Annotated in this window: 54 protein-coding genes, 1 tRNA gene and 2 pseudogenes (2 of these 57 running past the window's edge); 20 read left to right on the top strand and 37 right to left on the bottom strand. The window is 70.3% G+C overall.

Translation table 11 applies throughout. The features are described 5' to 3' along the window. Both meaB and ACGFR9_RS07740 read right to left on the bottom strand, forming a co-directional pair. Positions 1-213: the beginning of a methylmalonyl Co-A mutase-associated GTPase MeaB gene (gene meaB / locus ACGFR9_RS07745; RefSeq protein WP_393203913.1), read on the bottom strand. It extends 756 nt beyond the left edge of the window; the window shows 213 of its 969 coding nt (coding positions 1-213); the start codon lies at positions 211-213; the stop codon falls past the left edge of the window. A gap of 41 nt (positions 214-254) precedes the next feature. Then, entirely contained in the window at positions 255-1,496 is a 1,242-nt protein-coding gene (locus tag ACGFR9_RS07740; protein WP_393203911.1) for an acetyl-CoA C-acetyltransferase, read from the bottom strand. 147 nt (positions 1,497-1,643) lie between these two features. On the opposite strand from ACGFR9_RS07740, the gene mce reads away from it, so the two are divergent. The 7 genes from mce (at position 1,644) to ACGFR9_RS07705 (ending at position 11,360) form a co-directional block, all read left to right on the top strand. Beyond that, the gene (gene mce, locus ACGFR9_RS07735) at positions 1,644-2,084 is read left to right on the top strand and encodes a methylmalonyl-CoA epimerase (protein WP_393203909.1); all 441 of its coding nucleotides are present in this window, start codon (positions 1,644-1,646) and stop codon (positions 2,082-2,084) included. A 227-nt stretch (positions 2,085-2,311) separates the two neighbouring features. Then, positions 2,312-6,157 carry a polarized growth protein Scy gene (scy, locus tag ACGFR9_RS07730; protein WP_393203907.1) on the top strand — a complete coding sequence of 1,282 codons (3,846 nt, stop codon included), beginning with the start codon at positions 2,312-2,314 and terminating at the stop codon, positions 6,155-6,157. A 187-nt stretch (positions 6,158-6,344) separates the two neighbouring features. After that, positions 6,345-7,283: a cellulose-binding protein gene (locus ACGFR9_RS07725; RefSeq protein WP_393203905.1), complete on the top strand. Its 939-nt coding sequence runs from the start codon at positions 6,345-6,347 to the stop codon at positions 7,281-7,283. A gap of 72 nt (positions 7,284-7,355) precedes the next feature. Further along, a complete protein-coding gene (locus ACGFR9_RS07720) occupies positions 7,356-8,309 on the top strand; it encodes an ATP-binding cassette domain-containing protein (protein ID WP_393203903.1) in 954 nt (317 codons plus the stop codon). 2 nt (positions 8,310-8,311) lie between these two features. After that, entirely contained in the window at positions 8,312-9,085 is a 774-nt protein-coding gene (locus ACGFR9_RS07715) for an ABC transporter permease (protein ID WP_393203901.1), read from the top strand. 161 nt (positions 9,086-9,246) lie between these two features. Beyond that, positions 9,247-10,491: an ATP-binding cassette domain-containing protein gene (locus ACGFR9_RS07710; RefSeq protein WP_393203899.1), complete on the top strand. Its 1,245-nt coding sequence runs from the start codon at positions 9,247-9,249 to the stop codon at positions 10,489-10,491. Continuing rightward, entirely contained in the window at positions 10,488-11,360 is an 873-nt protein-coding gene (locus ACGFR9_RS07705; RefSeq protein WP_393203897.1) for an ABC transporter permease subunit, read from the top strand. Before ACGFR9_RS07710 ends, ACGFR9_RS07705 begins: the two co-directional genes overlap by 4 nt. Positions 11,361-11,365: 5 nt before the next feature. Here ACGFR9_RS07705 and ACGFR9_RS07700 read toward each other — a convergent pair whose 3' ends face one another. Next, complete coding sequence (locus tag ACGFR9_RS07700) at positions 11,366-11,698, bottom strand: ATP/GTP-binding protein (RefSeq protein WP_393203896.1); 333 nt, start codon at positions 11,696-11,698, stop codon at positions 11,366-11,368. A gap of 244 nt (positions 11,699-11,942) precedes the next feature. On the opposite strand from ACGFR9_RS07700, the gene ACGFR9_RS07695 reads away from it, so the two are divergent. Next, positions 11,943-12,971 (top strand): LLM class flavin-dependent oxidoreductase, encoded by a 1,029-nt coding sequence (locus ACGFR9_RS07695; RefSeq protein WP_393203894.1) that lies wholly within the window; start codon positions 11,943-11,945, stop codon positions 12,969-12,971. 88 nt (positions 12,972-13,059) lie between these two features. Here ACGFR9_RS07695 and ACGFR9_RS07690 read toward each other — a convergent pair whose 3' ends face one another. Further along, a complete protein-coding gene (locus ACGFR9_RS07690; protein WP_393203892.1) occupies positions 13,060-13,452 on the bottom strand; it encodes an SCO5389 family protein in 393 nt (130 codons plus the stop codon). Between the two features lie 300 nt (positions 13,453-13,752). On the opposite strand from ACGFR9_RS07690, the gene nucS reads away from it, so the two are divergent. Beyond that, positions 13,753-14,424 (top strand): endonuclease NucS, encoded by a 672-nt coding sequence (gene nucS, locus ACGFR9_RS07685; protein WP_030223856.1) that lies wholly within the window; start codon positions 13,753-13,755, stop codon positions 14,422-14,424. A gap of 66 nt (positions 14,425-14,490) precedes the next feature. Here nucS and ACGFR9_RS07680 read toward each other — a convergent pair whose 3' ends face one another. From ACGFR9_RS07680 to ACGFR9_RS07670, 3 genes are all read right to left on the bottom strand, one after another. Next, positions 14,491-17,031, bottom strand: a complete 2,541-nt coding sequence (locus tag ACGFR9_RS07680; RefSeq protein WP_393203890.1) for an ATP-binding protein — start codon at positions 17,029-17,031, stop codon at positions 14,491-14,493. Positions 17,032-17,293: 262 nt separating this feature from the next. Then, positions 17,294-17,617, bottom strand: a complete 324-nt coding sequence (locus tag ACGFR9_RS07675) for an STAS domain-containing protein (RefSeq protein WP_030223853.1) — start codon at positions 17,615-17,617, stop codon at positions 17,294-17,296. Between the two features lie 158 nt (positions 17,618-17,775). Beyond that, on the bottom strand, positions 17,776-18,624 hold the full coding sequence (locus tag ACGFR9_RS07670) for a 3-hydroxyacyl-CoA dehydrogenase family protein (RefSeq protein WP_393203888.1): 849 nt from the start codon (positions 18,622-18,624) through the stop codon (positions 17,776-17,778). 249 nt (positions 18,625-18,873) lie between these two features. Here ACGFR9_RS07670 and ACGFR9_RS07665 point away from each other — a divergent pair, with 249 nt between their 5' ends. After that, positions 18,874-19,533: a 1,4-alpha-glucan branching protein gene (locus ACGFR9_RS07665; protein WP_393203886.1), complete on the top strand. Its 660-nt coding sequence runs from the start codon at positions 18,874-18,876 to the stop codon at positions 19,531-19,533. Positions 19,534-19,832: 299 nt separating this feature from the next. Here ACGFR9_RS07665 and ACGFR9_RS07660 read toward each other — a convergent pair. Both ACGFR9_RS07660 and ACGFR9_RS07655 read right to left on the bottom strand, forming a co-directional pair. Then, positions 19,833-20,132: pseudogene (locus tag ACGFR9_RS07660) on the bottom strand (TetR/AcrR family transcriptional regulator); the annotation flags it as partial. A 32-nt stretch (positions 20,133-20,164) separates the two neighbouring features. Further along, positions 20,165-21,364 carry an RNA-guided endonuclease InsQ/TnpB family protein gene (locus tag ACGFR9_RS07655; RefSeq protein WP_393203884.1) on the bottom strand — a complete coding sequence of 400 codons (1,200 nt, stop codon included), beginning with the start codon at positions 21,362-21,364 and terminating at the stop codon, positions 20,165-20,167. Between the two features lie 179 nt (positions 21,365-21,543). On the opposite strand from ACGFR9_RS07655, the pseudogene ACGFR9_RS07650 reads away from it, so the two are divergent. Both ACGFR9_RS07650 and ACGFR9_RS07645 read left to right on the top strand, forming a co-directional pair. Next, positions 21,544-21,741, top strand: a pseudogene (locus ACGFR9_RS07650) (ABC transporter permease); the annotation flags it as partial. Between the two features lie 13 nt (positions 21,742-21,754). Further along, positions 21,755-22,327 carry a cob(I)yrinic acid a,c-diamide adenosyltransferase gene (locus ACGFR9_RS07645; RefSeq protein ID WP_030223841.1) on the top strand — a complete coding sequence of 191 codons (573 nt, stop codon included), beginning with the start codon at positions 21,755-21,757 and terminating at the stop codon, positions 22,325-22,327. A gap of 61 nt (positions 22,328-22,388) precedes the next feature. Here ACGFR9_RS07645 and ACGFR9_RS07640 read toward each other — a convergent pair whose 3' ends face one another. Further along, a complete protein-coding gene (locus ACGFR9_RS07640) occupies positions 22,389-22,511 on the bottom strand; it encodes a hypothetical protein (protein WP_393203882.1) in 123 nt (40 codons plus the stop codon). Then, positions 22,508-23,092: a hypothetical protein gene (locus tag ACGFR9_RS07635; protein WP_393203880.1), complete on the bottom strand. Its 585-nt coding sequence runs from the start codon at positions 23,090-23,092 to the stop codon at positions 22,508-22,510. The genes ACGFR9_RS07640 and ACGFR9_RS07635 overlap by 4 nt, the downstream gene beginning before the upstream one ends. 152 nt (positions 23,093-23,244) lie before the next feature. Between ACGFR9_RS07635 and ACGFR9_RS07630 the strand changes: the two genes are divergently transcribed. The 3 genes from ACGFR9_RS07630 to ACGFR9_RS07620 all read left to right on the top strand — a co-directional run bounded on the left by ACGFR9_RS07630 (position 23,245) and on the right by ACGFR9_RS07620 (position 27,026). Next, positions 23,245-24,438 carry a sensor histidine kinase gene (locus ACGFR9_RS07630; RefSeq protein ID WP_393203878.1) on the top strand — a complete coding sequence of 398 codons (1,194 nt, stop codon included), beginning with the start codon at positions 23,245-23,247 and terminating at the stop codon, positions 24,436-24,438. Beyond that, complete coding sequence (locus ACGFR9_RS07625) at positions 24,435-25,076, top strand: response regulator (RefSeq protein WP_393203876.1); 642 nt, start codon at positions 24,435-24,437, stop codon at positions 25,074-25,076. The genes ACGFR9_RS07630 and ACGFR9_RS07625 overlap by 4 nt, the downstream gene beginning before the upstream one ends. 126 nt (positions 25,077-25,202) lie before the next feature. Continuing rightward, positions 25,203-27,026 (top strand): glycosyl hydrolase family 18 protein, encoded by a 1,824-nt coding sequence (locus ACGFR9_RS07620; RefSeq protein WP_393203874.1) that lies wholly within the window; start codon positions 25,203-25,205, stop codon positions 27,024-27,026. A gap of 61 nt (positions 27,027-27,087) precedes the next feature. On the opposite strand, the gene ACGFR9_RS07615 is transcribed toward ACGFR9_RS07620, so the two are convergent. From ACGFR9_RS07615 to ACGFR9_RS07500, 24 genes are all read right to left on the bottom strand, one after another. Continuing rightward, positions 27,088-27,534 (bottom strand): DUF2550 domain-containing protein, encoded by a 447-nt coding sequence (locus ACGFR9_RS07615; RefSeq protein ID WP_393203872.1) that lies wholly within the window; start codon positions 27,532-27,534, stop codon positions 27,088-27,090. Positions 27,535-27,662: 128 nt separating this feature from the next. After that, on the bottom strand, positions 27,663-28,040 hold the full coding sequence (locus ACGFR9_RS07610; protein ID WP_030223830.1) for a F0F1 ATP synthase subunit epsilon: 378 nt from the start codon (positions 28,038-28,040) through the stop codon (positions 27,663-27,665). Between the two features lie 131 nt (positions 28,041-28,171). Continuing rightward, positions 28,172-29,608 (bottom strand): F0F1 ATP synthase subunit beta, encoded by a 1,437-nt coding sequence (atpD, locus tag ACGFR9_RS07605; protein WP_030223827.1) that lies wholly within the window; start codon positions 29,606-29,608, stop codon positions 28,172-28,174. Next, complete coding sequence (locus ACGFR9_RS07600; protein WP_393203870.1) at positions 29,608-30,549, bottom strand: F0F1 ATP synthase subunit gamma; 942 nt, start codon at positions 30,547-30,549, stop codon at positions 29,608-29,610. The genes atpD and ACGFR9_RS07600 overlap by 1 nt, the downstream gene beginning before the upstream one ends. A 21-nt stretch (positions 30,550-30,570) precedes the next feature. After that, positions 30,571-32,160: a F0F1 ATP synthase subunit alpha gene (atpA, locus tag ACGFR9_RS07595; protein ID WP_393203868.1), complete on the bottom strand. Its 1,590-nt coding sequence runs from the start codon at positions 32,158-32,160 to the stop codon at positions 30,571-30,573. A gap of 135 nt (positions 32,161-32,295) precedes the next feature. Beyond that, positions 32,296-33,111 carry a F0F1 ATP synthase subunit delta gene (locus ACGFR9_RS07590; protein ID WP_393203867.1) on the bottom strand — a complete coding sequence of 272 codons (816 nt, stop codon included), beginning with the start codon at positions 33,109-33,111 and terminating at the stop codon, positions 32,296-32,298. Continuing rightward, the gene (locus ACGFR9_RS07585; protein WP_030223820.1) at positions 33,108-33,659 is read right to left on the bottom strand and encodes a F0F1 ATP synthase subunit B; all 552 of its coding nucleotides are present in this window, start codon (positions 33,657-33,659) and stop codon (positions 33,108-33,110) included. Before ACGFR9_RS07585 ends, ACGFR9_RS07590 begins: the two co-directional genes overlap by 4 nt. Positions 33,660-33,701: 42 nt before the next feature. Beyond that, positions 33,702-33,923 (bottom strand): ATP synthase F0 subunit C, encoded by a 222-nt coding sequence (gene atpE / locus ACGFR9_RS07580; RefSeq protein WP_004925497.1) that lies wholly within the window; start codon positions 33,921-33,923, stop codon positions 33,702-33,704. Between the two features lie 75 nt (positions 33,924-33,998). Continuing rightward, positions 33,999-34,838, bottom strand: coding sequence for a F0F1 ATP synthase subunit A (gene atpB, locus ACGFR9_RS07575; protein WP_393203864.1), 840 nt, complete (start codon positions 34,836-34,838; stop codon positions 33,999-34,001). A 210-nt stretch (positions 34,839-35,048) separates the two neighbouring features. Further along, positions 35,049-35,486: a hypothetical protein gene (locus ACGFR9_RS07570; RefSeq protein ID WP_030223811.1), complete on the bottom strand. Its 438-nt coding sequence runs from the start codon at positions 35,484-35,486 to the stop codon at positions 35,049-35,051. 313 nt (positions 35,487-35,799) lie between these two features. Continuing rightward, the gene (locus tag ACGFR9_RS07565) at positions 35,800-37,134 is read right to left on the bottom strand and encodes an MraY family glycosyltransferase (RefSeq protein WP_393203862.1); all 1,335 of its coding nucleotides are present in this window, start codon (positions 37,132-37,134) and stop codon (positions 35,800-35,802) included. Between the two features lie 348 nt (positions 37,135-37,482). Further along, entirely contained in the window at positions 37,483-38,160 is a 678-nt protein-coding gene (locus ACGFR9_RS07560) for a protein-tyrosine-phosphatase (protein WP_393203860.1), read from the bottom strand. Further along, a complete protein-coding gene (locus tag ACGFR9_RS07555) occupies positions 38,157-38,804 on the bottom strand; it encodes an L-threonylcarbamoyladenylate synthase (protein ID WP_030223805.1) in 648 nt (215 codons plus the stop codon). The genes ACGFR9_RS07560 and ACGFR9_RS07555 overlap by 4 nt, the downstream gene beginning before the upstream one ends. Before the next feature lie 53 nt (positions 38,805-38,857). Continuing rightward, positions 38,858-39,703, bottom strand: coding sequence for a peptide chain release factor N(5)-glutamine methyltransferase (gene prmC / locus ACGFR9_RS07550; RefSeq protein WP_393203858.1), 846 nt, complete (start codon positions 39,701-39,703; stop codon positions 38,858-38,860). 30 nt (positions 39,704-39,733) lie between these two features. Then, positions 39,734-40,810 (bottom strand): peptide chain release factor 1, encoded by a 1,077-nt coding sequence (gene prfA, locus ACGFR9_RS07545; RefSeq protein WP_030223803.1) that lies wholly within the window; start codon positions 40,808-40,810, stop codon positions 39,734-39,736. A 106-nt stretch (positions 40,811-40,916) separates the two neighbouring features. Continuing rightward, on the bottom strand, positions 40,917-41,138 hold the full coding sequence (rpmE, locus tag ACGFR9_RS07540) for a 50S ribosomal protein L31 (protein ID WP_030042685.1): 222 nt from the start codon (positions 41,136-41,138) through the stop codon (positions 40,917-40,919). Between the two features lie 195 nt (positions 41,139-41,333). Further along, a complete protein-coding gene (locus ACGFR9_RS07535) occupies positions 41,334-42,413 on the bottom strand; it encodes an LCP family protein (RefSeq protein WP_393203855.1) in 1,080 nt (359 codons plus the stop codon). A gap of 161 nt (positions 42,414-42,574) precedes the next feature. Continuing rightward, entirely contained in the window at positions 42,575-44,728 is a 2,154-nt protein-coding gene (rho, locus tag ACGFR9_RS07530; protein ID WP_393203853.1) for a transcription termination factor Rho, read from the bottom strand. Positions 44,729-45,148: 420 nt separating this feature from the next. After that, on the bottom strand, positions 45,149-46,066 hold the full coding sequence (thrB, locus tag ACGFR9_RS07525; RefSeq protein ID WP_393203852.1) for a homoserine kinase: 918 nt from the start codon (positions 46,064-46,066) through the stop codon (positions 45,149-45,151). Positions 46,067-46,482: 416 nt separating this feature from the next. Beyond that, a complete protein-coding gene (thrC, locus tag ACGFR9_RS07520; RefSeq protein WP_393203850.1) occupies positions 46,483-47,541 on the bottom strand; it encodes a threonine synthase in 1,059 nt (352 codons plus the stop codon). A 6-nt stretch (positions 47,542-47,547) separates the two neighbouring features. Continuing rightward, entirely contained in the window at positions 47,548-48,840 is a 1,293-nt protein-coding gene (locus tag ACGFR9_RS07515; RefSeq protein ID WP_030223791.1) for a homoserine dehydrogenase, read from the bottom strand. A gap of 226 nt (positions 48,841-49,066) precedes the next feature. After that, positions 49,067-50,458 carry a diaminopimelate decarboxylase gene (gene lysA / locus ACGFR9_RS07510; protein ID WP_393203848.1) on the bottom strand — a complete coding sequence of 464 codons (1,392 nt, stop codon included), beginning with the start codon at positions 50,456-50,458 and terminating at the stop codon, positions 49,067-49,069. Positions 50,459-50,480: 22 nt separating this feature from the next. Beyond that, entirely contained in the window at positions 50,481-51,455 is a 975-nt protein-coding gene (nrtL, locus tag ACGFR9_RS07505; protein WP_393203846.1) for an ArgS-related anticodon-binding protein NrtL, read from the bottom strand. Positions 51,456-51,532: 77 nt separating this feature from the next. Next, the gene (locus ACGFR9_RS07500; protein WP_393203844.1) at positions 51,533-52,003 is read right to left on the bottom strand and encodes a response regulator; all 471 of its coding nucleotides are present in this window, start codon (positions 52,001-52,003) and stop codon (positions 51,533-51,535) included. 119 nt (positions 52,004-52,122) lie between these two features. Here ACGFR9_RS07500 and ACGFR9_RS07495 point away from each other — a divergent pair. Next, a tRNA-Arg gene (locus ACGFR9_RS07495) sits at positions 52,123-52,197 on the top strand. 238 nt (positions 52,198-52,435) lie between these two features. After that, positions 52,436-53,185 carry a hypothetical protein gene (locus ACGFR9_RS07490; protein WP_393203842.1) on the top strand — a complete coding sequence of 250 codons (750 nt, stop codon included), beginning with the start codon at positions 52,436-52,438 and terminating at the stop codon, positions 53,183-53,185. 103 nt (positions 53,186-53,288) lie between these two features. On the opposite strand, the gene ACGFR9_RS07485 is transcribed toward ACGFR9_RS07490, so the two are convergent. Beyond that, positions 53,289-53,759, bottom strand: coding sequence for an ATP-binding protein (locus ACGFR9_RS07485; protein WP_393203840.1), 471 nt, complete (start codon positions 53,757-53,759; stop codon positions 53,289-53,291). 256 nt (positions 53,760-54,015) lie between these two features. On the opposite strand from ACGFR9_RS07485, the gene ACGFR9_RS07480 reads away from it, so the two are divergent. Both ACGFR9_RS07480 and ACGFR9_RS07475 read left to right on the top strand, forming a co-directional pair. Then, complete coding sequence (locus ACGFR9_RS07480; RefSeq protein WP_393203838.1) at positions 54,016-54,867, top strand: helix-turn-helix domain-containing protein; 852 nt, start codon at positions 54,016-54,018, stop codon at positions 54,865-54,867. Positions 54,868-54,878: 11 nt separating this feature from the next. Beyond that, entirely contained in the window at positions 54,879-55,070 is a 192-nt protein-coding gene (locus tag ACGFR9_RS07475; RefSeq protein ID WP_393203836.1) for a hypothetical protein, read from the top strand. A gap of 107 nt (positions 55,071-55,177) precedes the next feature. On the opposite strand, the gene ACGFR9_RS07470 is transcribed toward ACGFR9_RS07475, so the two are convergent. Continuing rightward, positions 55,178-55,345 (bottom strand): hypothetical protein, encoded by a 168-nt coding sequence (locus ACGFR9_RS07470; RefSeq protein WP_393203834.1) that lies wholly within the window; start codon positions 55,343-55,345, stop codon positions 55,178-55,180. A 229-nt stretch (positions 55,346-55,574) separates the two neighbouring features. Between ACGFR9_RS07470 and ACGFR9_RS07465 the strand changes: the two genes are divergently transcribed. Next, positions 55,575-55,610: the beginning of a hypothetical protein gene (locus ACGFR9_RS07465; RefSeq protein WP_030223733.1), read on the top strand. 186 nt of this gene lie beyond the right edge of the window; only the first 36 of its 222 coding nucleotides appear in the window; the start codon lies at positions 55,575-55,577; the stop codon falls past the right edge of the window.

The raw sequence follows: 55,610 nt of genomic DNA, 5'->3' as shown, positions 1-55,610 counted from the left end.
GAACGCGGTCACCAGGGCGGAGGTGGAGGTGGACTTGCCTACCCCCGGGGATCCGGTCAGGCCCACCACGTACGCGTTGCCGGTCAGTGGCGCCAGGGCCGCCATGACCTCCCTGAGCTGCGGGGACGCCCCCTCCACCAGGGAGATCAGCCGGGCCACGGCCCGTGGCCTGCCTTCCCTGGCCTGGGCGACCAGCGAGGAGACGTCCTGCATCACAGCTCCGTTCACGAGAGGAAAAACTGCAAAGAAGGCGGTCAGGCCTTCGGTACCCGCACGATCAGCGCGTCGCCCTGGCCGCCGCCGCCGCACAGTGCCGCCGCGCCCACGCCGCCGCCGCGCCGCTTCAGTTCCAGCGCCAGATGCAGGACGAGCCGGGCGCCGGACATCCCGATGGGGTGACCGAGGGCGATCGCGCCCCCGTTGACGTTCACCTTTTCGGCGGAAACGCCCAAGTCCTTCATTGACTGTACGGCGACGGCCGCGAAGGCCTCGTTGATCTCGATGAGGTCGAGGTCGGAGACTTCCAGGCCCTCCTTCTTCAGCGCGTGCCGGATCGCGTTGGACGGCTGGGACTGGAGGGAGTTGTCGGGGCCGGCCACATTGCCGTGGGCGCCGATCTCGGCGATCCAGTCCAGGCCCAGCTCCAGTGCCTTGGCCTTGCTCATCACGACCACGGCGGCCGCGCCGTCCGAGATCTGCGAGGAGGTGCCCGCGGTGATCGTGCCGTCCTTGGTGAAGGCCGGGCGCAGCCTGCCGAGCGACTCGGCCGTGGTGTCGCCGCGGATGCCCTCGTCCCTGCTGAACAGGATCGGGTCGCCCTTGCGCTGCGGGATCTCGACCGGGGTGATCTCGGCCTCGTAGACGCCGTTCTTCTGTGCGGCGGCGGCCCGCTGGTGGGAGAGGGCGGCGATCTCGTCCTGCTCGGGGCGGGCGATGCCGAGGCGCGTGTTGTGCTTCTCGGTGGACTCGCCCATCGCGATGTTCTCGAAGGAGTCGGTCAGACCGTCGTACGCCATCGCGTCGAGCATCTGGACCGCGCCGTACTTGAAGCCCTCGCGGGACTTCGGCAGCAGGTGCGGGGCGTTGGTCATGGACTCCTGGCCGCCGGCGACGATCACGTCGAACTCGCCGGCGCGGATCAGCTGGTCGGCGAGCGCGATGGCGTCGAGGCCGGACAGACAGACCTTGTTGACGGTGAGCGCCGGGACGTTCATCGGGATGCCGGCCTTGACGGCGGCCTGGCGGGCCGGGATCTGGCCGGCGCCGGCCTGGAGCACCTGGCCCATGATCACGTACTGGACCTGGTCGCCGCCGATCCCCGCACGGTCGAGGGCGGCCTTGATGGCGAAGCCGCCGAGGTCGGCTCCGGAGAAGGACTTCAGTGAGCCGAGCAGCCGCCCCATGGGGGTGCGGGCGCCCGCGACGATGACGGAGGTCGTGCCGTTCGATGCGGAAGGTGCGGAAGGTGCGGAGGATGCTGAAGATGCGGAAGTCATGAGCTGCGATCCCCTTCCGGCTGCACAGCCGAGGAGTGAACGAGGGTTTACTTCGAATGTACTGACGTGCGGCGGACCACGTCATCGTCCTTTCGGTGTGATCGCGCGCACGTTGCGTAACCACCGCGGGAGCGCTGCACTGAATCCATGCTGACGCGAATCGACCACATCGGGATCGCCTGCTTCGACCTCGACGCGACCGTCGAGTTCTACCGGGCCACGTACGGCTTCGAGGTGTTCCACTCCGAGGTCAACGAGGAGCAGGGCGTCCGCGAGGCCATGCTCAAGATCAACGGCACCTCGGACGGAGGCGCCTCCTACCTCCAGCTCCTCGAGCCGACCCGGGAGGACTCGACCGTCGCCAAGTGGCTGGCGAAGAACGGCGAGGGCGTCCACCACATCGCCTTCGGTACGGCGGATGTGGACGCGGAGGCGGCCGGCATCAGGGACAGGGGCGTACGCGTTCTGTACGAAGAGCCCCGGCGCGGCTCCATGGGGTCACGAATCACCTTCCTGCACCCCAAGGACTGCCATGGCGTACTGACAGAACTGGTCACTTCGGCGCCTGTTGAGTCATCCGAGCACTGACCCACGTACATAAGGGCCGGTAGGGTTGGGTCCGGTCGCCGCTCGATGCGTGGTGACCGTCCCGCCGTCTTTGGCGGCGGGATCGCCGGGGTCCGGGTTTCGGGGGGCGAGCGCGGGGCGGCAGCCCATGCTCAGCCGTTGATCTGACACCATTCCCCGGGGGCCCCGTTCGGCGGGTGGACGGAGCTCGGTGAGACTTGCGACCAGGGGACGGATGGGACCGCGCAGTGCGGGGCTACGAGAGCCAGGAGCGAGAGCCGGCGGCTGACGTCGACCACCTCTCTCGGTTCGAAGCCGAGATGAAGCGGCTGAAGACCGAGCGGGAAAAGGCGATCCAGCACGCCGAGGACCTCGGCTACCAGGTCGAGGTGCTGCGCGCCAAGCTGCACGAGGCGCGCCGCACCATCATGTCCCGGCCCGCCTACGACGGCGGTGACCTCGGCTACCAGGCCGAGCAGTTGCTGCGCAACGCACAGGTGCAGGCCGACCAGCTCCGCGCGGACGCCGAGCGGGAGCTGAGCCAGGCGCGGGCGCAGACCCAGCGGATCCTCCAGGAGCACGCGGAGCAGGCGGCCCGGCTCCAGGCGGAGCTGCACCAGGAGGCGGTGAACCGGCGCCAGCAGCTCGACCAGGAGCTGGCGGAGCGCAGGCAGACCGTCGAGTCGCATGTCAACGAGAACGTGGCGTGGGCGGAGCAGTTGCGCGCCCGCACCGAGCAGCAGGCCCGCCGTCTGCTCGACGAGTCCCGCGCGGAGACCGAGCAGGCGATGGCCGCCGCCCGCGCGGAGGCCGAGCGGCTGACGGCCGAGGCGCGGCAGCGGCTGCAGAGCGAGGCCGAGTCGGCCCGCTCGGAGGCCGAGCAGATCCTGCGCCGGGCCCGCGCGGACGCGGAGCGGCTGCTGAACGCGGCGTCGACGCAGGCGCAGGAGGCCACCGACCACGCGGAGCGGCTGCGGTCGTCGACGGTCAGCGAGTCGGATTCCGCGCGCCGTCAGGCGCAGGAGCTCGGCCGGGCCGCCGAGGAGCGGATGTCCGCTGCCGAGACGGCGCTGCGCGAGGCCCGCGCGGAGGCGGAGAAGGTGCTCGCCGAGGCTAAGGAGTCCGCCGCGAAGGCGCTCTCCTCCGCGGAGTCGGCCAACGAGACCCGTACGCGCACCGCCAAGGAGCAGGTGGCGCGGCTGGTCAGCGAGGCGACCAAGGAGGCGGAGACCACCAAGGCGGACGCCGAGCAGCTGGTCGCGGACGCCCGCGCGGAGGCGGAGAAGATCGTCGCCGAGGCCTCCGAGAAGGCCCGCACGATCACCGCGGAGGAGTCCGCGACGCAGCTGTCCAAGGCGGCCAAGACCGCCGAGGACGTGCTCAACAAGGCGTCGGAGGAGGCCAAGCAGACCACCAGGGCGGCGGCCGAGGAGGCCGAGCGGATCCGCCGGGAGGCCGAGGCCGAGGCGGACCGGCTGCGTGCCGAGGCGCACGACATCTCCGAGCAGCTCAAGGGTGCGGCGAAGGACGACACCAAGGAGTACCGCGCCAAGACGGTCGAACTGCAGGAGGAGGCGCGCCGGCTGCGCGGCGAGGCCGAGCAGCTGCGCGCCGACGCGGTCGCCGAGGGCGAGAGGATCCGCGCGGAGGCCCGCAAGGAGGCCGTGGCGCAGATCGAGGAGGCGGCCAGGTCCGCCGAGGAGCTGCTCGCCAAGGCGAAGGCGGACGCGGACGAACTGCGGTCCACCGCGCAGACCGACAGCGAGAAGGTCCGCACGGAGGCCATCGAGCGCGCCACGACGCTGCGCCGGCAGGCCGAGGAGACGCTGGAGCGCACCCGTCAGGAGGCCGAGCGGCACCGCGCGGAGGCCGTCGAGCAGTCCGACGCGCTCAAGGAGGACGCCGAGCGGGCCGCGCGCGAGCTGCGCGAGGAGACCGAGCGGGCCGTCGAGGCCCGGCGCGAGGAGGCCGCGGGTGAGCTGACGCGGCTGCACACGGAGGCCGAGGAGCGGCTCGCCGCCGCCGAGCGGGCGCTGGGCGAGGCGCGTGAGGAGGCCGTCCGGATCCGCCGGGAGGCGTCCGAGGAGAACGAGCGGCTGCGCGCGGAGGCCGCCGAGCGGATCCGTACGCTGCGGCAGCAGGCGGAGACGGAGGCCGAGCGGCTGCGTGACGAGGCCGCCGCGGACGCTTCGGCGTCCCGCGCGGAGGGCGAGTCCGTCGCCGTACGGCTGCGGTCGGAGGCCGCGGCGGAGGCGGAGCGGCTGAAGTCGGAGGCGCAGGACAGCGCCGACCGGATGCGGGCGGAGGCGCAGGCCGCCGCCGAGCGGATCGGTGCGGAGGCGTCGGAGACGCTGGCCGCCGCGCAGGAGGAGGCCGCCCGGCGGCGCCGCGAGGCCGAGGAACTCCTCGGCGCGGCCCGCAGCGAGGCCGGCCAGGAGCGCGAGCGGGCCCGCGAGCAGAGCGAGGAGCTGCTGGCGTCGGCGCGCACCCGCGTGGAGGAGGCGCAGGCCGAGGCCGTACGGCTGGTCGAGGAGGCGGACCGGCGCGCCACGGAGATGGTGTCGGCGGCCGAGCTCCACGCCCAGCAGGTACGGGACTCCGTCGCGGGGCTGCACGAGCAGGCGCAGGAGGAGATCACCGGGCTGCGGTCCGCCGCCGAGCATGTGGCGGAGCGGACGCGGCGCGAGGCCGAGGAGGAGGCGGACCGGGTCCGCGCCGACGCCTACGCGGAGCGGGAGCGGGCGAGCGAGGACGCGGGCCGGCTGCGGCGCGAGGCGCAGGAGGAGACGGAGGCCGCGAGGGCGCTGGCCGAGCGGACGGTGTCCGAGGCGATCACGGAGGCCGACCGGATCCGCTCGGATGTGTCCGACCACGCCCAGCGGGTGCGTACGGAGGCGTCGGACGCGATCGCCGAGGCGGAGCAGCAGGCGTCGCGTACCCGGGCGGAGGCCCGTGAGGACGCCAACCGGATCCGTTCGGACGCGGCGACGCAGGCGGACACCCTCATCACGGAGGCGCGCAGCGAGGCGGAGCGGCTCACCGACGAGACCGTCACCGAGGCGGACCGGGTTCGCGCGGACTCGGTGTCCAAGGCGGAGAAGCTGATCGCGGACGCGACCGGGGACGCGGAGCGGCTGCGGGCCGAGGCCGCGGAGACGGTGGGGTCGGCGCAGCAGCACGCGGAGCGGATCCGCCGGGAGTCCGAGCGGCTCAAGGCCGACGCGGAGTCGGCGGCCGACCATCTGGTGTCCACCGCGCGCGCGGAGGCCGAGCGGACCCTGGACGAGGCCCGCAAGGAGGCCAACAAGCGGCGTTCCGAGGCGGCCGAGCAGGTCGACACGCTCATCACGGAGACCACCGCCGAGGCGGACAAGCTGCTCACCGAGGCGCAGCAGCAGGCTCAGAAGACGACGGCGGACGCCGAGGCGCAGGCGGACACGATGGTCGGGGCGGCCCGCAGCGAGGCCGACCGGCTGGTGGGCGAGGCGACGGTCGAGGGCAACTCGCGGGTGGAGAAGGCCCGTACGGACGCGGACGAGCTGCTGGTCGGCGCGCGCCGGGACGCGACCCAGATCCGGGAGCGGGCGGAGGAGCTGCGCGACCGGATCACCGGTGAGATCGAGGAGCTGCACGCGCGGGCCCGCCGTGAGGCGGCGGAGACGATGAAGTCGACGGGCGACCGCTGCGACGCGCTGATCAAGGCCGCCGAGGAGCAGCTCGCCAAGGCGGAGGCGAAGGCCAAGGAGATCGTGTCCGAGGCCAACTCCGAGGCGGGCAAGGTGCGGATCGCCGCGGTGAAGAAGGCCGAGGCGCTGCTGAAGGAGGCCGAGCAGAAGAAGGCCAGCCTGGTGAAGGAGGCCGAGGAGCTGCGGGCCGAGGCGGTGCAGGAGGCGCGGCGCACGGTCGACGAGGGCAAGCGCGAGCTGGAGGTGCTGGTGCGGCGCCGCGAGGACATCAACGCTGAGATCTCGCGTGTGCAGGATGTCCTGGAGGCGCTGGAGTCCTTCGAGGCGCCCGGCGGTGCCAAGGACAACGGGGTCAAGGCGGGTGCGACGGTCGGCGCTCCCCGTACGGGTGGCAAGTCGGGGGAATAGTTGGCAAAGCGGACCAAATCCCCTGTACGGTGAGGGCTTTGATCATGGCTTTGGCAAGCTTTCCCGCGGCGAGCCACTCAAAAGGGGTGTCATTCTCCGTATCAAACGTGCATCCGCTCGATGACACAGCGCTTTCGCCCCTAGGATTCCACCTATCACCTCACCGGTCTCATTCGACAGGAACCCCATGAGCGACACTTCCCCCTACGGCTTCGAGCTTGTGCGGCGTGGATACGACCGCGCTCAGGTGGACGAACGTATCTCCAAGCTCGTCTCCGACCGTGACAGCGCTCTCACCCGCATCACCGCTCTGGAAAAGCGCATCGAAGAGCTCCACCTCGAGACTCAGAACGCCCAGGCGCAGGTCAACGACGCGGAGCCGTCGTACGCCGGCCTGGGTGCGCGTGTGGAGAAGATCCTCCGCCTCGCCGAGGAGGAGGCGAAGGACCTGCGCGAGGAGGCCCGGCGCGCGGCGGAGCAGCACCGCGAGCTCGCCGAGTCGGCCGCCCAGCAGGTGCGTAACGACGCCGAGTCGTACGCCGCCGAGCGCAAGTCGAAGGCGGAGGACGAGGGCGTCCGGATCGTCGAGAAGGCCCAGGGCGAGGCGTCGCAGCTGCGTTCCGACGCGCAGAGGGACGCCCAGTCCAAGCGCGAGGAGGCGGACGCCCTCTTCGAGGAGACCCGTGCCAAGGCCGCTCAGGCCGCCGCGGACTTCGAGACGAACCTCGCCAAGCGCCGCGAGCAGTCCGAGCGCGACCTGGCGTCGCGTCAGCAGAAGGCCGAGAAGCGTCTCGCGGAGATCGAGCACCGCGCGGAGCAGCTGCGGCTGGAGGCGGAGAAGCTGCGCACCGACGCCGAGCGCCGGGCCCGCCAGACGGTGGAGACCGCCCAGCGTCAGGCGGAGGACATCGTGGCCGACGCCAACGCCAAGGCCGACCGGATCCGTTCGGAATCCGAGCGTGAGCTCGCGGCGCTGACCAACCGCCGCGACTCGATCAACGCCCAGCTGACGAACGTGCGCGAGATGCTGGCGACGCTCACCGGTGCCGCGGTGGCCGCGACCGGCGCTCCCGCCACCGACGACGAGCCGATCTCCCGCGGGGTTCCGGCCCAGCAGTCGCGGTAACGGCTGAAGCAGGAGCTGAGCCCTCTGCCACCTGCGGTGGCAGAGGGCTTTGTCCCGTTCTAGCGTGGCCGCATGATCGAGCTCGAGGGGCTGACCAAGCGGTACGGCGAGAAGGTGGCGGTCAGGGATCTGACGTTCACCGTCCGGCCGGGCATCGTCACGGGCTTCCTCGGTCCGAACGGCTCGGGCAAGTCGACCACGATGCGGATGATCCTGGGCCTGGACCACCCGACCGCCGGTGATGTGCGGATCGACGGCACTCACTACGACCGGCTCCAGGACCCGCTGACGTACATCGGCGCCCTGCTCGAGGCGAAGGGCGTGCATCCGGGCCGCAGCGCCTACAACCATCTGCTGTGTCTGGCGCAGAGCAACGGCATCCCGGAGCGCCGGGTGCACGAGGTGCTGGACGCGGTCGGGCTGACGGCGGTGGCCCGGAAGAAGGCCAAGGGGTTCTCGCTCGGCATGGGCCAGCGGCTCGGCATCGCGGCGGCGCTGCTCGGCGACCCGCGGATCATGATGTTCGACGAGCCGGTCAACGGCCTCGACCCCGAGGGCATCCACTGGATCCGTACGCTGATGAAGTCCCTCGCCGCGCAGGGCCGTACGGTCTTCGTCTCCTCCCATCTGATGAGCGAGATGGCGCTGACCGCCGAGCATCTCGTCGTCATCGGACAGGGCCGGCTGCTCGCCGACACCTCCATGGCCGACTTCATCGCCCGCAACTCACGCTCGTACGTACGGGTCCGCAGCCCGCAGCGTGAACGGCTCCTCGACGTGCTGCACCAGGCGGGGATCACCGCCGTGGAGAGCGGCGACGGAACGCTGGAGGTGGACGGCTGGGAGGCTGAACGGATCGGTGAGCTGGCGGCCCGGCGGCAGGTGGTGCTGCACGAACTGAGCCCGCAGCAGGCCTCGCTGGAGGAGGCGTTCATGCGGCTGACCGCGGAGTCGGTGGAGTACCACGCGCACACCGGCACCCCCGCACCCGTCCAGGCGTGGGGCGACGGCTGGAAGAGGGGCTGAGCATGGCGGCGGCACAGGTCGTCCGGTCCGAGTGGACCAAGATCCGGTCGGTGGCATCCACGATGTGGACGCTCTCCCTGACCGTGGTCGTGACCATCGCGCTCGGCATGCTGATCTCGGCGCTGTCGAAGAACGAGTTCGACAGCATGAGCACCCGGGACCGGCTCTCCTTCGACCCGACGTTCATCAGCTTCGCCGGGATGGGCCTCGGCCAGCTCGCGATGATCGTGTTCGGGGTGCTGGTGGTGTCGAACGAGTACAGCACCGGCATGATCCGCGCCTCCCTCGCGGCCGTGCCCCGGCGCGGCACGTTTCTGCTGAGCAAGCTGGCGGTGGCCACCGCGCTCGCTCTGTTGGTCTCCATGGCGACCAGCTTCGCCGCGTTCTTTCTCGGCCAGGCGATGCTCGGCGAGCACAAGGCGTCGATCGGGGACGACGGGGTGCTGCGGGCGGTCCTCGGGGGTGGCCTCTACATGACGCTGATCGCGCTGTTCTCGATGGGCGTCGCCGCGATGCTGCGCTCCCCCATGCTGTCGCTGGGCATCCTGATGCCGTTCTTCTTCCTGATCTCCAACATCCTCGGCAACGTCGACGCCACCAAGAAGGTCGGACAGTTCCTGCCCGACCAGGCCGGGAGCAGGATCATGCAGGTGGTGACGCCGCTGGACGACGACACCCCGTACGGGCCCTGGGGCGGCCTCGGCATCATGCTGCTGTGGGTGATCGCGGCGGTCGTCGGCGGTTACGTACTGCTGAAGCGGCGCGACGCGCAGTGAGGCGCGTGGGGCGGCCGGTGTGGAGACGCGACGGCCCACACGTGACCGGGCGGGACCGGTTTTTACCTCGGCTTGAGCGGAACCGTCAGTGCCTCGATAAGCTCCTAACTCTTACGGGGGCGTGTGCCCCGCTGTCCTGAACCTTTCGATGGGTGCGGAGCATGATCGAGGCAGTCGGCCTGACCAAGCGGTACGGCGACAAGACCGCTGTGTACAACCTCTCCTTCCAGGTGCGGCCCGGCGCCGTCACCGGCTTCCTCGGCCCCAACGGCTCGGGCAAGTCGACGACGATGCGGATGATCCTCGGCCTCGACAACCCCAGTGCGGGTCAGGTCACGATCGGCGGCTACCCGTACCGCAAGCTGCCCAACGCCCCGCGCCAGGTGGGCGCGCTGCTCGACGCCAAGGCGGTGCACGGCGGCCGGTCGGCCCGCAGCCACCTGCTGAGCCTGGCGCAGCTGTCGGGCATCCCGGCCCGGCGGGTGGACGAGGTGCTGGGTGTGGTGGGCCTGCACGAGGTGGCGGGCAGACGGTCCAAGGGCTTCTCGCTCGGTATGGGCCAGCGGCTCGGCATCGCTGCCGCGCTGCTCGGCGACCCCCAGGTGCTGCTGTTCGACGAGCCGGTCAACGGCCTCGACCCCGAGGGCATCCTCTGGGTGCGCAACCTGATGAAGGCGCTGGCCGCCGAGGGCCGTACGGTCTTCGTCTCCTCCCATCTGATGAGCGAGATGGCGCTGACCGCCGACCACCTCATCGTCATCGGGCGCGGACAGCTGCTCGCCGACATGAGCGTGACGGACTTCATCTCCGCCAACTCCGCCGACTTCGCGCGCGTGCGCACGCCCGACACCGAGCCGCAGCAGCGCGAGAAGCTGTCCGCCGCGATCACCGAGGCCGGCGGCCATGTGCTGCCGGAGCAGGACGGCGGGCTGCGGGTGACGGGACTGCCGCTGCCGCGCATCAGCGACATCGCCCACGACGCCGACGTACGGCTGTGGGAGCTGTCGCCGCACCAAGCGTCGCTGGAGGAGGCGTACATGCGGATGACGCAGGGCGCCGTCGACTACCGGTCGACCACCGACCAGAAGGCGGGGCTCCAGCAGCCGCTGCCGCCCGGCGCGCAGCCGCCGATGCCCGTTCCGGGCCAGGGCCAGCCCGGCTGGTACGCCCCGCCGCCGCCCCAGCAGGGCGATCGGCCCTTCCCCGCGCCGCAGGCCGTACCCGTCCAGGCCCCCGCGGGCCCCTACGGCGGCCCCGTGCCGGCCCCCGGTGCCCCGGCGCCGAACCCGTACGCGCAGCCCGCTCCGCAGGCGCCCCAGGCGCCGCCCGCACCGGCTCCGGCGGCCCCGCCCGTGCCGCCGAACGCTCCCGCCGCCGACCTGACCAAGCCCGAGGACGCCCGATGAGCACGCCCCCGCCCCCGATGCCGCAGACCGCCGCACCCGACTGGCAGGCGGCGCCCGGCTCCCCGTACCCGACCTACACCTCGCCGATCCCCGTCGTCCGTACGCACCTCGGGCACGCGCTCGCCTCCGAGTGGACGAAGATCAAGTCGGTGCGCTCCACCATGTGGACGCTGGGTGTGTTCGCCCTGCTGGTCCTCGGCATCGGCACGCTGACCGGTCTGATCGTGTCCAGCTCCGAATCGGACGTGGGCGGCGAGAGCCCGCTGGCGCTCGGCTTCTTCGGGCTGCTGCTGGGCACCATGTGCATCATCACGCTGGGCGTGCTGACCACGGCCTCCGAGTACGGCACCGGCATGATCCGTACCACGATGGTCGCCTGCCCCTCGCGCGGACGGGTGCTCGTGGCGAAGGCCCTGGTGTTCTTCGTGCTGGCCTTCGTGGTGACGCTGGTGTGCGCCTCCCTGGTCGGTTTCCTGCACGTGGCGATGCTGGAGGGCAACAACGCGGGCGACCCCTCCGGCGAGGAGTGGCTGAAGGGCACCCTGGGCGTCTCGCTCTATCTGGCGCTGCTCGGCACGCTGTCGCTGGCGATCGGCTCGATCATCCGGCACTCCGCCGGCGCCATCACCATCATGATCGGCGCCGTGCTCGCCCCGCTGGTCATCGCGCTGTTCATGTTCTCGTCCTCGCTCCAGGACGTGCAGCAGGCGCTGTTCGAGTACTCCATCCCGAACCAGATGAGCATCTTCTACGCCAACTCGCTGTCCGAGTCCGGCCCTTCGGGCTGGGACCCGCTGTGGATCATGCTGGTCGCCACGGCGGCCGCGCTCGCCGGCGCCTTCGTCCTCCAGGAGCGGCGGGACGTGTAACCGGTTCAGAACTTCGGCGCGTTACGGGACCGCTGCACCCGCGTGGTGCGGCGGTCCTTCGCGTTCCAGCACGCCTTGTGCCAGTGCCGGCGCTCGTCGACGCCCGAGTGCTCCGGCCAGGCCACCACATGCGGCACCCCGTCCGGGATCAACTGGTCGCAGCCGGGGCAGCGGTAGGCCTTGCCCTGGGCGCTGGCCCCCGCGACGTGCCGCACGTTCCACTCGTCGCCCTGCCAGCTCTCCGTCGACTGCCAGCCGCCGTAACGGCCGGAACGGTCGTCCTCGGCGCTCCGGCCGGACGAACCGGCTCCCTTGGCTCGGTTGCGACGCGGGGACACGGGACACCTCACGGGGCTCTACAGGATGCTGGGGCCGCGTCCAGCCTACGCGGCGCGCGCGGGGGTACGCGTACGGAACCAATCGACACAAGTCCCCTCCGTGGCGGCGCGGCCCGCACCCCCCGAGCGGCCATTCTGCAGACAATCCGCAAAATCCCCCGCCCGGCCGTGTCCTCGGCACGTGTCGGGCGGTTATGCCCTGCGGGGGAGCTCCGCGTCGGAGCCAAGGAAGCAGGAAAGAGCAATGCGCGTTGGAAGTTTCGTGTTGGCCGCCCGGTTCCCCGGGCAGGGCGAGGGGGAGGCGCTGCACCGCGCGGTCCGCTCGGCCGAGGTCGCCGAGGAGGCGGGGCTCGACACGGTCTGGCTGGCCGAGCACCACTTCGTGCCGTACGGCACCTGCCCGTCCGCCGTCACCCTGGCCGCCCTGCTGCTCGGCCGCACCCGCCGGCTGCGCGTCGGTACGGCGGTGAGCGTGCTGCCCACCGTCCACCCCGTCGCCCTCGGCGAGCAGGCCGCGCTGCTGCACATCACCAGCGGCGGCCGTTTCACGCTGGGCCTCGGCCGCGGCGGGCCCTGGGTCGATCTGGAGGTGTTCGGAGCCGGTCTGGAGGCGTACGAGAGGGGGTTCCCGGAATCACTCGATCTGCTGGTGCGCTGGCTGCGGGAACCGTCCGTCGGGGCCTCCGGCGAGCGGTTCCGGTTCCGCGAGGTGCCCGTCGTCCCCCGCCCCTCGGAGGCCCTGGACGAGGCCGAGGGCCCGGAGGTCGTGGTCGCCTGCACCTCCCCGGCGAGCGTACGGCTGGCCGCGGAGCGCGGACTGCCGATGCTGCTCGGCATGCACATCGGGGACGAGGAGAAGGCCGAGATGGTCTCCCTGTGGAAGCGGCACGCGCGCGCGTGCGCGCGCCCGGCGCGGGAGATCCACCGCGCGGCCCATGTCTCCGCCGGTGTCTGCCAGATCGCGGACCGGCGCACGGACGCGGCGGAGACCCTGACCAAGGCGATGCCCGGCTGGCTGCGGCAGGGCCTGGAGGCGCATGTCACGGTGGACGGGCGGCAGCGCCGGATGCGCGATCCGCTGGCGTACACCGAACTCCTCTGCGGGCTGCACCCGGTGGGCCCGCCGCGGCTGTGCGCCGACCGGCTCGCCGCGACCAGCGAGCGGACCGGCATCTCCCGCTTCGCCCTGCTCGTCGAGGGTTCGGGCGATCTGGCGGCGACGGAGGAGAACGTACGGCGCCTCGGGACCGAGGTGCTCCCCCAACTCGGCTGAGCGAGCCGGGGGCCGAACGACAGGCTTGCCGCCCCGGTACTTCGACGCACCTCCCGCGTGCGGAGCGGCAAGCGAACGATGGAGCGCGTCAGCAGTCGCGAAGTTCCGGCGACTGGTTGAGTATCTGAGCGCGCACCGAGGTGAAGCGGGCGTGCCTCTCGTCGACCGTGGGGTCGAGCGGGAACACCGCCACCCGGTGGCAGTTCTGGAAGGCCAGCCGCACACCGAAGTGCCGTTGCAGCGCGCCGCGTATCGCGTCACTCGCGAGCGCACGCAGCAGCTGTCCGCGTGCCTGCTCGTCCGGCGGGGGCGTCTGGTTGTCGGCGAAGTCTCCGCCGTCCACCTTCAGCTGGGCCACCAGGGAGCTGATCATCTCCCACGCGAAGGGCAGGGAGGTCCGGACGCAGTCGACGAATTCCGCTTCGTCGACCTCGCCTCGCTCGGCCTGTTCGAGTAGGGCCGGTGAGACGTCGAGCGACATGGGTTCTCCTCTCGCACCCCCAACGATCAGGGGTTGCCTGACAGATATAGGGAGTGCGCGATATTGGACACGCTGCGTACACAGTTCGCGACCTCCCGTTCAATACCGTAAGCAACGGACGGTGACGGCACCAGGCGAATGCCCGGATGCGGGACTTCCTGTGGGCAGGTATCCGGCCATCGCCGAACACGCGTTTTCCAGGAGATTCAGGACGTGTCCCGAGAGGCCGGCGGGGCGGGTGCGACGGCCGTCGGAGGGCGGATCGCGTCGACCCCCGCCGGTCGAGTAGCGTTGCCGACCATGCGTCTCGTCATTGCCCGCTGCTCCGTGGACTACGCCGGTCGGCTCACCGCGCACCTGCCGTCGGCACCCCGTCTCATCCTGGTCAAGGCGGACGGCAGCGTCTCGATCCATGCCGACGACCGGGCCTACAAGCCCCTGAACTGGATGTCGCCGCCCTGCACGCTGAAGGAGGGCTCGGGCGACGAGGAGGGCGTCTGGACCGTCGTCAACAAGGCGGGCGAGAAACTCATCATCACGATGGAGGAGGTTCTCCACGACTCCTCGCACGAACTGGGCGTCGACCCGGGCCTGATCAAGGACGGCGTGGAAGCGCACCTCCAGGAGCTGCTCGCCGACCGCATCGAGACCCTCGGCGAGGGCTACACCCTCATCCGCCGCGAGTACATGACCGCGATCGGTCCGGTCGACATCCTGTGCCGGGACGCCGAGGGGCGGACCGTCGCGGTGGAGATCAAGCGGCGCGGTGAGATCGACGGCGTGGAACAGCTCACGCGCTACCTGGAACTGCTGAACCGCGATCCCCATCTCGCCCCCGTGCGGGGCGTCTTCGCCGCGCAGGAGATCAAGCCGCAGGCCCGGGTCCTCGCGACCGACCGGGGCATCGGCTGCCAGGTCCTCGACTACGACGCGATGCGCGGCATCGAGGACGACAAGCTGCGGCTGTTCTGAGTTCCGCCGGTACGACGACGAGGGCCGGGTTCCTTTCGGGACCCGGCCCTCCGACGTGCGCGGGGGTCAGATGATCTGCTCCGGGTCGTCGGGGGTGCCGGTGCCGGCGCTCGCCGGGGCGCTCGCGCTGGACTCCACGGGGGAGGCCGGGGCGGAGTCGCTCGCGGAGTTGGTGGGCGGCTGCTCCGGGGTGGTGGGATCGTCCGTCGGCGTCGTGGGATCCCCGGTCGGTGTCGACGGGTCGTCGGTCGGGTCGTCCGTCGGATCGTCCGTCGGGTCGTCGGTCGGGTCCGGGGACGAGGGCGCACCGGTGTTGGTGGGCTTCTTCGTCGGCGACTTCGTCGGCGCATCCGGCTTCTTCGTGCCGCTCGGCCCGTCCGACGGCTCCCCCGACTCACCGGCCGTGGGCGTCGGGTCGTCGGACGTGCCCACGGTGCCGTCCGGGCCCGGGTCGGTCGGCCGGCTGGTGGCCTCACCGGTGTCGCCCTCGTCCCCGGCCGCGGGGTCGGCGTCGAGGCCGCCGTCGTCGACGCCCTGGCCGGCGGACGGGTTGACTCCCACGTTCTCGGACGGGGTGCCGGCGTCGTTCTCCGACGTGGCGCCCAGGGTGACCACCGTGCCCAGCACGGCGACGAGCAGCGCGCCCGCGCCGGCCGCGACCAGGTTGCGCTTTGCCAGCCCCTTGAGACCGCCGCCCGCCTTGGCCGAGGACGACGAGGGGGACGACGACGGCGTGTACGCGACCGGCATCGTACGGCTGACGAGCATGCCGGTGTCGGCAGGCGGCTGCAGGTCCGGGAACGCCGTCGGCACCGCGCGCGGCGGTGCGGCGGGCTCCTCGAACCGCTCCTCGGGCAGCTCGTCCGCGGCCGTCGCCATCAGCGCGAGCGGCATTCCGGAGCGGTCGGCGACAAGGGCGAGCGCACGGCGGCCGGCGACGGTGCCGCGCTTGTCGGCGAGGGCGCCGCGCAGCCCGATGGACGCCTCCAGTTCGGCGCGCGCCCGGTCGAGCCGGCCGGCGCACAGCGCGTGGATGCCGAGTTCGTGGTGGAAGTAGGCCTGTTCGCCCACGTCCCCGGCGAGCCGTGCGGCCTCCGCGCCGGCCCGCAGTACCCGCTCCCAGGCGCTCCAGCGCAGACCGGCGGCGAACGCGGGCGCGGCGGAGCGGGCCAGCTTGACGGCCGTGCTCTCCTCGCCCTCGGCGCCGGCGGTGGTGAGCGGCGACAGCAGGGTGAGCGCGGCGAGTACGGCGTCGGCCTCGGCGCAGACGCGTTCCGGGGTGACCGAGGGGTGCCCGGTCCACCAGGCGTAGTGCTGGGCGGCCCCGCGGGCCTGCTCGTCGGCGTCGTCGGCGTACCCGGCGGCCTCCAGTTGGGCCGGCACCCCGGCGGCCAGCCGGTAGCGGGTACCGACGGCGGAGACCAGTCCGCAGGCGGCCAGTTCACCGAGTGCGGCGTCGGCGTGGGTGTCGCCCACCAGGGCGGGCAGATGCGCCTGGTGGGGCACCTCGCCGCCGAGGGCGACGGCGAACCGCAGGGTGGCGCGGGCGGAGGCGCTGAGCCGGGCGGCGAGCAGCGGGGCGGGGGCGGCGGCCTCGCCGAGCGAGGGCAGCGGCACCTCCTCGCCGTCCTCGGGGTCGTAGACCGACTCGTCGGGCCGTACGTCCTCGAAGACGCCGAGTTCGTCGACGGCCCCGGCGCCGGCCCGCAGCCGGTCGCGCTGCCGCAGCAGGGCACCGGCCTGGACGAAGCGCAGCGGCAGGCCCTCGGACTCGAACCAGAGGTCGCCGGCCCAGTTGGACTCGTCCTCGGTGAGGCTCCGGCCCACGGCGTGTTCGAGCAGGTCGAGGCTGTCGGCGCGGGCGAGGCCGGGGAGGGCGACCTCCTCGATGCCGGCGTCGGCGGACGGCTCGGGCACATCCGGGGTGGCGGCGAGCAGGAACGCGCACTCGGGGGTGGCGTCGAGCAGCTCGTCGAGGGCGGTGCCGCCGAACTCCAGGTCGTCGAGGACGACGACGGCGCCGATCGCACCGACGAGGGCGACGATCTCGTCCCGCTCGGGGCGGTGCCGGGGGGCGTCGTAGACCGCGTAGAAGAGGTCGTGGAGCAGGTCGTCGGCGGTGCGGCGCAGGCCGTCGAGGCGGACGACGCCGTCGGGGGCGAGGTCCGCGCAGTCCTCGGCGACGATGTCGAGGAGCCGGGTGCGGCCGGAGCCCGCGGGGCCGGTGAGGCGTACGGAGCGGCCGCGGGCGAGCAGCCGGACCAGTTTCTCGCGCTCGTCCTGGCGGGCCAGCAACGGCAGCGTGGCCGGGGCGGGGCCCGGCGGGACGGGCGGCCTGGCGGCCTGTTCCACCTCGGCGCGCTCGGTCTCGGTCCGCTTCTCGGGGCGGGCCGGCCGTTCGGCGGGCGGGCAGGGTTCGATCTCGCTGCCGTCGACGGGGTTGACGGTCAGCAGGAAGTCGCCGGAGACGAGCTGCACCGTGCGGACGAGCGCGGGCGCGTGCTGTCCGAAGTCGGAGGTGAGGGATTCCCGGGGCGGACGCTGGCGCGGTGCGGCGCCATCACCTTCGTGGCCGTACTCCCCGGGTCCCGTGCTGTTCGGGTCCATAGGTCCTAGCCCCCCAAAAGCGTCGTGTGGTGGAAGCCCCTCCCGGCCTCGTCGCACACCGCGCTGTCGCATCCGGTCCGGGCCCGCTCAGGGTTTGCAGGGCAGCAGGCAGCCGAACCCTAAACCTTCGGTCAGTATCTACGACAGTCCGGGGTACCGGGCGGCCCGAGAGGTCACGTTCTCGTGAGGATTGTGCGCGCGTCGCTCGGTTCGCCGAGGTCGGCCCGGGTTTCGCCGGCGGTCCGGCGTATCCCGTACGGGCTCATACGCGGGGCAGTGTGTCCACCCCGATGCCCCCCTCGATCGCCAGGATCCGGTGCAGCCGGGTGGCCACCAACAGGCGCTGCATCTGCGGCGGTACGTCCCGCAGTACCAGGCGCCGGCCGCAGCGGCCGGCCCGTCGGTGGGCTCCCATGATCACGCCCAGTCCGGTGGCGTCCCAGGAGTCCAGATCGGACAGGTCCAGCACCAGGTCGCCGGCTCCGTCGTCGACGGCCGAGTGCAGGACCGTACGGGCGTCCGCCGCGCTGCGGACGTCGAGGCGGCCCCCGACGACCAGCTCGGCGTGGTCGCCCCTGATGTACATATGTGTCTCCCCGATATGCGTGTCGTGCTCCGCGGTGTCTTCTCATGGCCGGTGGTGCAACCTCTGACGGCGTGGTGACGGCAGAGGTTGCTGCCTGTAAGCGAACCGATACCGAATTCACCCCGGCGTGTGATGCGTGCCGGGGTGGGGGTGCGGTGTCAGTGCTTGTAGAAGCCCTGCCCGCTCTTGCGGCCGATGTCACCGGCGTCAACCATCCGGCGCATCAGCTCGGGAGCGGCGAACTTCTCGTCCTGGGACTCGGTGTAGATGTTGGACGTGGCGTGCAGCAGGATGTCCACGCCCGTGAGGTCGGCGGTGGCCAGCGGTCCCATCGCGTGGCCGAAGCCCAGCTTGCAGGCGAGGTCGATGTCCTCGGCGCTCGCCACGCCCGACTCGTACAGCTTGGCGGCCTCGACGACGAGGGCGCTGATGAGACGGGTGGTGACGAAACCGGCGACATCGCGGTTGACGACGATGCAGGTCTTGCCGACGGACTCGGCGAACTCCCGAGCCCTGGCGAGGGTTTCGTCGCTGGTCTTGTAGCCGCGGACCAGTTCGCACAGCTGCATCATCGGGACCGGCGAGAAGAAGTGCGCGCCGACGACCCGCTCCGGGCGCTCCGTCACGGCCGCGATCTTGGTGATCGGGATGGCGGAGGTGTTGGAGGCGAGTACGGCGTCGTCCCGCACGATCTTGTCGAGGGCGCGGAAGATGTCGTGCTTGACCTCGAGCTTCTCGAACACGGCCTCGACCACGACGTCCGCGTCGGCGCAGGCGTCCAGGTCGGTGGTCGGGGTGATCCGGGCGAGGGCGGCGTCGGCGTCGTGCGCCTCCAGCCGGCCCTTGCTCACGAACCTGTCGTACGACGCCTTGATGCCGTCGGTGCCGCGCGTGAGCGCCTCGTCGGTGACGTCCCGCAGGACGACGTCCCAGCCCGCCTGAGCGGAGACCTGGGCGATGCCGGACCCCATGAGACCGGCTCCGATGACGGCGAGCTTGCGTGCCACTGTGCGACTCCCCTGATACGCGCTGTCGTTGTTCTCTACGGGCGGACATTAGCGGGCGTCAGGGTTTCTGTGACTGACTTAGTAACGCGTTTCACGTCTCACGGAGTGAGACTCCCGTCACGTCCCGCGTACTGCGGCGCCGGTCGGGTGCGCCGCGCCCACCCGCCTTGCGGAAGCGGAGGGTTGCGGGCCCCCGCGAATGCCAGGGTAGGAGGGCCGGTGACCGCCCGATCAGAGGAGAACCGACCGATGGCCGTGATCCACCGCACCACCATGGAACCCACCAAGCTGGAACTGCTGGCCTCTTGGCTGCCGTCGCGGCCCTGGTACCACGGGGACGCGCGGGGGCCGCGGCTGTCCAGGGCCGGCGGTTTCCGACTCGACGACCCGAAGGGCGAGGTCGGCGTCGAGTTCATGATCGTCACCGATGAGTCCGGCCCGCAGCCGGAGGCCTACCTGGTGCCGGTCACCTACCGGGGCGCTCCGCTCGACGGCGCGGAGCACGCCCTCATCGGCACCTCGGAGCACGGGGTGCTGGGCCGGCGCTGGGTCTACGACGGCTGTCACGACCCGGTGGCCGTCGTCGAGTTGGCGGCGCTGGTCGAGGGCCGGGCCGAGGCTCAGGCGCAGAGCGTCAGCGACACGCCCGACAAGGAGGTCACACGGGCCTGCGCCGGTGAGCTCACGGTCCCGGCGGACCTCACCGCCGTGGACACCCCGGAGCACACCGAGCTGTCGGCACCGGACGGCACGGCGCTGCGGGTCCTGCGCACGCTGCGTCCGGCCCCGGACGGCGTGCCGCTGCCGGAGCCGGGGGCGGCGGGGCATGTGGCCGGGGTGTGGGAGCTGCCCGACGGCACCCGCGCGCGGGGTCTGTTGTGCGTGCTGCACACCACTCCGCCGGTGTAGGGGGCGTACGGCAGGCCGCGGCGCGGGCGGCGCCGGGACCTCGTCGCGCACACGGCCCGAGCGGTGCGACCCCTGGGCGGGACGGTGCCGAGGGCCGGTGCGCCCCGCCCGCCGATACGGAAGGCGGGGCGCACAGGCACCGCCTACTCCCGGGCAAGACAGTGCCGAAGACCCTCACGCCCCACCCGCCGGTTCGGAAAGCAGCGCTCACAGGCACCGCCTACCCCCGGGGGACGGTGTCGAGGGCCGGTGCCCCGGACCGTGTTGGCGCGCCCCGGCCGCCGGGGCGGCAGGCCGCTTCAGCCGCGCACCGCGTAACGGAGCACCCGGTCGCTGAGCAGTTCCTCGATGTCGTCGACCAGGACGAGCATCTCGCGCGAGACCTCGGCCGGTGCGCGGCCCTTGAGCATCTCGCGGCCGATCGCGGCGAACACGGTGCCGTGGATCCAGCAGATCTGACCCGCCACCAGCCCCGGCAGGGGATCCTCGGGGACGGCGCCCGTCTCCTCCCTGAGCACCGCCTCCAGGTTGTCCTGGACCTCCTGCTGCACACTCCACAGCCGGGACCGCAGCTGCGGGGAGTCGTGGATGACCCGCTTGACTTCCTCCCCCTCCTGAAGGAGGGGGAGTCCTACGGCTCGCGCCGTGGGGGTTTCTGCTTCATCGCCGACTGCCCGCCCGGAGTGCTCCGTTGAGGTCTTACACCGGCTCCACAGACCGATGCCGTCAGCCCGACGGCCAGAATGTTCTTCGCCGCGTTCACGTCCCGGTCGTGGGCCGTACCACAGCTGTCGCACGTCCAGGTGCGGACGTTCAGTGGCATCCCGCCCCGCAAGGTGCCGCAGGCCGAGCACAGCCTGGAGGAGGGAAACCACCGGTCGACCGCGATCACTTCGCGGCCGTACCACTGGGCCTTGTACTCCAGCATGCTCCGGAACTCCGACCACGCCGCGTCACTGATGGCGCGGGCCAGGCTCCGGTTCTTCACCATGTTCCGGACGGTGAGGTCCTCGATCACGAGCGTTTGGTTTTCACGCACGAGCCGAGTGGTGAGCTTGTGCAGGTGGTCACGCCTGCGATCGGTGATACGGGCGTAGACCCTGGCAGCCTTCCGGCGCGCCTTTGCCCGGTTCGCTCCGTCACCCCTGGTCTTGCGGGCAAGCTGCCGCTGCGCCCTGGCGAGGCGGGCGCGGTCGCGGCGCTCGTGGCGGGGGTTGGCGATCTTCTCCCCGGTCGAGAGGGTCAGAAGGTGATCGAGCCCGACGTCGATACCGACGGCCGCACGGGTGACGGGGAGCGGCTGAACCGTCGGGTCCTCGCACAGCAGGGACACGAACCAGCGTCCCGCCGGATCCTGGGACACGGTCACCGTGGACGGCGACGCACCCTCCGGAAGGGGACGCGACCACACGATGTCCAGCGGCTCGGCCATCTTCGCCAGGGTCAGCTTCCCGTCCCTGAACCGGAACGCGCTGGTGGTGTACTCCGCCGACTTCCGCGACTTCTTCCGCGACTTGAAACGCGGGTACTTCGCCCGCTTGCCGAAGAAGTTCGTGAACGCCGTCTGCAGGTGCCGCAGCGCCTGTTGCAGCGGGACGGAGGAGACGTCATTGAGGTACGCGAGCTCCCCGGTCTTCTTCCAGGCCGTCAGCATCGCGGAGGTGGCGTTGTAGTTCACCCGCTCCTGCCGCGCCCACGCCTCCGTGCGCGCGGCGAGGGCAAGGTTGTAGACCTTCCGCACACACCCGAACGTGCGGGACAGCTCCGCTGCCTGCGCATCTGTCGGACAGAAGCGGTACTTGAACGCCCGCTTCACGTGGGAGGTCTTCACAGCTCACATACTACTCCATCAGTTTGTGAAGGAGTGCGGGCAGTCGGGGGCGGACGCCGGTCCGCCCTGGCAGCAAACCGGCATTCCCCGCCCCGCTCCGCAGGAGATCCGTTTCTCCCCCGCAAGCGGGAGGTACCCCCACCCCCGGCTGAAGCCGGGGGTATCCACGAAGGAGAACCCCGATGACCCTGGGCCCGGCGTGGCTGGACGTCCTGTCCCACCTGATGCCGTTCCGCTATCTGGTCGACGCGGTGCGGGACGCGTACGTCGGCTCCTACGCGACGGCCCACATGCTGTACGGCGCGATCGTCGCCGTCGCCCTCACGATCCTCGCCGTGACAGTGGGCACACGGGTCTTCCGGACGGCCGGAGCGTAACTAGGCTGGCCCCATGGTCAACCTGACGCGTATCTACACCCGGACCGGCGACAAGGGCACCACGAACCTCGGTGACATGTCCCGGGTCGCCAAGACCGATCTGCGGATCTCCGCCTACGCCGACGCCAACGAGGCGAACGCGGTGATCGGTACCGCGATCGCGCTGGGCGGGCTGGAGGACGAGGTCGTCCAGGTCCTCACCCGGGTGCAGAACGACCTGTTCGACGTGGGCGCCGATCTGTCGACGCCGGTGGTGGAGAACCCCGAGTACCCGCCGCTGCGGGTGGAGCAGTTCTACGTCGACCGGCTGGAGGCGGACTGCGACACCTTCAACGAGCGGCTGGAGAAGCTCCGCTCCTTCATCCTCCCCGGCGGTACACCCGGCGCGGCCCTGCTGCACCAGGCGTGCACGGTGGTCCGCCGGGCCGAGCGCTCCACCTGGGCGGCGCTGGAGGCCCACGGTGACTCGATGAACCCCCTCACCGCCACCTATCTCAACCGCCTCTCCGACCTCCTGTTCATCCTGGCCCGCATCGCGAACAAGGAGACCGGAGACGTGCTGTGGGTGCCGGGCGGGGAGCGCTAGGCCGGCCGGCGCGCGGCCCGGCAGAGGGCGAGCGCGCTCTCCGCGGCGCCGGCGCGCATCATCACGACGCCCACGCTGCGGGCATGAGCACCGGCACGTCCACTCCCGCGGCGAACGGCGACAGCGCCAGGCCCGCCGCGGCCGTGGCGGGCCCCGCGAGGAGGTTCCCGGACGTCCTCGTCATCGGCCGGCACGCTCCTTGCCGAGATCCGGCTCGGCCGGGGCCCCGGTCGCCGGGGCCTTCTTCGGCCAGATCCAGTAGGCCAGGGCCACCAGGCCGTGGATGCCGGCCGCGCGCCAGGCGGTGTAGCGCCAGGCTTCCAGGGAGGTGACGCGGTCCGGGTCGCCGACGTACCGGATGGCGAGCTGGAGCAGCGCGGTCGCCACGGCGGCGCCGATGAGCGTGCCCAGCCACACCCTGGTCTCGTGCCGGGCGCGGGGCATGCCGTAACGCGGCGGTCCCTGCGGCCTGGGCGCGCCGGCCAGCCGGTGGGCGGCGTGGCCGTCGAGCCACTGCACAGTGCGGTGGCCGTGGCCCACCGTGTAGCCGATGTAGAGCGCGGCGAGGCCGTGGGTCCAGTTGGGTTCGGCGCCGTTCTTCAGGTCCAGGGCGGTGGCGACCAGCAGGACGACCTCCAGCAGCGGCTCGCACAGCAGCAGTGCGAGCCCGGTGCGCGGCATCCTCAGCAGATAGCGGCAGGCCAGTCCGGCGGCCAGCAGCACCCAGAAGCCGATCTCACAGGCGGCGATCAAGGCGACGATCACGGTTCGCTCCCTTCGGTCACCCTGTCAGGCTCCCGTGCGGAACACCCCGTTTCGTCGTCGCAGCCGATGAACCGTCGGTACATCGAAAGATGCAGTCCGGGACCGTCCGCGGGGATCAGGCGGCGGGTGCGCGCAGCGTGTTGGATGGTGCCATGGCCGTACGACCACCCCGCCCGCCCCGCTTCGACGTGGGGGTCTCGCTCGCCGGACTCGCCGGCGGGCTGGTGCTGTGGGCGTTCGGGCTGGGCCTGCGGACGGCGGGCAACGCACAGGTCCTCCTCGACGGCCGCTGGCCGCTCCTCGTGCCGCTCGCCGTGATGGCCGGCTGCGAGCTGCTGCGCCGCACCGCGCCGCGCACCGGACTCGCCATCGGCACGCTCGCGCTGGCCGCGGATCTGATGACCCAGGGCAGCATCGCCACGATCGTGATGTACACCGACCTGATGTACGCCGCCGTCCTGTACGGCACCCCCACCACGGCCCGCCGGCTGCCCTGGATCACCGGGATGCTGTCGATCGCCGCGACGCTGGTGCCGTTCGCCGTGCTGCGGGAGCCCGAGGCGCTGCTGATCGGTGTCGTCATGGGCGCCGTGACGTTCACGCCCGCGTCGACCGGCCTCATCGTGCGCAACCACCGTGACGCCGCCGAGTCGGCCCGGCTGCGCGCCGAACAGACCGCGCTGCTCGCGGAGATGGACCGCGTCCAGGCGGTGACGGCGGAACGCGCCCGGATGGCGCGGGAGTTGCACGACATGGTGGCCAACCACCTCTCCGCGATCGCCATCCACTCCACGGCCGCGCTCTCCCTCAAGGACGAGAGGACCTCCCTCGACGCCCTCGCCGTGATCCGGGAGAACAGCGTCCAGGGACTGTCCGAGATGCGACGGCTCATCGGCATCCTGCGCGACGGCGCGGACGACCGCGAACCGGCCGCGACCCCCACCCTCGACGGCCTCGGCGCCCTGGTCGAGGGCGCCCGCGCCAATGGCCTCGACGCCGGCCTGGACGCCGCCTACGACTCGGTCCCCGCACCGGTCGAACTGGCCGCGTACAGGATCGTGCAGGAGTCGCTGACCAACGCGCTGAAGCACGCCGCCCCGGGACCGGTCACGGTGTGGCTGCGGCGGCACGACGACGGCCTCGGCATCCGGGTGACCAGTGCGTACGGCGGCCGGGACACCCCGCGCGCCCCGGGGTCCGGTGCCGGACTCGTCGGCATGCGGGAGCGGGTGGCCCTGCTGGACGGCACGTTCGAGGCGGGGCCGGAGAGCGGCGCGGACGGCAGGCTGTGGGTGGTACGCGCGCTGCTCCCCGTCACCGACATCGCCCAAGGAGAGATGGAATGATCCGCGTCCTGGTCGCCGAGGACCAGTCCGCCGTCCGGGCCGGTCTGGTCCTGATCCTGCGCAGCGCCCCCGACATCGCGGTGGTCGGCGAGGCGGGCGACGGTGAGCGGGCGGTGGCGCTGGCCCGTGAGCTCCGCCCCGACCTGGTGCTGATGGACGTACAGATGCCACGTCTGGACGGGGTGTCGGCGACCCGGCAGGTGGTCGGGGAAGGGCTCGCCGATGTGCTGGTGCTGACCACCTTCGACCTCGACGAGTATGTGTTCGGGGCACTGCGGGCCGGAGCGGCCGGATTCCTGCTGAAGAACACCGAAGCCAAGGACCTCATCGAGGCGGTACGCACCGTGGCGCGCGGGGAGGGCGTGGTCGCCCCGGCCGTCACACGGCGGCTGATCGCCGAGTTCGCGGCGAAGCCGGCCCGCCGGGAGACGGCCGATCCGGCGGTGCTCGACTCCCTCACCCGGCGCGAGCGCGAGGTGCTGTCCTGTCTCGGCGAGGGGCTGTCCAACGCCGGCATCGCGGCACGCCTCCAGATGGCCGAGGCCACGGTGAAGACGCACGTCAGCCGACTGCTGGCCAAGCTGGAGCTGCGCAGCCGGGTGCAAGCGGCGGTACTGGCGCAGGAATTGGGGATCTGAACCCCGTAGCGGAGTGGTGGTCCAGACCTATTGACCGGTGGTCCAGACCTTTCTATTCTCACGGCACTGCGGGTGTGATGGCTCAGTCACACCCCCGACGGCTTCTCCCCCATAAGGAGGCGCAGCATGCGCTTCAGACACAGAGCCGCCGCAGGGTTCGCGACCCTGCTGCTTCCCTTCGCCGGCCTCGTCGGCCTCGCGAGCCCGGCCGAGGCCGCGACCTCGGCGACCGCCACCTACGCCAAGACCCAGGACTGGGGCTCGGGCTTCGAGGGCAAGTGGACGGTGAAGAACACCGGCACCACCGCCCTCAGCTCCTGGACCGTCGAATGGGACTTCCCCTCCGGCACCAAGGTCACCTCCGCGTGGGACGCCACCGTCACCAGCTCCGGTGACCACTGGACCGCCAAGAACGTCGGCTGGAACGGCACCCTCGCCCCCGGCGCGTCGGTCTCCTTCGGCTTCAACGGCAGCGGTGCGGGCTCCCCCTCCGGCTGCAAGCTCAACGGCGGCAGCTGCGACGGCTCCTCCGTCCCCGGCGACAACGCGCCCTCCGCGCCCGGCACGCCCAGCGCCTCCGGTGTCACCGACACCTCGGTGAAGCTGTCCTGGTCGGCGGCGACCGACGACAAGGGCATCAAGAACTACGACGTCCTGCGCGACGGCGCCACGGTCGCCACCGTGACCGGTACCTCGTACACGGACACCGGCCTCAGCAAGGGCACCGACTACTCGTACACCGTGCGCGCCCGTGACACCGGCGACCAGACCGGCCCGGCCAGCGGCGCGGTCAAGGTCCGCACCACCGGCAACACCGAGGAGCCGCCGCCCACCGGCGACAAGGTCAAGCTCGGCTACTTCACCGAGTGGGGCGTCTACGGCCGCAACTACCACGTCAAGAACCTGGTGACGTCCGGCTCCGCCGCCAAGATCACGCACATCAACTACGCGTTCGGCAACGTCAAGAACGGCCAGTGCGTCGTCGACGACACCTACGCCGCCTACGACAAGGCCTACACCGCCGACCAGTCCGTCAGCGGCACCGCGGACACCTGGGACCAGCCGCTGCGCGGCAACTTCAACCAGCTGCGCCAGCTGAAGGCCAAGTACCCGCACATCAAGGTGCTGTACTCCTTCGGCGGCTGGACCTACTCCGGCGGCTTCGGCCAGGCGGCACAGAACCCGGCCGCGTTCGCCAAGTCCTGCAAGCAGGTCGTGGAGGACCCGCGCTGGGCCGATGTCTTCGACGGCATCGACATCGACTGGGAGTACCCGAACGCCTGCGGTCTCACCTGTGACAGCAGCGGCCCGGCGGCCTTGAAGAACCTCACGCAGGCCCTGCGCTCCGAGTTCGGCCAGAACTACCTGGTCACCGCCGCCATCACCGCGGACGGCTCCAACGGCGGCAAGATCGACGCGGCCGACTACGGCGGCGCCTCGCAGTACCTCGACTGGTACAACGTGATGACGTACGACTACTTCGGCGCCTTCAACGCGCAGGGTCCGACGGCCCCGCACTCGCCGCTCACCTCGTACAGCGGCATCCCGCAGGCCGGCTTCAACTCGGCCGACGCGATCGCCAAGCTGAAGTCGAAGGGCGTCCCGTCCGCCAAGCTGCTGCTCGGCATCGGCTTCTACGGCCGCGGCTGGACCGGTGTCACCCAGTCCGCCCCCGGCGGCACGGCGACCGGAGCGGCCCCGGGCACCTACGAGGCCGGTATCGAGGACTACAAGGTCCTGAAGAACACCTGCCCGGCCAACGGCACCATCGCGGGCACGGCGTACGCGCACTGCGGCAACAACTGGTGGTCCTACGACACCCCGTCGACGATCGCCGGCAAGATGTCCTGGGCCAAGAACCAGGGCCTCGGCGGCGCCTTCTTCTGGGAGTTCAGCGGCGACACCACGAACGGCGAACTGGTGACGGCCATCAACAACGGCCTGAAGTAACCCTCACGCGGTACGCGACACCCACCCTCCTCCGGACTCGTCCGGGGGAGGGTGTACGCGGCTACGCCACGTTCACCCTCTGGCCGGGCGGGGCCGCCTCGAGCCACGCGAGGAAACCGGTCAGCGCGTCCTCGCTCATCGCGAGTTCGAGTCGCGTGCCCCGGTGCAGACAGACGAGGATCACCGAGTCCGACAGCAGCGCCAGCTCCTCCTCGCCCTCGGGAAGACGACGGCCGGCCACCTCGATCGCGGAACGCTCCAGCACGCGGCGCGGGCGGGGAGCGTACGAGAACACCCGGAACCACTCGACCCGGTCACCGTTGTAGCGCGCCACCCCGTACGCCCAGCCCTTGCCGCCGGGGTCACCCGACTCGGGGACCGCCCAGCGCAGGCTGCAGTCGAACGTACCGCCGGACCGCTGGATGAGGCGGCGGCGCAGGCCGAAGACGAAGAGTCCCACCACCACGAGGGCCACCACGATTCCGCACACAGTCAGAGCGAGGACCATCGGCACCGACCTCCTCGTCTCCTAGGTAACGGAACGGAAAAATCATCCAGATCTGCCTCAGCCGCGACCGGCTCCGGATCGCTCCGGTGCCGGCCGCGGCTGAGTGACGTCATCCCACCGCGCCGGTATCAGCGCCCTGCCGACGCCGCCCGCAGACGGACGTCCGCGCGGCGCTGGGCCTCCGCGTCGTCCTCCGCCTTCGCGCGGGCGAGTTCCTGCTCCGCGCTCTGGACGTCGATCTCGTCCGACAACTCGGCGACCTCCGCCAGCAGCGACAGCTTGTTGTCCGCGAACGAGACGAAACCGCCGTGCACCGCGGCGACGACCGTCCCGCCCTCGCTCGTACGAATGGTCACCGGGCCCGACTCCAGCACACCGAGCAGCGGCTGGTGACCGGGCATGACGCCGATGTCGCCGGACGTGGTGCGCGCGACGACCAGGGTGGCCTCGCCGGACCAGACCTCTCGGTCGGCCGCGACCAGCGCGACGTGCAGCTCAGCAGCCAAGGTGGCTCCTCGGGTCACCACCCGGCGGTTCGGCCGGGTGTTGGTTACAAGTCTAAGGGGCGTGCATGAGGGGGCGGGACGCGCCCGCCCCCTCAGGTGTGAACCTCAGGGGTTCACGGTGAGCCTGATGCTCAGAAGACGCCCAGCTCCTTGGCGTTCTTCTTCAGGTCCTCGATGCCACCGCACATGAAGAACGCCTGCTCCGGGAAGTGGTCGTACTCGCCGTCGCAGATCGCGTTGAAGGCCGCGATCGACTCGTCCAGCGGGACGTCCGACCCGTCGACGCCGGTGAACTGCTTGGCGACGTGGGTGTTCTGGGACAGGAAGCGCTCCACGCGACGGGCACGCTGGACGACGAGCTTGTCCTCTTCGCCGAGTTCGTCGATACCGAGGATCGCGATGATGTCCTGCAGGTCCTTGTACTTCTGCAGGATGTTCTTCACGCGCATCGCGGCGTTGTAGTGGTCCGCCGCGATGTACCGCGGGTCGAGGATGCGGGACGTCGAGTCCAGCGGGTCCACGGCCGGGTAGATGCCCTTCTCCGAGATCGGACGGGAGAGCACCGTCGTCGCGTCGAGGTGGGCGAAGGTGGTGGCAGGCGCCGGGTCGGTCAGGTCGTCCGCGGGGACGTAGATCGCCTGCATCGAGGTGATCGAGTGACCACGGGTCGAGGTGATGCGCTCCTGGAGGAGACCCATCTCGTCGGCCAGGTTCGGCTGGTAGCCCACCGCGGAGGGCATACGGCCGAGCAGGGTCGACACCTCGGAACCGGCCTGGGTGAAGCGGAAGATGTTGTCGATGAAGAACAGCACGTCCTGCTTCTGTACATCGCGGAAGTACTCCGCCATGGTCAGACCGGCCAGGGCCACGCGCAGACGGGTGCCCGGGGGCTCGTCCATCTGGCCGAAGACGAGGGCGGTCTTGTCGATGACACCGCTCTCGCTCATCTCGTCGATGAGGTCGTTGCCCTCACGGGTGCGCTCACCGACACCGGCGAACACCGACACACCGTCGTGGTTGTTGGCGACGCGGTAGATCATCTCCTGGATGAGCACCGTCTTGCCGACGCCGGCGCCGCCGAACAGGCCGATCTTGCCGCCCTTGACGTACGGGGTCAGCAGGTCGATGACCTTGACGCCGGTCTCGAACATCTCGGTCTTCGACTCGAGCTCGTCGAAGTTCGGCGCCTTGCGGTGGATCGGCCAGCGCTCGCCGGTGTACTGCTCGTCGACGTTCAGCACCTCACCGAGGGTGTTGAACACCTTGCCGGTGGTGAAGTCGCCGACCGGCACGGAGATGGAGGAACCCGTGTCGGTCACCGGGGCCTGGCGGACCAGGCCGTCGGTGGGCTGCATGGAGATGGTGCGGACCAGTCCGTCACCCAGGTGCTGGGCGACCTCGAGGGTGAGCGTCTTGAGCTCGCCCTCGTTGGCCGGGTCGGCCACCTGGACGTGCAGCGCGTTGTAAATCTCCGGCATCGCGTCGACGGGGAACTCCACGTCGACGACCGGGCCGATGACCCGGGCGACGCGGCCCGTGGCCGTCGCGGTCTCAACAGCGGTGGTCATTAGTTGTCACTCCCCGCGTTCGCGTCGGCCAGGGCACTGGCGCCACCGACGATCTCGCTGATTTCCTGGGTGATTTCGGCCTGGCGGGCCGCGTTGGCAAGACGGGAGAGCGTGTTGATCAGCTCGCCCGCGTTGTCGGTCGCCGACTTCATCGCGCGCCGAGTGGCGGCGTGCTTCGAAGCGGCCGACTGGAGCAGCGCGTTGTAGATGCGGCTCTCCACGTAGCGCGGCAGCAGGGCGTCGAGGACGTCCTCCGCCGACGGCTCGAAGTCGTACAGCGGAAGGATCTCGCCCTTGGTGGACCCCGCGGCGTCAGCCGCTGATGTCCCTGCCTCCGCAACCTCTTCGAGGCGCAGCGGAAGCAGCCGGGGATCGACCGCCGTCTGCGTCATCATCGAGACGAACTCGGTGTAGACGATGTGGAGTTCATCCACGCCGCCGTCCGCCGTGTCCTTCTCGATGGCCTCGATCAGCGGGGCCGCGACCTTCTTGGCGTCCGCGTACGAGGGCTCGTCGGTGAAGCCCGTGAACGTCTCCGCGATCTTGCGCTCACGGAAGTTGTAGTGGGCGACACCGCGCCGGCCGACGATGTACGTGTCGACCTGCCTGCCCTCGCGCTCCAGGCGCTCGGTCAGCCGCTCCGCCGCCTTGATGGCGTTGGAGTTGAAGGCGCCGGCCAGACCGCGGTCGCTCGTGAGGAGCAGGACCGCGGCACGGGTCGGGTTGTCCGCCTCCGTGGTCAGCGGGTGCTTGGTGTTCGACCCGGTTCCGACCGCCGTGACCGCGCGGGTGAGCTCCCGCGCGTACGGCGTGGAGGCCGCCACCTTGCGCTGCGCCTTGACGACGCGCGAGGCGGCGATCATCTCCATCGCCTTGGTGATCTTCTTGGTCGCGGTGACGGATCGGATGCGACGCTTGTAGACCCGGAGCTGGGCTCCCATGAGTCAGGTCCCTTCCTTACGTCACTTGGCGGCGGACGGGGCGTCCTCGCCGAGCAGCTTGCCGTCGCTCGTCTCGAACTGCTTCTTGAACTCCGCCACGGCGTCGGCGATGGCCTGGATCGTGTCGTCGGACATCTTGGCGCCCTCCTTGATGGAGGTCATCAGGCCCTGCTCCTTGCGGTGCAGGTGCTCAAGGAGCTCCTTCTCGAAGCGGCGGATGTCCTCGACCGGCACGTCGTCCATACGGCCCGTGGTACCGGCCCAGACCGAGACGACCTGGTCCTCGGTGGCCATCGGCTCGTACTGGTTCTGCTTCAGCAGCTCGACCATGCGCTGACCGCGCTCGAGCTGTGCCTTCGACGCGGCGTCCAGGTCGGAACCGAAGGCGGCGAACGCCTCCAGCTCACGGAACTGGGCGAGGTCCACGCGCAGACGGCCGGAGACCTGGCGCATCGCCTTGTGCTGCGCGGAACCACCGACTCGGGAGACGGAGATGCCGACGTTCAGCGCGGGGCGCTGACCGGCGTTGAACAGGTCCGACTCCAGGAAGCACTGGCCGTCGGTGATGGAGATGACGTTGGTCGGGATGAACGCCGACACGTCGTTGGCCTTGGTCTCGACGATCGGCAGACCGGTCATCGAGCCGGCGCCCTCGGCGTCGGAGAGCTTGGCGCAGCGCTCCAGCAGCCGGGAGTGCAGGTAGAAGACGTCACCCGGGTAGGCCTCACGGCCCGGCGGGCGGCGCAGCAGCAGCGAGACGGCGCGGTAGGCGTCGGCCTGCTTCGACAGGTCGTCGAAGATGATCAGGACGTGCTTGCCGTCGTACATCCACTGCTGACCGATGGCGGAACCGGTGTACGGCGCCAGGTACTTGAAGCCGGCCGGGTCGGACGCCGGGGCGGCGACGATGGTCGTGTACTCCAGCGCGCCGTTCTCCTCCAGCGCGCGGCGGACCGACGCGATGGTGGAGCCCTTCTGGCCGATGGCGACGTAGATGCAGCGGACCTGCTTCTTCGGGTCGCCGGTGCGCCAGTTGTCACGCTGGTTGATGATCGTGTCGACGGCCAGGGCGGTCTTGCCGGTCTGGCGGTCGCCGATGATCAGCTGGCGCTGACCACGGCCGATCGGGGTCATGGCGTCGACGGCCTTGTAGCCCGTCTCCATCGGCTCGTGCACCGACTTGCGCTGCATGACCGTGGGGGCCTGCAGTTCGAGGGCGCGGCGGCCCTCCGTCTCGATCTCGCCGAGGCCGTCGATCGGGTTGCCGAGCGGGTCGACCACGCGGCCGAGGTAGCCCTCGCCGACGGCGACGGACAGCACCTCGCCGGTGCGGGTGACCGGCTGACCCTCCTCGATACCGCTGAACTCACCGAGGACGACGGCACCGATCTCGCGCTCCTCGAGGTTGAGGGCGAGGCCGAGGGTGCCGTCCTCGAACTTCAGCAGCTCGTTGGCCATGGCCGAGGGCAGGCCCTCGACCTTCGCGATGCCGTCGCCGGCAACGGTGACCGTACCGACCTCCTCGCGCGAGGCCGCGTCCGGCTTGTACGACTGGACGAAGTTCTCCAGCGCGTCCCGGATCTCCTCCGGCCGGATCGTGAGCTCCGCCATCTGAGTTCCCTGCTCTCCTTGTTGGGCCCGAAGTTTCACTTGGGGGGTATGGGGACTCCCCCCAATATGAGGTGAATCCTCTGCACGGCCCAACCAGGGCCGTAACTGCTTGTTGCCTATGAAGAATTGTGCTGCTCAGCCGGCCAGCCGACGGCTCGCGTCCTCGAGCCGGTCCGCGAGGGACCCGTTGATGACCTCGTCGCCGACCTGCACCCGGATCCCGCCGACGACCGCGGGGTCGACGTCGAGGTTGAGGTGCATACGGCGGCCGTAGAGCTTCGCGAGGGCGTCGCCCAGGCGCTGCTTCTGCCGGTCGCTCAGCGGTACCGCCGAGGTGACGACGGCCACCGTGCGGTCCCGGCGCTCGGCGGCGAGCTTGGACAGGGACTCGAGTCCCGACTCCAGGCTACGTCCCCGGGGCACGGTCACGAGACGCGTGACCAGACGCTCGGTGGCGGCGGCCGCCCTGCCGCCGAGCAGGCTGCCCAGCAGCTCGCTCTTGGCGGAGGCGGTGGCGCTCCGGTTGGTCAGCGCGGCCCGCAGCTCGGTGTTGGAGGAGACGATCCGGCCGAACCGGAACAGCTCGTCCTCGACGTCGTCGAGCGCGCCGGCCCGCTGGGCGGCGGTGAGGTCGGCCACGGCGGCCAGTTCCTCGAGCGCGTCCACCAGGTCGCGCGACTGCGACCAGCGGGAGCGCACCATGCCGGACACGAGGTCGGCGGTCGGGCCGCCGACCTGCGAGCCGAGCAGGCGCCGGGCCAGGTCGGCCTTGGCCTCACCGGCCTGCGCCGGGTCGGTGAGGACCCGACGCAGCGACACCTCGCGGTGGAGCAGCGCGGTGACGGCGGCCAGCTCGTCGGCGAGCGAGCCGGCGTCCACGGACGTGGAGTCCGTCAGCGCGTCGAGACGCTCGCGTGCGGCTGCCAGGGCCTCGCGGCTCGCTCCGTTCATCGCGCGGCCTCGGCCTTCTGGTCGAGCTCGTCGAGGAAGCGGTCGATCACACGGCTCTGCCGGGCGTGGTCCTCGAGGGACTCCCCGACAAGCTTGCCGGCCAGGGTGGTGGCCAGCGTGCCGACGTCCTGACGCAGCGCGGACGCGGCGGCCTTGCGGTCGGCCTCGATCTGCGCGTGCCCGGCGGCGATGATCTCCTCGCGCTGACGCTGGCCCTCGGCCCGCATCTCGGCGATGAGCGTCGCACCCTGCTCCTGCGCCTCCTGGCGCAGACGCGCGGCCTCGTGCCGGGCTTCGGCGAGCTGAGCCTTGTACTGCTCAAGGACGCTCTGGGCCTCGGTCTGAGCGGCCTCGGCCTTCTCGATACCGCCCTCGATGGCCTCGCGACGCTCTTCCAGGACCTTGTTGATGGTCGGAAGGAGCTTCTTCGCGAGGAAACCGAAGACGATGACGAAAGCGATGAGGCCGATGACAACTTCCGGCCACGGCGGGATGAGGGGATTCTCCTTCTCGCCCTCAGCCGCCAGGAAAACCAGGGCGGAGTTCACATCAGTGCCTTTCGTCGAAAGGGTCGGTCGTCAGTGCTCGTCTTAGTAGACGAACGGCATGACGAGACCGATCAGGGCGAGCGCCTCACAGAAGGCGAAGCCCAGGATCTGGTTGGCGCGGATCAGGCCGGCGGCCTCGGGCTGGCGGGCGAGAGCCTGGGTGCCGTTACCGAAGATGATGCCAACGCCGACGCCCGGACCGATGGCCGCGAGACCGTAACCGACGGAACCGAGGTCACCCGTGACAGCAGCAAGGTTGGACATGCCAGTTCTTCCTTCTCTTTACGGACCGGTGGGGGTTGGCCACCGGACGACTATGGGGGTGGAAACCGGGGGCGCTCAGTGGTGCTCGGCGAGCGCGCCCTGGATGTACGTGCAGGTGAGCAGGACGAAGACGTACGCCTGCACGGCCTGGATGAAGAGCTCGAAGAGCGTCATGACGATGACCATGCCGAACGAGACGGCGGAGAAGGCGATGCCGATCCCGTTGAGCATGTACCAGCTGGCGATCGTGAAGAGCAGCAGCAGGGTGTGGCCCGCGAACATGTTCGCGAAGAGTCGCACGGCGTGGGTGAACGGGCGGACCAGCAGGTTCGAGAAGAACTCGATGGTCATCGACAGCGGGAGGACCGCGCCGAGGGACTTGTCGTAGCCGGTGACGTTCTTGAAGAAGCCGACGAAGCCGTGCCGCTTGAAGGTGAGCGAGACCCAGGTGATGTAGACGATCAGGGCCAGGACCAGCGGGTAGGCGATGATCGACGTCACCGGGAAGGCGGCGACGGGGATGATCGACCAGAGGTTCATCATCCAGACGAAGAAGAACAGGGAGACGGCGAGCGGAACGTACTTCTCGCCCTCGCGCTTGCCGAGTGTCTGGTACACGATGCCGGTACGGACGAAGTCGTAGCCGGCCTCGGCGACCATCTGGAGCTTGCCGGGGACGAGCCTGGGCTTGGCGAAAGCGGCCCAGAAGAAGCCCACGACGATGATGGAGCCGAGCAGCGCGAGGAGCATCGGCTTGTTGAAGTACAGGCCGTTGCCGTCTGCGTCGCCCCAGAGCGGTTCGAAGAGGAACGAGTGCAGGCCCGGAGCCGGGAAGCCACAACCGTCGAACAGGTGGCAGTCGGTCTCGAAGGCGAGCACCTGCGTCGGGTCAGCACTCACCGCGGGCTCCTTCATCGTGGCGCATAGGTACGGCAACCTCGTTGTGTCGGCGCGGCGCGGGGCCGCAGTTCGGCACGGGACTGGTGTTACGGATGTGGGGGCGGCCGGGGGGCGTTACGCCTCGCGATCGGCCAGGCGCCGGCTCGGATGCCCGCGCCCGCGATGCCGCAGTTGGCACCGGACGATAGCAGGAGTTCCGAGGCCTCTTTATCCCGGGCCTACCCCTCACGACGAGTGCCCCGAGTTTCCCGGCTTGGAGGCCGTCGTCGACTCGGGTTCGACATAGAGGATCTTCGACTTCATGTGCGCGCGCGTCTGTGCGGCGATCCACACGAGGGTGGTGCCGACCAGCGTGAGAGCGAAAGCCTTGGGGTGGAACAGGGTGGTGTCCCGGAACAGGGCGACGAAGACGAACAGCAGCAGGATCTGCGCCGCGTAGAGCATCAGCCCCATGGCCTGGAACAGGTGGGGCAGCGTTTTGGCGGTGCGCTGAAGTACGTAGAGCCCGATCCCCATGAAAAGGATGACCACCGCGGTCGCGACGAGCGCCCCGATCGCACCCTTGCCACCGGCGACCACCGCGCTGACGACGGCGGCGACAGCGCCGGCGGCAGCCGTGGGCACGGCGGCCTGGGCCAGGATCCGGACGTCATTGGACGGCATGGCGGCAACTCCGCAAATCACAGGGGGGCAGTGTGTCGTCATGGACGAGCGTAAACCCCTGAGCGGAGAGAGATTTCCTCGCACCTGCGAACCGTCGCAATGCGGTTCAGCTGGTCTGTCCGGGGTTCTCGTGAACGCTATCACAAACTATTTGATGCAGTCTTTACCTGCTTGGTGTGCTCGGCGTCACACATGAGAGTGAATCTGCGCGTCTGAGCGAGAACTCGGCCCTTATGTCTGGTATTGGGCCGGTTCCTACACCCAACGAAGACCCATCAGTACCCAACGACTTGGCAATGCTCTAGCCGGATTCTTACCTTGACCGCGACCGGTCGCCCAGCCGTGCGCGGGGGCCCACCGCGGTCGCGCCATTGACGCCGGAGACGCCCGCGGCGACCGGGGTGCGCTCCTCGTCGGCGCTCTCGGGTTCCTCCGCCGCCGATGCCTCCGGTGCGTCCGACGCGCCCGCCAGGGCCGCCCTGCGGCGCCGGTAGCGCGGCGGTACGACCGCCTCCGCCCAGCGAGGGGCGCGGGGCGTGAAGCGGGGCAGCAGAAGCAGGATGAGCCCGAGCGTGGACAGGATCACGACGCTCAGCACGATCCACATCGACGCCGAGTTCACGGAGTACGTCAGCGCGCCGAAGGCGATCAGCGCCGACCAGAAGTACATGATCAGCACGGCCCGGCTGTGCGAGTGCCCGATCTCCAGCAGCCGGTGGTGCAGATGGCCGCGGTCCGCGGCGAACGGCGACTGGCCGCGCCAGGTGCGCCGTACGATCGCCAGGATCAGGTCGGCGGCCGGCACCGCGATGATGGTCAGCGGCAGCAGCAGCGGGATGTACACCGGCACCGTCTGGTGCACGGCCTCCTTCTCCGAACCGGCGAACAGCTTCAGCGCGTCCGGGTCGACCTGCCCGGTCACCGAGATCGCGCCGGCGGCGAGCACCAGCCCGATGAGCATCGAGCCGGAGTCGCCCATGAAGATCCGCGCGGGGTGCATGTTGTGCGGCAGGAAGCCGAGGCACATGCCCATGAGGATCACCGAGAACAGGGTCGCCGGGGCGGCCGCCTCGATGCCGTACGAGTACCAGATGCGGTAGGCGTACAGGAAGAACGCCGCCGCCGCGATGCACACCATGCCGGCGGCGAGCCCGTCCAGGCCGTCCACGAAGTTGACCGCGTTGATGGTGATCACGACCAGCGCGACCGTGAGCAGGGTGCCCTGCCACTGGGTGAGCGCGACCGAGCCGACGCCCGGGATGGGCAGCCACAGGATCGTCAGACCCTGCATGACCATCACGCCGGCGGCGATCATCTGGCCGCCCAGTTTGATGAGCGCGTCGATCTCGAACTTGTCGTCCAGCACACCGATCAGCCAGATCAGCGCGGCCCCGGAGAGCAGCGCACGCGGCTCGTTGGAGTTCTCGAAGAGCTGGGTGAGATTGGTGAGGTGGTCGGCGACCAGCAGCCCCGCGCACAGTCCGAAGAACATCGCGATCCCACCGAGCCGCGGAGTGGGTTCCCGGTGCACGTCACGTGCCCGGATCTCCGGCATCGCCCCGGCCACGATCGCGAACTTCCGTACCGGCCCTGTCAGCAGGTACGTCACCGCGGCCGTGATGCAGAGCGTCAGCAGGTATTCACGCACGGGCTTCCCCACAGATCTCGCTGGCCATCACAGCCCCACACCCTAGCGAGGCACGCATAAGAGTGAGGACATCCGGGTACCACCGATGGTTGCACGCCCACCCGTGAACCTCGCCCGCGTCGCTGTGCGCACGCGCGTCCGCCCCGCTGCGGGCCCCCGAGCCCGCCTCGCCATGGGCTGCCCACCCGCCCCGCTGTGGGCGCGCGTCCGCCCCGCTGTGGCACCCACCCGTCCCGCTGCGCGCCCCCGGGCCCGCCTCGCTGTGCCCACCCGTTCCGCAGGGCGGAACGGGTGGGCACAGCGGAACAACGCCGGAGGCCCTGTCGGCCCACCCCAGCATCCGAACGCCTAAGCCCGGGCCGGCACCCCGGTCAGTGCCGTGACAACGGGATCCAGCGCCTCGAATATCTCGTCCCCGATGGACCGGAAGAACGGCAGCGGCGCCCCGTACGGGTCATACACCTCGTCCGCCTCGAGCGTCGGCGCCAACAACCACCCCCGCAGAGCCGCCGCGGCCCGTACCAACGCCCGAGCCCGCATCACCAGCCCCTCGTCCAACGGCGGCAAGGTGGCCGGATCGATCGCGTTCACCAGCCGCGTGAACTCTTTCAACGTAAACGTCCGCAACCCCGCGGAATGCCCCATCGAGATCACCTGCGCCCGATGATCCCGCGTAGCGGTCAGCACCAGATCCGCCCGGATCACATGCTCATCCAGCAGTTCCCGCCCCACGAACCCGGACGCGTCCGCCCCGAACTCCCCCAGCACGGTCTCCGCGTGCGCCTCCATGGCCGCACCCTCGTGCCCCCACGTCCCCGCGCTCTCCACGATCAGCCCGCCACCCAGGATCCCCAGCCGCTGGCTCACGAAATGCCGGGTCAGCCGCTCGGTGATCGGCGAGCGGCACACGTTTCCGGTACTGACGTGGAGGATGCGGAAGGTGTCGCGCGGAAAACCGAAGGTCGTCGTGATCTCCGCGCTGGATTCCCCGTTGCCTATGCCACGCCCCGACTCAGGGGCCGTCAATTCGCCACCTCGAGGTCGGGTACCACCTTGCGCAGCTCCTCGGGCGAGATCGCGCCCTCGCGCAGCAGCACCGGCACGGGCCGCGTGACGTCGACGATGGAGGAGGGCACGTTGCCCGGGGTGGGCCCGCCGTCCAGGTACACGGAGACGGAGTCCCCGAGCATCCCCTGAGCGGCGTCGCAGTCCTCGGGCGCCGGGTGACCGGTCAGGTTCGCCGACGACACGGCCATCGGCCCGACCTCGGTGAGCAGTTCGATGGCGACGGGGTGCAGCGGCATCCGTACGGCGACCGTGCCCCGGGTGTCCCCGAGGTCCCACTGCAGCGACGGCTGGTGCTTGGCGACCAGCGTCAGCGCGCCCGGCCAGAACGCGTCGACGAGTTCCCAGGCCTGCTCCGAGAAGTCGGTGACCAGGCCGTGCAGGGTGTTCGGGGAGCCGATCAGGACGGGAGTGGGCATGTTGCGGCCCCGCCCCTTGGCGTCCAGCAGATCGGCGACGGCCTCCGAGGTGAACGCGTCGGCGCCGATGCCGTACACCGTGTCCGTCGGCAGCACCACGAGTTCGCCCCGGCGGACGGCGGACGCGGCTTCACGCAGACCGGTCGTGCGGTCGGTCGCGTCGTTGGTGTCGTAACGGCGAGCCATTTAGCGGGCCTCCTCGTACGGGTGCTGCCGGGGGGAAGAAGTATGCGGGACGCTCACGGCAGCGCCTTACGGGCGGTGGCGAACCGGGGGCGGTTGTTGAGGTCGGGGTGGTCGGCCGCGTCGGCCCAGCCCCGCTCGTCGGCGAAGATCCACGGCACCTGTCCGCCCTGGGTGTCCGCGTGCTCGACCACGACCACCCCGCCGGGCCGCAGCAGCCGGTGCGCGGTGCGCTCCAGGCCACGGATCAGCTCCAGGCCGTCCTCACCGGAGAACAGCGCGAGGTCGGGGTCGTAGTCGCGGGCCTCCGGCGCCACGTACTCCCACTCGGTGAGCGGGATGTACGGCGGGTTGGAGACGACCAGGTCGACCTGTCCGTCGAGGTCGGGGAAGGCCGCGAGGGCGTCTCCCTGGCGCAGTTCGACCCTTGACCCCTCCATGTTCTTGCGCGTCCACCTCAGGGCGTCCTCGGACAGCTCAACGGCGTGCACTCGGGAGCGCGGGACCTCCTGGGCGAGGGCGAGCGCGATGGCGCCGGAGCCGGTGCACAGGTCGACGATGCAGGGCTCGACGACGTCCATCGCGCGGACGGCGTCTATCGCCCAGCCGACCACGGACTCCGTCTCGGGCCGCGGCACGAACACCCCGGGTCCGACCTGGAGCTCCAGGTAGCGGAAGTACGCCCGCCCGGTGATGTGCTGGAGCGGCTCGCGGGCCTCACGGCGGGCGATGACCTCCCAGTACCGGGCGTCGAAGTCGGAGTCCTTCACGGTGTGCAGCTCGCCGCGCTTGACGCCGTGCACGAACGCGGCGAGCTCCTCCGCGTCGGTGCGCGGCGAGGGCACGCCGGCGTCGGCGAGCCGCTGGGTGGCCTGGGCCACCTCGGCGAGCAGCAGGTTCACTGGTCCTCCGTGCTGTCTGTCGGCGGGGGTTTACGCGGCGGCGAGCTTGGCGGCCGAGTCCGCGTCGACACAGGCCTGGATCACCGCGACGAGGTCGCCGTCCAGGACCTGGTCGAGGTTGTACGCCTTGAAGCCGACGCGGTGGTCCGAGATGCGGTTCTCCGGGAAGTTGTACGTGCGGATCTTCTCGGAGCGGTCGACCGTGCGGACCTGGCTGCGCCGGGCGTCGGCGGCCTCCCGCTCCGCCTCCTCCTGCGCCGCCGCGAGCAGCCTGGAGCGCAGGATACGCAGGGCCTGCTCCTTGTTCTGCAGCTGGCTCTTCTCGTTCTGGCAGGAGGCGACGACTCCGGTCGGCAGGTGCGTGATGCGCACGGCGGAGTCGGTGGTGTTCACGGACTGCCCGCCGGGCCCGGAGGACCGGTAGACGTCGATGCGCAGGTCGTTCGGGTTGATCTCCACGTCGACCTCCTCCGCCTCGGGCGTCACCAGGACACCGGCGGCGGAGGTGTGGATACGGCCCTGCGACTCGGTGGCCGGCACGCGCTGCACGCGATGCACGCCGCCCTCGTACTTCAGCCGCGCCCACACGCCCTGGCCGGGCTCGGTGGCGCCCTGGCCGCCCTTGGTCTTCACCGCGACCTGGACGTCCTTGTAGCCGCCCAGCTCGGACTCGGTGGCGTCGATGATCTCGGTCTTCCAGCCGACACGCTCCGCGTACCGCAGATACATGCGCAGCAGGTCGCCGGCGAACAGGGCGGACTCGTCGCCGCCCGCGCCGGCCTTGATCTCGAGGATGACGTCCTTGTCGTCACTGGGGTCGCGCGGGACGAGAAGCAGGCGGAGCTTCTCGGTGAGCTCCTCGCGCCGCTGCTCCAGCTCCTTGACCTCGGCGCCGAAGTCCGGGTCCTCGGCGGCCAGTTCGCGCGCGGTCTCGATGTCGTCGCCCGTCTGCTTCCAGGAGCGGTACGTGGCGACGATCGGGGTGAGCTCGGCGTAGCGCTTGTTCAGCTTGCGCGCGTTGGCCTGGTCGGCGTGGACCGACGGGTCGGCGAGCTTCTTCTCCAGGTCGGCGTGCTCGGCGACGAGTTCCTCGACGGCCTCGAACATCTTGGGCTCCTGCGATGACGTGGGTGAAGGGGCGGGCGACCAAAAACGCCGGTCCCGGCCTGCCCCGGGTCGGGGGCACGGCCGTGGACCGGCGATTGGGGGCTCGCTACTTCTTGGAGCCGGCGGCCTTGCCGAAGCGGGCCTCGAAGCGGGCCACACGGCCACCGGTGTCGAGGATCTTCTGCTTGCCCGTGTAGAACGGGTGGCACTCGGAGCAGACCTCGGCACGGATGGTGCCGCTGTCGATGGTGCTGCGAGTGGTGAACGACGCGCCACAGGTGCAGCTGACCTGCGTCTCGACGTACTCGGGGTGGATGTCGCGCTTCAAGGTGTCTCCTAGGTTCGGGAGGGCACCGGGTCGCTGCCGCGGGTGCGGGGGCGTGAACCGGGGCCGACTTACCAGTCTGCCAGGACTGGGGTCCTCTCCCAAAACCGGGGGTTGTCGTTCTTTGTTCCCTGCGGGCCGGTGGGGGCTTGTCGCGCCCCCGCGGCGGAGCCGCACATCGATACGGCCCCGCGCCTCTCAGGGGGCGCTCACCACGCCCGTTGCCTCGCCCGCGGCCGTGTTCTCCGTGGCGCTCTCGGGGATCGGCCGGTCCTTCTTCAGTGCGTCCCACACCTGCTGGGCCTTCGTTTGTTCCAGCAGGACCCGGTTGGGGTCGGCCGGGTCGTACCGGACCGGCATCGTGATCATGGCCAGGTGGGCGGGGGTGATGTTCTTCAGGCCTGTCGCGAAGGACATCAGGGAGTTCACCGAGCCCAGGCCGGAATCGGTGGTGACCGCCTTCGTGGCGGTGTCGGCGAGGTCGTAGAGCTTCTTCGGGCTGGTGAGGACGCCGACGTCCTTGACCTGCCGTAGCAGGGCCTTGACGAAGGCCTGCTGGAGCTGGATGCGGCCGAGGTCGGAGCCGTCGCCGACGCCGTGCCGGGTGCGGACCAGGCCCAGGGCCTGTTCGCCGTCGAGCCGGTGGGTGCCGGCCTCCAGGCGCAGATGGCTGTCGGGGTCGTCTATGTCCTCCCCGGTGGTGACCTCGACACCGCCGAGTTCGTCGATCAGCTGCTGGAAGCCGGTGAAGTCGACCTCCAGATAGTGGTCCATGCGCAGGTCGGTGATCGACTCGACGGTCTTCACCGCGCAGGGCGCCCCGCCCGTGGCGTAGGCGGAATTGAACATCACGCCGTTCGCCGCGGGGTGGCTGCCGCCGTGGGTGTCGGTGCACGCGGGGCGGTCGATGACGGTGTCGCGCGGGAGGGAGACCACGCTCGCCTTCTTGTGGCCCTCGTACACGTGCACGATCATCGCGGTGTCGGAGCGGGCGCTCCCCTCGTCGGCGCCGCCGCCGAGTCTCCTGTTGTCGCCGGCGCGGGTGTCCGAGCCGAGGACGAGGATGTTCTCGGAGCCGTTGTCCGCCTTCTCGGGGCGGTCGGTGCCGAGGAACCGGTCGATGTCGATGCTCGCGATGTTGCCGTTGAGTTTGAAGTACAGATATCCGGCGCCGGTGCCGCCCAGGACGACGATGCCGGCGGCGGCCCAGGCCGCGGCCTTCAGGCCCTTGCGCCGACGTCCTCTGTCCCGGTCGCCCGGTGTGCTCTCGGCAGCCATGTGCTCCTCAGCTCATCTACGTCCGGATACCCCTTTGCACTCGGTGCCAGACATGACGGGGAATCGTCGGCCAGGGTCGCACGGCGGCCTGAGCGAAGGTCTCGCCCCACGCGAAAGGGCCGCTTCCTCGCGGAGGCGGCCCTTTCCGTGCGCTTTCGACGTCAGTCGCCGTTGCCCGGCGTCGGCGTCGTCTTCTGGATCTGCATCAGGAACTCGGCGTTCGACTTCGTCTGCTTCATCTTGTCGAGGAGCAGTTCGATCGCCTGCTGGGAGTCGAGCGCGTGCAGCACCCGGCGCAGCTTCCAGGTGATGGCCAGCTCGTCGCTGCCGAGCAGGATCTCTTCCTTACGGGTACCGGACGCGTCGACGTCCACCGCCGGGAAGATGCGCTTGTCGGCGAGCTTCCGGTCGAGCTTGAGCTCGGCGTTGCCGGTGCCCTTGAACTCCTCGAAGATGACCTCGTCCATGCGGGACCCGGTGTCCACCAGGGCAGTGGCGAGGATGGTCAGCGAACCGCCGTCCTCGATGTTGCGGGCCGCACCGAAGAAGCGCTTCGGCGGGTACAGGGCGGTCGAGTCGACACCACCGGACAGGATGCGGCCGGAGGCCGGGGCGGCGAGGTTGTACGCACGGCCCAGACGCGTGATCGAGTCGAGCAGGACGACGACGTCGTGGCCCAGCTCCACCAGGCGCTTGGCGCGCTCGATGGCGAGCTCGGCGACCGTGGTGTGGTCCTCGGCCGGGCGGTCGAAGGTCGAGGAGATGACCTCGCCCTTGACCGACCGCTGCATGTCGGTGACCTCTTCCGGACGCTCGTCGACCAGGACGACCATCAGGTGGCACTCGGGGTTGTTGTGCGTGATCGCGTTGGCGATCGCCTGCATGATCATGGTCTTGCCGGTCTTCGGCGGGGCCACGATCAGACCGCGCTGGCCCTTGCCGATGGGGGCGACCAGGTCGATGATGCGCGTGGTCAGAACGCCCGGGTCCGTCTCCAGGCGGAGGCGGTCCTGCGGGTACAGGGGCGTCAGCTTGTTGAACTCCGGGCGGCCGCGGCCGTGTTCGGGCGCCATGCCGTTGACGGAGTCCAGGCGCACCAGCGCGTTGAACTTCTCGCGGCGCTCGCCCTCCTTGGGCTGGCGCACGGCACCGGTGAGGTGGTCGCCCTTGCGCAGGCCGTTCTTGCGGACCTGGGCGAGGGAGACGTACACGTCGTTCGGACCGGGCAGGTAGCCGGAGGTGCGGATGAACGCGTAGTTGTCGAGGATGTCGAGGATGCCCGCGACGGGGATCAGGACGTCGTCCTCGTTGATCTGCGGCTCGGACGTCATCTCGTCACGGCCACGACGGCCCCGGCGGTCGCGGTAGCGCCCGCGACGGCCACGGCGGCCGCCCTCGAAGTCGTCGTCGTCGTGCTGCGGCCGGTCCTGCTGACGGCCGCCGCCGCCCTGCTGGTTCTGCTGTCGGCCCTGGCCGCCGCCCTGGCTCTGCTGCTGGTCGTCGCCCTTGCCACGGCGGTCACCGCGGTCGCTGCGGTCGCTGCGGTCGCTGCGGTCGCTGCGGTCGCTGCGGTCGCTGCGGTCGCTGCGGTCGCTGCGGTCGCTGCGGTCGCTGCGGTCACCGCCACGGTCTCCGCGGTCACCGCCACGGTCGCCACGCTCACCGCGGTCACGGTCGCGGCCGCGCTCACGGCGGTCGCGGCGGCGGCCCTCGCCGCCGTCGTGGTCGCCCTGCTGCGACTGCTGCTGGGCCGGGGTCTCGGCCTTGGGCTCGGTCCTCGCCTCGGCGGCGACCGTCTCGGTCGCGGTGGCGGACGGGGCGCCGGCCTCGGCGGTGGCGCGACGGCGGCGGCGCTCGGCGGGCGCGGCCTCCTCGGCCTCCTCGCCCTGGCCCGAGGCCTTCGGGGAGGGCTGGCCCGGGATCTCGATCTGCTGCTGGGCCGCGGTCTTCTCGGCGGGGGCCTGCTCGCTCTTGGCGTCGGCCTTCTTCTCGGCCGCCTCGTCCGTACGGGTGCGGGAGGTGGCGCGGCGCTTGGGCTTGGTCTCGGTGGCGGACTCGGCCTTGGCCGGGGCGCTTCCCCCGGCGGCCTGCGCCTCCTTGATGACCTCGATCAGCTGGCTCTTGCGCATCCGCGCGGTGCCCCTGATTCCGAGGCCGGATGCGACCTGCTGCAGCTCGGCCAGCACCATGCCCTCGAGGCCGGTACCGCGGCGCCGCCGGGAGCCGGCACCGGTGGCAGGCGCGGAAGCGTCCGTGGCGGGCGCGGCAGCGGTCTCCTCGACACGTGCGCCCATCAGATCGGTGGTGTCGCTCACGAAGGGTCCTTCCCTGGAGCGGACGTCGGCCTGTCTGGCTCGGCGACCGGTTGTGCTGTCCGGCATCGGTCCTTGCTGTGCGAACCGTGCCGGGGCGGTTGTCCGCCTGAGCGGCGGAAGAGATTTCTGGTGATGGCGCTTCCCCGAACCGTGGCATCCAGTGTCACGTGGCGTGGTCGCACCGGCTCCGAAACGCCCCCAGAGGGGGTGCCCCCACCGTCGAGCCGTTCAGTGTCCGCGTGCGACGTACTGCCCGCGTACGTAGCAGAGAACAGAGTGCGGCTTGGGGGGCTCCCGGAAGAATGTCTGTCCCGGACGGGGACACGAGGCACCTCGCCATGGTGGGGTCGGGTGCAGACTTGAGGTTAACACTACCGGATCCAACAAACATTCCCCCTCTCCAAATCCGGCAACCGTGTGTCAGGTGGCGAGCGGCAGTACGCTCGCGCCCCGCACATCGAGACCGAGCCGATTGGCGGCCCAGTCGGTGCCGGCCAGTGCTTCGACCTTGTCGGCGCTGTCCGCGTCGGCCAGCGCCATGACCGTGGGTCCGGCGCCGGAGATCACCGCGGGGATCCCGTCCCCCCGCAGCCGCTCCACCAGGGCGGCGCTCTCGGGCATGGCCGGGGCGCGGTACTCCTGGTGCAGTCGGTCCTCGGTGGCGGGCAGCAGCAGCTCGGGGCGCCTGGTCAGGGCCTCGACGAGCAGGGCCGCCCGGCCCGCGTTGGCGGCGGCGTCGACGTGCGGCACGGTGCGCGGCAGCAGGCCGCGCGCGGTCTCGGTGAGGACCGGCTTCCCGGGCACGAAAACCACCGGAACGATGGAATCGTCGGGGTCCATCCTGATCGCGCGGGCCGCGCCGCCCTCCATCCAGGACAGGGTGAATCCGCCGAGCAGGCAGGCCGCGACGTTGTCGGGGTGGCCCTCGATCTCGGTGGCGAGTTCGAGCAGCGCGGTGTCGTCGAGCCGGGACTCGGCGCCTATGGTCACGGCGCGGGCGGCGACGATGCCGGCGCAGATGGCGGCGGAGGAGGAGCCCAGACCGCGGCCGTGCGGAATGCGGTTGGCGCAGACGATCTCCAGGCCGCGCGGCTGCCCGCCGAGCAGGTCGAAGGCGGTGCGCAGGGAGCGTACGAGCAGATGGTTCTCGTCGCGCGGGAGGGTCTCGCCGCCCTCACCGGCGATGTCGATGTGCAGTCCGGAGTCGGCCACCCGGACGACGACGTCGTCGTAGAGACCCAGCGCGAGGCCGAGGGCGTCGAAGCCCGGGCCGAGGTTGGCGCTGGTGGCGGGGACGCGCACCCGGACGGCGGCGGCGCGGAAGGCGGGACCGGCCATCGCTCGAAGACTCTCCTTGAGCTGCGTGACTGTCGAATGGCACCCGACGGGCGGTCCAGTGGCACTCGATGGACATTCGAGGGCGTACGAAAGCCCTGGGATCGCCGCCGACCGGGGTGGCCGGCCGCTCTCCGGGCGTCTCCGGGCCGCTTTCCGGACCACGGGGACGCCGCGATACCGCGGCATATGCGGCGGGCGGGTTGAGTACAGCCTATCGAAGGAAGGTTCCGTGGCGACATAGGGCGCACAGGAGGCGCACGATGCGTGTCGCAAGCCCCCTGTGCACCCCCTGTAGGGAACTTCCCCAGGTGAGCGCACCCTTACGCCCGTTTTGCGGACGAAGTCGCGGATCCTGTCGCGATATCGCGGCGTCGCGGCTCTGGACCGGGCCGGGCCGCCGGGCGGCGGTCGCCGCCTCAGACCAGGCCGAGCCGCTGGGCGGCGGTCGCGGCGTCGACGGGGACGGTGTCCGGCTGTGGGGCGCCGGCGACGGCCCAGTCCGGGTCCTTGAGACCGTTACCGGTGACGGTGCACACGATCCGCTGCCCCGGGTCGACCCTGCCCTGCTCGGCCGCCTTCAGCAGACCGGCGACCGACGCGGCGGACGCGGGCTCGACGAAGACGCCCTCCTGGGAGGCCAACAGCCGGTAGGCGCGCAGGATCTCACGGTCCGTCACCTCGTCGATGGCACCGCCGGACTCGTCCCGCGCGGCGAGCGCGAAGTCCCACGACGCCGGGTTGCCGATGCGGATGGCGGTGGCGATGGTCGACGGGTCCTTGACGACCTCGCCGCGCACGATCGGCGCGCTGCCGGAGGCCTGGAACCCCCACATGCGCGGCGTCCGCGTGCTGACCTTGTCGGCGGCGTACTCCTTGTACCCCTTCCAGTACGCGGTGATGTTGCCCGCGTTGCCCACCGGCAGGACGTGGATGTCGGGGGCGTCGCCCAGCATGTCCACGATCTCGAAGGCGGCGGTCTTCTGGCCTTCTATCCGTACCGGGTTGACCGAATTGACCAGCGCCACCGGATAGTTGTCGCTCAGCGCGCGGGCGAGCGTGAGGCAGTCGTCGAAGTTGCCGTCGACCTGGAGGATCTTCGCGCCGTGCACCAGGGCCTGGCCCATCTTGCCGAGCGCGATCTTCCCCTGCGGTACGAGTACGGCGGAGACCATGCCCGCGCGCACCCCGTACGCGGCGGCGCTCGCGGACGTGTTGCCGGTGGAGGCGCAGATGACGGCCTGCGCACCCTCCTCCTTGGCCTTGCTGATGGCCATGGTCATCCCGCGGTCCTTGAAGGACCCGGTCGGGTTCGCGCCCTCGACCTTGAGGTGCACCTCGCAGCCCGTGCGCTCGGAGAGCACCTGCGCGGGCACGAGCGGCGTGCCGCCCTCGCGGAGCGTCACGACCGGCGTGGTGTCGGATACCGGCAGCCGGTCCCGGTACTCCTCGATGATTCCGCGCCACTGGTGGGTCATTGCTGGTTACTCTCCTTCAACCCGCATGATGCTGGCGACACCACGCACGGTGTCGAGCTTGCGCAACGCGTCGACGGTGCCGCCGAGGGCCGCGTCGGACGCACGGTGGGTGACGACGACGAGGGAGGCCTCACCGTCCTTGCCCTGCTGTCGCACGGTGTCGATCGAGACGCCGTGCTCGGCGAACACGGTGGCGACCTGGGCGAGAACACCCGGTTTGTCGGCCACGTCGAGGCTGATGTGGTAGCGCGTGACGACCTCGCCCATCGGCGACACCGGCAGCGCGGCGTACGCGGACGCACCGGGCCCGGTGGTCCCGTTGATCCGGTTGCGCCCGACGGCGACGAGGTCCCCGAGCACGGCGGACGCGGTCGGCGCACCGCCCGCGCCGGGGCCGTAGAACATCAGCTGCCCGGAGGCGTCCGACTCGACGAACACCGCGTTGTAGGCGCCGCGTACGGAGGCCAGCGGGTGGCTGAGCGGGATCATCGCCGGATGCACGCGCGCGGTGACGGAGGCGCCGTCACCGGCCCGCTCGCAGATGGCGAGCAGCTTGATGGTGCAGCCCATCTCCTTGGCGGAGGCGAAGTCGGCGGCGGTGACCTCGGTCATGCCCTCGCGGTAGACGTCGTCGAGCCGCACGCGCGTGTGGAAGGCGATCCCGGCGAGGATGGCGGCCTTGGCGGCGGCGTCGAAGCCCTCGACGTCGGCGGTCGGGTCGGCCTCGGCGTACCCCAGCGCGGTGGCCTCGTCGAGCGCCTCCTGGTAGCCGGCGCCCGTGCTGTCCATCTTGTCGAGGATGAAGTTGGTGGTGCCGTTGACGATGCCGAGGACCCGGTTGACCTTGTCACCGGCGAGGGACTCGCGCAGCGGGCGGATCAGCGGGATGGCGCCGGCCACGGCGGCCTCGTAGTAGAGGTCCTTGCCGTGCTCCTCGGCGGCGGCGTGCAGCGCGGCGCCGTCCTGGGCGAGCAGCGCCTTGTTCGCGGAGACGACGGACGCGCCGTGTTCGAAGGCGGTACCGATGAGCGTACGGGCGGGCTCGATACCCCCGATGACCTCCACGACGATGTCGAGGTCCCCGCGTTTGACGAGCGCCGTGGCGTCGGTGGTGACCAGGGCGGGGTCGATTCCCTCACGCACCTTGTCGGGCCGCCGTACGGCCACGCCCGCGAGCTCCACCGGGGCCCCGATCCGGGCGGCGAGGTCGTCGGCGTGCGTCGTCATGATGCGCGCCACCTCTGAGCCGACCACTCCACAGCCCAGCAGCGCCACCTTCAGCGGACGCGTACGCATCATCCGACCTCGATTCCTGATTACCGTCTCGGTTGCACCAGTCTCACTCACCGGACGGGACTTTCTTCCCTTGGTCCGGATCGTGAGACATCTATTTCATTTTCATGACCGATCGGACAGAAGATCTTCCGTCAACCGATCAAGGTCTGGGTGGACACCCACAGTTTTCGCGACCGCTGTTCCCGCGACCGCTGTTCCCGCGGCCGCTGCTTCCGCGTTCCACTGCCGCTCATCCGACATCGAGCCGAAGAAGATCTTCTTCCGTCTCCCGCCGTACGATCACGCGCGCCTCGCCGTCCCGGACGGCGACGACGGGCGGGCGCAGGGCGTGGTTGTAGTTACTGGCCATCGACCGGCAGTACGCCCCGGTCGCCGGTACGGCGATGAGGTCACCGGGTGCCAGGTCCCCCGGCAGGAAGGCGTCCTTCACCACGATGTCACCACTCTCGCAGTGCTTGCCGACGACGCGGCACAGCATCGGCTCGGCGTCGGAGACCCGGGAGGCGAGCGCGACGCTGTATTCGGCGTCGTACAGCGCGGTCCGGATGTTGTCCGACATACCGCCGTCGACGGAGACGTACGTCCGCAGCCCGTCGAGCGGCTTGACGGTACCGACCTCGTAGAGCGTGAAGGCGGTCGGCCCGACGATGGCGCGGCCCGGCTCCACGGAGATACGGGGGGTCGTCAGCCGCGCGGCGTCGCACTCACGGGTGACGATCTCGGTGAGCGTCTTGGCGATCTCGTACGGCTCGCGCGGGTCGTCGTCGCTCGTGTACGCGATGCCGAGCCCGCCGCCGAGGTCGATCTCGGGCAGTTCGACGCCGTGCTCGTCGCGGATGTCCTTGAGCAGCCCGACCACGCGGTGCGCGGCGACCTCGAACCCGGACATGTCGAAGATCTGCGACCCGATGTGCGAGTGGATCCCGATGAGCTCGAGGCCGTCGAGCTGCAGCGCCCGCCGTACGGCCTCCGCGGCCTGCCCGCCGGCCAGCGGGATGCCGAACTTCTGGTCCTCGTGGGCGGTGGCGATGAACTCGTGCGTATGCGCCTCGACGCCCACGGTGATACGGATCTGCACCCGCTGCCGCGTGCCGAGCTCCCGCGCGATGTGCGCGACGCGGACGATCTCCTGGAACGAGTCGAGCACGATCCGCCCGACCCCGGCCTCGACGGCCCGCCGGATCTCGCCGGTCGACTTGTTGTTGCCGTGGAACGCGATCCGCTCGGCGGGCATCCCGGCGGACAAGGCGGTGGCGAGCTCCCCACCGGAGCAGACATCGAGATTGAGCCCCTCCTCGTCCAGCCACCGCACGACGGCCCGGGAGAGGAACGCCTTGCCGGCGTAGAACACGTCGGCGTCACTGCCGAAGGCGGTACGCCAGTCCCGCGCCCGGGCCCGGAAGTCCTGCTCGTCGAGGAAGTAGGCGGGGGTGCCGTACTCCTCGGCGAGCCGCTTGACGTCGATCCCGCCGACGGTGACCACACCGTCCTCGTCACGCGTGACGGTCTCGGCCCACACCTTGGCGTCGAGGGCGTTGAGGTCGGTGGGCGGGGCGGAGTAGTGCCCCTCGGGGAGGACGTCGGCGTGACGGGGCCCGGCGGGATGTGCGGAACGGCTCATGTCAGTGTCTCTCTGGGTTCTCTCAGAGGTGGTCGGGTGCGTCGATGCCGAGCAGGGACAGGCCGCCGGCCAGCACCGCCCCGGCGGCGTCGGCGAGCGCGAGCCGGGCACGGTGGGCGGCCGAGGGTTTCTCCTCGCCGAGCGGCAACACGGCCGGATACAGGGGCAGTACGGCATCGGCGACGGCGACGAGCTGCCGGGCGAGCCGGTCGGGCGCGTGGTGGGCGGCGGCGGCCGCGAGAACACGGGGATGGTCGGCGAGGACCTGTCCGAGTGCCTGCGCGTCGTCGACGGGCCCGGGCTCGGGTTCCTGGTGGAGATCGGCGGCGTTGCGGAGCAGCGCACGGCTGCGGGCATGGGCGTACCGCACGCGGAACAGCGGGTTGCTCTCCCGCTGCACCAGATGCTCGTCATCGATCCGGGGCCGGTCGTGGGAGGCGGGGTACAGCAGGGCCCAGCGCCCGGCGTCGGGACCTAGCCGGAAGGGATCGGAGGGAGCGGGAACGGGCCGTACAACGGTCCCGTGACCGTCCTCGTCGAGGTGTACGACGGCGCCCTGCGACTCCAGGATCCGCTTGAGCGCCTCGGCATGGACAACGGCCCGCACCTCACGCACCGGCCGCAGCCGAACGGTCTGCCCGCTCAGCGCGTCACTGTGCCCGTACCGGGACCCGCACCGCAGAATCTCGCGGACGAGCGCGCCGGTCCCGGTGCGGGCGAGGCCGATGTTGATGAACCCGGGCCCGGTGACGACGACGTCACCGATGCTGTGGGAACGCAGCAGATAGGGCCGCAGAATCTCGGCGACCCGGGTCGCGGGCTGCCCGGCCGCCTTCGCCAGCTTCAGGGCCACATTGGTCGCGTAGTCCCCGTACCCCCCGGCCCCCGGAGGCGCGACGAGCACCCGTTCGGGCAGCTCCGCCACCCTCAGCTCCCCGTCGTCGACGGCACGGCGCACCGCGTGCAGCACGGTGCGGGAGAGCTCGGCGGGGGTCACGGGACAAGCGTAGGGGAGGAGGGGGGTGGGTAGACGAATGGGTTTGGCCGCGATCCCGAGATGTGGACGGCTCCCGCTCACCCGCCCGCGTGCCCGGCGGCCGGCTCGGCGTCTTCGAGGGGACTGGGAATCAGCTGCTGAACCAGCCGCACCAGCTCGGCGGGATCGAAGGGCTTGGCCAGAAAGGCGTCCACCCCGACCTCCAGCCCGCTCTCGATCTCGTACTGACTGCACGCGCTGACGATGACGAGCGGAAGGTGACTGGTCCGAGGATCCGTACGCAACCTGGCCGCGGTCCGAAGGCCGTCGAGCCGCGGCATGACGACATCGAGGGTGACGAGGTCGGGCCGCACCTGTTGAACGACTTCCAGACACTCGGCACCATCGGCCGCGGTCACGACCTCGATGCCCTCAAGCTCGAGGTTGACCCTGATCAACTGCCGGATGACCTTGTTGTCGTCCACAACAAGAACCCGGCCCGACGCGCCTGGCACAACTCGAGAGTAGGTCGGACCCGGCCACCGCGTCCGGCGTTTCCCCCATTCCACCCCGCACGGGCGACACCCCACCCTCCGGACCGGCCGACCCTGCTGCGAAAACGGGTTCCGGACCACCCCCCGGGAACTGGTACTGTTCTACCCGTCGCCGCGATCACCGCGACCGACACGCCCCCGTAGCTCAGGGGATAGAGCAACGGCCTCCGGAGCCGTGTGCGCAGGTTCGAATCCTGCCGGGGGCACCACGGATTTGGTGCCCGAAGACCCTGTCATCAGCGGAGACGCTGATGACAGGGTCTTCGTGTACGAGCGGGCGAGTGGCGCCGCGGACGAAGCGTGGACTGGATCTTGGAGCGGCCCCGCAGGTGACTGGCGCTTTTCGGCGGGTTGGTCAGCCGATGCTCGTTGCAGCGGTGCGCCTGCCGATCGCGTAGCCCTGGCCACCACGCCGTCACGCGGCAGCCGACTGCTTAGATCAGCGGCATGACTGACTGGTCTCGGCTCCACCACGCCTATGGCACGGCAGAAGACGTCCCCGGCCTGCTCGATGGAGCAAGTACGGACTCACAGAGCCCCGCCTGGGACGAACTGTGGTCCCGGCTGTGCCATCAGGGCACTGTCTACTCGGCGAGCTACGCAGTCTTGCCCGCTCTGACCCAGCTGGCGCGGCAATGGTCGACCCCGGATCGTCAGGCGCCGCTGTATCTGGCCGGCTCGATCGTGATCAGCACGGACCGGCCTCACGACTGGGAAGATCCCCGAGTGACCTACACCTCGGAGATATCCGAGCTGATCCGACTGACCGAAGAGGCCCTGCAGGACCCCACACTCGCTGACGTCCCGGGGACTTACGTCGATTTGCTGGCCACGCTTCTGAGTTTTCAGGGTGTCGAGGTCTGGGGCGAGCAGCTCGAAGGACTGCACGAGGGGGAGTACGAGGTCTCCTGTCCTGCATGCGCCTCGGAGAACTTCGTGGTGTTCGGCGAGTACGGCTTCTTCTCCACCACGGACAGCATGTACATGAATGAGACCGCGGCAAAGAAGATCCCTCTTCAGCCCACGGACGCCTCAGCCCTGGAGGGGATCGCCCGAGAGCTGCACAGTCGCGCACTCGCCGACAACCAGACCGATGTCGCGGGCAAGTTGACTTATGTCTTCGGTGAAGCGCGATGCGCGGAGTGCGACGCCGTCTTCAGCGTCGCGGATGCCGTCACCAGTCGTTGGGGCAGGTGAACCGCTGCCGGCAGGGCTCCGGATCGCCTGCAGGACGGCATGGAGCGGCAGTGCTCACGGAGGACTGCTGTCCCCGCCAGGTGTCGAGCAACTTCACGAACGGTCACCCGCTCATCCAAGCGCGCATCCAGCCCTTTGGCGCCGGTACACCGTGCAGGGGGCAGGTGTCCTGGGGGAAGGAGAGGCCCGCGATCACCGATGTTCCGTGGGTGGGGCGGGGACGGACGGTCCAGGCGGTGGCGAGGCTGTCGACGAGGAGGAGGCCTCGGCCGTTTTCCGAGTCCGCTTCAGGGTGGGTCAGTACGGGCTTGCCCGTGCCGGGGTCGGAGACAGCGAGCCAGTAGTGGCCGTCGGCCGGCCACAGAACGAGTTCGATGAGGTCCTCGTCCTCCCGGCAGCTTCCGTGACGAATGGCGTTGGTGACCAGTTCGGAGGTCAAGAGGCCGAGGTCGTCGCCGAGGTGGGGGCGGAGGATGCGCGGCAGCGATTCCGTGACAGCGTGGCGGGCTCGTCGTACGGAGGCTGGGTGGGCGGGGAAGTGCCAGTGGGCGGGTACGAGGGGGATCTCGGGCATGGCGAACTCCAGTGCGTGCGTGTGAGGGGCTTGGGGTTGCCGGTGGCCTGCCGCCCTGGGCACGGGCACACCCAGCCCAGGGCAGACGGGCATGCTCGCGCGGTGCACTTCCGGCATCGCGTTGTGTAACTTGCGCGATACTGACAGTAGAGCAGCAGGGGCCACATTTGCCATGCGGTCCGAAATAATGGCCTCGATGCGGTGAACTTGTGCTTATAGGACCAATCCGGGCACCGCAGCGTACGGAAGGAACGTCATGCCCCCGAGGACGATCCTCACTCAACGTCAGAAGCGGCTGGGCAGTGAATTGCGCAGGATGCGCACCACAGCCGGCATGTCCGCGGAGTACGCCGCCGGACTTCTCGGCGTCGACCGAAGCCGAGTTTCCAACATGGAGTCCGGGCTGCGCGGCATCAACGCCGAACGGCTGCGCACGTTGGCCTGCAACTGTGACTGCACCGACGAGAGGTACGTCAACGCCCTCGCCGAAATGGCGGAGCCGCGCCGGCCAGGATGGTGGGAACGCTACCGGGGTAGCTTGCCTCAGGGCTTTCTGGACATCTCCGAAACCGAGGCCTACGCCTCACGCCTGCGGGGCGCGAACACCGTGCACGTACCGGGGCTCCTCCAGACGTCGGAGCACGCGATGGCTATCTTCCGCGCCGTCATCCCGCAACTCCCCGAACATGAGGTCGCTCTCCGTCTGGCCCACCGATCGGAGCGCCAGAGTGTGATCACCCGGGACAACCCGGTGCCGTACGTGGCCGTGATCCACGAAGCGGCGCTTCGCATGCAGTTCGGGGGACGGGACGTTTCCCGTGGGCAGCTGAAGCACCTTCTGGAAGTCTCCGAGCGGGACAACGTCACCGTGCTCGTGCTTCCCTTCGACCAGGGCGCCTTCCCCGGAGCGGGACAGACGGTCATCTACGCCGAGGGGCCCGTGCCGCAGCTCGACACCGTGCAGATCGACAACTCCCATGGCCCGGACTTCCTCCACAGTGACGGCCAGCTCGCGAAATACCGTGCCCAGCTCGACTTGTTGGAAGGTCTGGCACTGTCCCCGGAGAGGTCCCGCGACGTCATCCGCGAGATCGCTCATAAACTGTGAGGAGTGACCACATGACCGACATCACTTGGGAAATCCCGTTCTGCGGTGAGGGCAGCTCCTGCTTCCGCCTCGGCACCGATGCCGACGGCAACGGATACATAGCTGTCGCCGGTCAGGAGGAGACTCCTCTCACCGACTCCCTCGAAGCCCTGCGCACCCTCATCACCGACATCAAGGCCGGTAAGGCGGACCATCTGCTGTAGAGCGCGCGGGCTCAGGTGGTGGCGGGCTTGGGTTCTCGCGGCGTCAGCGCCGGGTGAGACCGGCGAGGGGCTGGGCCTCGCGACAGGGGCCCGGAGGCGTCCGGTGATCACCGCCGGAGTTCGCGGAGCAGGGTGCCGTCCTCGGCGTAGAGCTCCAGTGTGTACGGCAGGCCGAAGCGGGTGAGGAGGGTGGCCAGGGCGTCGAGGCGGTGGGGGCTATCACTCCGTTCAGGAGGACGGTCCCGTCGCCGAGGGGGGTCAGGTCCATCTCGCACCAGCTTGTTCCCACCTCGTAGCCGTGCCAGGAGGACGAGGTCGATCTCCAGCCGGCTCGGGCGAAGCGTTCCGCGAGGGGTGCGGCGTCTCGATGGCCGGGAAGCAGGCCGTTCACATTGTTGGCCATATCGGTTAATTCGGGATCAAGTGGTCCATTTTCTTCGGGCAAGTCCATCCCCGGAGCATGAAGGGCTGGTGGCGAGCGGCGACAGGCGCATACTGGGGACGATGACTAAGCCAGCAGCAGCCAAGCGCCATTTGCCC

It is taken from the genome of Streptomyces sp. NPDC048584, from assembly GCF_043199595.1.
GTDB lineage: Bacteria > Actinomycetota > Actinomycetes > Streptomycetales > Streptomycetaceae > Streptomyces > Streptomyces edwardsiae.
Note: the sequence above shows the minus strand (reverse complement) of the source record. Positions and strands in the feature narration are given on the sequence as shown.

Excerpts from the sequence above, each read along its gene's own strand:
- ACGFR9_RS07740 (WP_393203911.1), bottom strand. The coding sequence starts at position 1,496 with ATGACTTCCGCATCTTCAGCATCCTCCGCACCTTCCGCACCTTCCGCA.
- mce (WP_393203909.1), top strand. The coding sequence starts at position 1,644 with ATGCTGACGCGAATCGACCACATCGGGATCGCCTGCTTCGACCTCGAC.
- ACGFR9_RS07725 (WP_393203905.1), top strand. The coding sequence starts at position 6,345 with ATGAGCGACACTTCCCCCTACGGCTTCGAGCTTGTGCGGCGTGGATAC.
- ACGFR9_RS07720 (WP_393203903.1), top strand. The coding sequence starts at position 7,356 with ATGATCGAGCTCGAGGGGCTGACCAAGCGGTACGGCGAGAAGGTGGCG.
- ACGFR9_RS07715 (WP_393203901.1), top strand. The coding sequence starts at position 8,312 with ATGGCGGCGGCACAGGTCGTCCGGTCCGAGTGGACCAAGATCCGGTCG.
- ACGFR9_RS07710 (WP_393203899.1), top strand. The coding sequence starts at position 9,247 with ATGATCGAGGCAGTCGGCCTGACCAAGCGGTACGGCGACAAGACCGCT.
- ACGFR9_RS07705 (WP_393203897.1), top strand. The coding sequence starts at position 10,488 with ATGAGCACGCCCCCGCCCCCGATGCCGCAGACCGCCGCACCCGACTGG.
- ACGFR9_RS07695 (WP_393203894.1), top strand. The coding sequence starts at position 11,943 with ATGCGCGTTGGAAGTTTCGTGTTGGCCGCCCGGTTCCCCGGGCAGGGC.
- ACGFR9_RS07690 (WP_393203892.1), bottom strand. The coding sequence starts at position 13,452 with ATGTCGCTCGACGTCTCACCGGCCCTACTCGAACAGGCCGAGCGAGGC.
- nucS (WP_030223856.1), top strand. The coding sequence starts at position 13,753 with ATGCGTCTCGTCATTGCCCGCTGCTCCGTGGACTACGCCGGTCGGCTC.
- ACGFR9_RS07680 (WP_393203890.1), bottom strand. The coding sequence starts at position 17,031 with ATGGACCCGAACAGCACGGGACCCGGGGAGTACGGCCACGAAGGTGAT.
- ACGFR9_RS07675 (WP_030223853.1), bottom strand. The coding sequence starts at position 17,617 with ATGTACATCAGGGGCGACCACGCCGAGCTGGTCGTCGGGGGCCGCCTC.
- ACGFR9_RS07665 (WP_393203886.1), top strand. The coding sequence starts at position 18,874 with ATGGCCGTGATCCACCGCACCACCATGGAACCCACCAAGCTGGAACTG.
- ACGFR9_RS07645 (WP_030223841.1), top strand. The coding sequence starts at position 21,755 with ATGGTCAACCTGACGCGTATCTACACCCGGACCGGCGACAAGGGCACC.
- ACGFR9_RS07640 (WP_393203882.1), bottom strand. The coding sequence starts at position 22,511 with ATGACGAGGACGTCCGGGAACCTCCTCGCGGGGCCCGCCACGGCCGCG.
- ACGFR9_RS07630 (WP_393203878.1), top strand. The coding sequence starts at position 23,245 with ATGGCCGTACGACCACCCCGCCCGCCCCGCTTCGACGTGGGGGTCTCG.
- ACGFR9_RS07625 (WP_393203876.1), top strand. The coding sequence starts at position 24,435 with ATGATCCGCGTCCTGGTCGCCGAGGACCAGTCCGCCGTCCGGGCCGGT.
- ACGFR9_RS07620 (WP_393203874.1), top strand. The coding sequence starts at position 25,203 with ATGCGCTTCAGACACAGAGCCGCCGCAGGGTTCGCGACCCTGCTGCTT.
- ACGFR9_RS07615 (WP_393203872.1), bottom strand. The coding sequence starts at position 27,534 with ATGGTCCTCGCTCTGACTGTGTGCGGAATCGTGGTGGCCCTCGTGGTG.
- atpD (WP_030223827.1), bottom strand. The coding sequence starts at position 29,608 with ATGACCACCGCTGTTGAGACCGCGACGGCCACGGGCCGCGTCGCCCGG.
- ACGFR9_RS07600 (WP_393203870.1), bottom strand. The coding sequence starts at position 30,549 with ATGGGAGCCCAGCTCCGGGTCTACAAGCGTCGCATCCGATCCGTCACC.
- atpA (WP_393203868.1), bottom strand. The coding sequence starts at position 32,160 with ATGGCGGAGCTCACGATCCGGCCGGAGGAGATCCGGGACGCGCTGGAG.
- ACGFR9_RS07590 (WP_393203867.1), bottom strand. The coding sequence starts at position 33,111 with ATGAACGGAGCGAGCCGCGAGGCCCTGGCAGCCGCACGCGAGCGTCTC.
- atpE (WP_004925497.1), bottom strand. The coding sequence starts at position 33,923 with ATGTCCAACCTTGCTGCTGTCACGGGTGACCTCGGTTCCGTCGGTTAC.
- atpB (WP_393203864.1), bottom strand. The coding sequence starts at position 34,838 with ATGAAGGAGCCCGCGGTGAGTGCTGACCCGACGCAGGTGCTCGCCTTC.
- ACGFR9_RS07570 (WP_030223811.1), bottom strand. The coding sequence starts at position 35,486 with ATGCCGTCCAATGACGTCCGGATCCTGGCCCAGGCCGCCGTGCCCACG.
- ACGFR9_RS07555 (WP_030223805.1), bottom strand. The coding sequence starts at position 38,804 with ATGGCTCGCCGTTACGACACCAACGACGCGACCGACCGCACGACCGGT.
- prfA (WP_030223803.1), bottom strand. The coding sequence starts at position 40,810 with ATGTTCGAGGCCGTCGAGGAACTCGTCGCCGAGCACGCCGACCTGGAG.
- ACGFR9_RS07535 (WP_393203855.1), bottom strand. The coding sequence starts at position 42,413 with ATGGCTGCCGAGAGCACACCGGGCGACCGGGACAGAGGACGTCGGCGC.
- thrB (WP_393203852.1), bottom strand. The coding sequence starts at position 46,066 with ATGGCCGGTCCCGCCTTCCGCGCCGCCGCCGTCCGGGTGCGCGTCCCC.
- thrC (WP_393203850.1), bottom strand. The coding sequence starts at position 47,541 with ATGACCCACCAGTGGCGCGGAATCATCGAGGAGTACCGGGACCGGCTG.
- ACGFR9_RS07515 (WP_030223791.1), bottom strand. The coding sequence starts at position 48,840 with ATGATGCGTACGCGTCCGCTGAAGGTGGCGCTGCTGGGCTGTGGAGTG.
- lysA (WP_393203848.1), bottom strand. The coding sequence starts at position 50,458 with ATGAGCCGTTCCGCACATCCCGCCGGGCCCCGTCACGCCGACGTCCTC.
- ACGFR9_RS07490 (WP_393203842.1), top strand. The coding sequence starts at position 52,436 with ATGACTGACTGGTCTCGGCTCCACCACGCCTATGGCACGGCAGAAGAC.
- ACGFR9_RS07485 (WP_393203840.1), bottom strand. The coding sequence starts at position 53,759 with ATGCCCGAGATCCCCCTCGTACCCGCCCACTGGCACTTCCCCGCCCAC.
- ACGFR9_RS07480 (WP_393203838.1), top strand. The coding sequence starts at position 54,016 with ATGCCCCCGAGGACGATCCTCACTCAACGTCAGAAGCGGCTGGGCAGT.
- ACGFR9_RS07475 (WP_393203836.1), top strand. The coding sequence starts at position 54,879 with ATGACCGACATCACTTGGGAAATCCCGTTCTGCGGTGAGGGCAGCTCC.